Origin of the sequence: Comamonas testosteroni TK102 (assembly GCF_000739375.1) — a bacterium.
Classification (GTDB): domain Bacteria; phylum Pseudomonadota; class Gammaproteobacteria; order Burkholderiales; family Burkholderiaceae_C; genus Comamonas; species Comamonas brasiliensis.
Genome location: NZ_CP006704.1, coordinates 2,970,237 through 3,025,303 on the forward strand (window position 1 = coordinate 2,970,237; position 55,067 = coordinate 3,025,303).

56 protein-coding genes and 1 pseudogene (1 of these 57 only partly in view) are annotated in these 55,067 nt (G+C 62.7%); 33 read left to right on the plus strand and 24 right to left on the minus strand.

All coding sequences use genetic code 11. The annotated features are described in order from the left end of the window. Window positions 1-77 precede the first annotated feature (77 nt). The gene (locus O987_RS13370; protein WP_043372774.1) at window positions 78-917 is read left to right on the plus strand and encodes an aldo/keto reductase; all 840 of its coding nucleotides are present in this window, start codon (window positions 78-80) and stop codon (window positions 915-917) included. Between the two features lie 33 nt (window positions 918-950). On the opposite strand, the gene O987_RS13375 is transcribed toward O987_RS13370, so the two are convergent. Next, on the minus strand, window positions 951-1,664 hold the full coding sequence (locus O987_RS13375; RefSeq protein ID WP_043372776.1) for a hypothetical protein: 714 nt from the start codon (window positions 1,662-1,664) through the stop codon (window positions 951-953). Between the two features lie 178 nt (window positions 1,665-1,842). Between O987_RS13375 and O987_RS13380 the strand changes: the two genes are divergently transcribed. Further along, entirely contained in the window at window positions 1,843-3,105 is a 1,263-nt protein-coding gene (locus O987_RS13380; RefSeq protein WP_043372778.1) for a CynX/NimT family MFS transporter, read from the plus strand. Window positions 3,106-3,271: 166 nt separating this feature from the next. After that, window positions 3,272-5,017 (plus strand): amidohydrolase, encoded by a 1,746-nt coding sequence (locus O987_RS13385; protein WP_043376452.1) that lies wholly within the window; start codon window positions 3,272-3,274, stop codon window positions 5,015-5,017. A 65-nt stretch (window positions 5,018-5,082) separates the two neighbouring features. Here O987_RS13385 and O987_RS13390 read toward each other — a convergent pair whose 3' ends face one another. The 5 genes from O987_RS13390 to O987_RS13410 all read right to left on the minus strand — a co-directional run bounded on the left by O987_RS13390 (window position 5,083) and on the right by O987_RS13410 (window position 8,654). Further along, window positions 5,083-6,153 (minus strand): FUSC family protein, encoded by a 1,071-nt coding sequence (locus tag O987_RS13390; RefSeq protein WP_235214378.1) that lies wholly within the window; start codon window positions 6,151-6,153, stop codon window positions 5,083-5,085. A gap of 235 nt (window positions 6,154-6,388) precedes the next feature. Continuing rightward, complete coding sequence (locus tag O987_RS13395) at window positions 6,389-6,877, minus strand: EVE domain-containing protein (protein ID WP_043372781.1); 489 nt, start codon at window positions 6,875-6,877, stop codon at window positions 6,389-6,391. Between the two features lie 30 nt (window positions 6,878-6,907). Next, on the minus strand, window positions 6,908-7,495 hold the full coding sequence (locus O987_RS13400) for a hypothetical protein (RefSeq protein WP_419177858.1): 588 nt from the start codon (window positions 7,493-7,495) through the stop codon (window positions 6,908-6,910). A gap of 88 nt (window positions 7,496-7,583) precedes the next feature. Further along, window positions 7,584-7,835, minus strand: a complete 252-nt coding sequence (locus O987_RS13405; RefSeq protein WP_003055295.1) for a GlsB/YeaQ/YmgE family stress response membrane protein — start codon at window positions 7,833-7,835, stop codon at window positions 7,584-7,586. A gap of 192 nt (window positions 7,836-8,027) precedes the next feature. Continuing rightward, the gene (locus O987_RS13410; RefSeq protein ID WP_034399326.1) at window positions 8,028-8,654 is read right to left on the minus strand and encodes a C40 family peptidase; all 627 of its coding nucleotides are present in this window, start codon (window positions 8,652-8,654) and stop codon (window positions 8,028-8,030) included. A 376-nt stretch (window positions 8,655-9,030) separates the two neighbouring features. On the opposite strand from O987_RS13410, the gene O987_RS13415 reads away from it, so the two are divergent. The 4 genes from O987_RS13415 (at window position 9,031) to O987_RS13430 (ending at window position 14,706) form a co-directional block, all read left to right on the plus strand. Further along, window positions 9,031-9,633, plus strand: a complete 603-nt coding sequence (locus tag O987_RS13415; RefSeq protein ID WP_003055289.1) for an isochorismatase family protein — start codon at window positions 9,031-9,033, stop codon at window positions 9,631-9,633. A 266-nt stretch (window positions 9,634-9,899) separates the two neighbouring features. After that, window positions 9,900-11,792, plus strand: coding sequence for a propionate--CoA ligase (locus O987_RS13420; RefSeq protein ID WP_043372802.1), 1,893 nt, complete (start codon window positions 9,900-9,902; stop codon window positions 11,790-11,792). A gap of 202 nt (window positions 11,793-11,994) precedes the next feature. Further along, the gene (locus tag O987_RS13425) at window positions 11,995-13,383 is read left to right on the plus strand and encodes a phosphomannomutase/phosphoglucomutase (RefSeq protein ID WP_043372805.1); all 1,389 of its coding nucleotides are present in this window, start codon (window positions 11,995-11,997) and stop codon (window positions 13,381-13,383) included. An 18-nt stretch (window positions 13,384-13,401) separates the two neighbouring features. After that, the gene (locus O987_RS13430; RefSeq protein WP_043372808.1) at window positions 13,402-14,706 is read left to right on the plus strand and encodes a 3-deoxy-D-manno-octulosonic acid transferase; all 1,305 of its coding nucleotides are present in this window, start codon (window positions 13,402-13,404) and stop codon (window positions 14,704-14,706) included. Window positions 14,707-14,787: 81 nt separating this feature from the next. Here the strand turns inward: O987_RS13430 and O987_RS13435 are convergent, their stop codons facing one another. From O987_RS13435 to O987_RS13455, 5 genes are all read right to left on the minus strand, one after another. Then, window positions 14,788-16,254 (minus strand): TolC family outer membrane protein, encoded by a 1,467-nt coding sequence (locus O987_RS13435; protein ID WP_043372811.1) that lies wholly within the window; start codon window positions 16,252-16,254, stop codon window positions 14,788-14,790. Window positions 16,255-16,326: 72 nt separating this feature from the next. Further along, window positions 16,327-16,674 (minus strand): rhodanese-like domain-containing protein, encoded by a 348-nt coding sequence (locus O987_RS13440; protein ID WP_003055275.1) that lies wholly within the window; start codon window positions 16,672-16,674, stop codon window positions 16,327-16,329. Window positions 16,675-16,791: 117 nt separating this feature from the next. Continuing rightward, complete coding sequence (locus O987_RS13445) at window positions 16,792-17,502, minus strand: protein-L-isoaspartate O-methyltransferase family protein (RefSeq protein ID WP_003055272.1); 711 nt, start codon at window positions 17,500-17,502, stop codon at window positions 16,792-16,794. Window positions 17,503-17,524: 22 nt separating this feature from the next. After that, window positions 17,525-20,779 carry an efflux RND transporter permease subunit gene (locus O987_RS13450; protein ID WP_043372814.1) on the minus strand — a complete coding sequence of 1,085 codons (3,255 nt, stop codon included), beginning with the start codon at window positions 20,777-20,779 and terminating at the stop codon, window positions 17,525-17,527. Continuing rightward, the gene (locus tag O987_RS13455; RefSeq protein WP_043372816.1) at window positions 20,780-22,066 is read right to left on the minus strand and encodes an efflux RND transporter periplasmic adaptor subunit; all 1,287 of its coding nucleotides are present in this window, start codon (window positions 22,064-22,066) and stop codon (window positions 20,780-20,782) included. 198 nt (window positions 22,067-22,264) lie between these two features. On the opposite strand from O987_RS13455, the gene msrA reads away from it, so the two are divergent. From msrA to O987_RS13470, 3 genes are all read left to right on the plus strand, one after another. Continuing rightward, window positions 22,265-22,801 (plus strand): peptide-methionine (S)-S-oxide reductase MsrA, encoded by a 537-nt coding sequence (gene msrA, locus O987_RS13460; protein ID WP_019042373.1) that lies wholly within the window; start codon window positions 22,265-22,267, stop codon window positions 22,799-22,801. A 171-nt stretch (window positions 22,802-22,972) separates the two neighbouring features. Then, window positions 22,973-23,398, plus strand: a complete 426-nt coding sequence (locus tag O987_RS13465) for a hypothetical protein (protein WP_043372819.1) — start codon at window positions 22,973-22,975, stop codon at window positions 23,396-23,398. Window positions 23,399-23,558: 160 nt separating this feature from the next. Next, the gene (locus tag O987_RS13470; protein ID WP_043372822.1) at window positions 23,559-25,694 is read left to right on the plus strand and encodes a TonB-dependent receptor domain-containing protein; all 2,136 of its coding nucleotides are present in this window, start codon (window positions 23,559-23,561) and stop codon (window positions 25,692-25,694) included. A 62-nt stretch (window positions 25,695-25,756) separates the two neighbouring features. On the opposite strand, the gene O987_RS13475 is transcribed toward O987_RS13470, so the two are convergent. Then, window positions 25,757-26,836, minus strand: coding sequence for a tyrosine-type recombinase/integrase (locus O987_RS13475; protein ID WP_043372824.1), 1,080 nt, complete (start codon window positions 26,834-26,836; stop codon window positions 25,757-25,759). A 143-nt stretch (window positions 26,837-26,979) separates the two neighbouring features. Beyond that, window positions 26,980-27,627 (minus strand): pyridoxamine 5'-phosphate oxidase, encoded by a 648-nt coding sequence (gene pdxH, locus O987_RS13480; protein WP_043372826.1) that lies wholly within the window; start codon window positions 27,625-27,627, stop codon window positions 26,980-26,982. Window positions 27,628-27,661: 34 nt separating this feature from the next. On the opposite strand from pdxH, the gene O987_RS13485 reads away from it, so the two are divergent. Further along, a complete protein-coding gene (locus tag O987_RS13485; RefSeq protein ID WP_043372827.1) occupies window positions 27,662-28,276 on the plus strand; it encodes a nucleotidyltransferase family protein in 615 nt (204 codons plus the stop codon). Window positions 28,277-28,419: 143 nt separating this feature from the next. Here the strand turns inward: O987_RS13485 and O987_RS13490 are convergent, their stop codons facing one another. After that, complete coding sequence (locus O987_RS13490; protein WP_043372829.1) at window positions 28,420-29,031, minus strand: superoxide dismutase family protein; 612 nt, start codon at window positions 29,029-29,031, stop codon at window positions 28,420-28,422. Window positions 29,032-29,133: 102 nt separating this feature from the next. Then, window positions 29,134-29,763 (minus strand): gamma-glutamylcyclotransferase, encoded by a 630-nt coding sequence (locus O987_RS13495; protein WP_003055242.1) that lies wholly within the window; start codon window positions 29,761-29,763, stop codon window positions 29,134-29,136. Window positions 29,764-30,064: 301 nt separating this feature from the next. On the opposite strand from O987_RS13495, the gene O987_RS13500 reads away from it, so the two are divergent. Then, window positions 30,065-30,589, plus strand: a complete 525-nt coding sequence (locus O987_RS13500) for an OmpA family protein (RefSeq protein ID WP_043003138.1) — start codon at window positions 30,065-30,067, stop codon at window positions 30,587-30,589. A gap of 78 nt (window positions 30,590-30,667) precedes the next feature. Here the strand turns inward: O987_RS13500 and O987_RS13505 are convergent, their stop codons facing one another. Further along, window positions 30,668-31,195 (minus strand): nuclear transport factor 2 family protein, encoded by a 528-nt coding sequence (locus O987_RS13505; protein ID WP_043372831.1) that lies wholly within the window; start codon window positions 31,193-31,195, stop codon window positions 30,668-30,670. Window positions 31,196-31,581: 386 nt separating this feature from the next. Between O987_RS13505 and O987_RS13510 the strand changes: the two genes are divergently transcribed. Then, window positions 31,582-32,808: a tyrosine-type recombinase/integrase gene (locus O987_RS13510; RefSeq protein ID WP_043372833.1), complete on the plus strand. Its 1,227-nt coding sequence runs from the start codon at window positions 31,582-31,584 to the stop codon at window positions 32,806-32,808. On the opposite strand, the gene O987_RS29065 is transcribed toward O987_RS13510, so the two are convergent. Then, a complete protein-coding gene (locus tag O987_RS29065) occupies window positions 32,735-33,079 on the minus strand; it encodes a helix-turn-helix domain-containing protein (RefSeq protein WP_158407672.1) in 345 nt (114 codons plus the stop codon). The two genes, O987_RS13510 and O987_RS29065, sit on opposite strands and share 74 nt — an antisense overlap. A 128-nt stretch (window positions 33,080-33,207) precedes the next feature. Here O987_RS29065 and O987_RS29070 point away from each other — a divergent pair, with 128 nt between their 5' ends. The 3 genes from O987_RS29070 (at window position 33,208) to O987_RS13525 (ending at window position 34,256) form a co-directional block, all read left to right on the plus strand. Continuing rightward, the gene (locus O987_RS29070; RefSeq protein ID WP_158407673.1) at window positions 33,208-33,414 is read left to right on the plus strand and encodes a hypothetical protein; all 207 of its coding nucleotides are present in this window, start codon (window positions 33,208-33,210) and stop codon (window positions 33,412-33,414) included. After that, complete coding sequence (locus O987_RS13520; protein WP_043372837.1) at window positions 33,411-33,722, plus strand: HU family DNA-binding protein; 312 nt, start codon at window positions 33,411-33,413, stop codon at window positions 33,720-33,722. Before O987_RS29070 ends, O987_RS13520 begins: the two co-directional genes overlap by 4 nt. A 168-nt stretch (window positions 33,723-33,890) precedes the next feature. Further along, window positions 33,891-34,256 (plus strand): helix-turn-helix domain-containing protein, encoded by a 366-nt coding sequence (locus O987_RS13525; protein WP_235214380.1) that lies wholly within the window; start codon window positions 33,891-33,893, stop codon window positions 34,254-34,256. Between the two features lie 4 nt (window positions 34,257-34,260). On the opposite strand, the gene O987_RS13530 is transcribed toward O987_RS13525, so the two are convergent. Continuing rightward, the gene (locus tag O987_RS13530) at window positions 34,261-35,109 is read right to left on the minus strand and encodes a hypothetical protein (RefSeq protein WP_043372839.1); all 849 of its coding nucleotides are present in this window, start codon (window positions 35,107-35,109) and stop codon (window positions 34,261-34,263) included. A 418-nt stretch (window positions 35,110-35,527) separates the two neighbouring features. Between O987_RS13530 and O987_RS13535 the strand changes: the two genes are divergently transcribed. After that, window positions 35,528-35,878 (plus strand): DUF2958 domain-containing protein, encoded by a 351-nt coding sequence (locus tag O987_RS13535; RefSeq protein ID WP_043372842.1) that lies wholly within the window; start codon window positions 35,528-35,530, stop codon window positions 35,876-35,878. A 49-nt stretch (window positions 35,879-35,927) separates the two neighbouring features. Here O987_RS13535 and O987_RS13540 read toward each other — a convergent pair whose 3' ends face one another. After that, window positions 35,928-36,149, minus strand: coding sequence for a hypothetical protein (locus tag O987_RS13540; protein ID WP_043376455.1), 222 nt, complete (start codon window positions 36,147-36,149; stop codon window positions 35,928-35,930). Window positions 36,150-36,709: 560 nt separating this feature from the next. Here O987_RS13540 and O987_RS13545 point away from each other — a divergent pair. The 3 genes from O987_RS13545 to O987_RS13555 all read left to right on the plus strand — a co-directional run bounded on the left by O987_RS13545 (window position 36,710) and on the right by O987_RS13555 (window position 39,913). Then, a complete protein-coding gene (locus tag O987_RS13545) occupies window positions 36,710-37,534 on the plus strand; it encodes a DUF932 domain-containing protein (RefSeq protein WP_043372844.1) in 825 nt (274 codons plus the stop codon). A 67-nt stretch (window positions 37,535-37,601) separates the two neighbouring features. Continuing rightward, entirely contained in the window at window positions 37,602-39,641 is a 2,040-nt protein-coding gene (locus tag O987_RS13550; RefSeq protein ID WP_043372847.1) for a ParB/RepB/Spo0J family partition protein, read from the plus strand. Between the two features lie 59 nt (window positions 39,642-39,700). After that, complete coding sequence (locus O987_RS13555) at window positions 39,701-39,913, plus strand: hypothetical protein (RefSeq protein WP_043372851.1); 213 nt, start codon at window positions 39,701-39,703, stop codon at window positions 39,911-39,913. Between the two features lie 214 nt (window positions 39,914-40,127). Here O987_RS13555 and O987_RS13560 read toward each other — a convergent pair whose 3' ends face one another. Further along, complete coding sequence (locus O987_RS13560; RefSeq protein WP_043372854.1) at window positions 40,128-41,615, minus strand: PLP-dependent aminotransferase family protein; 1,488 nt, start codon at window positions 41,613-41,615, stop codon at window positions 40,128-40,130. An 87-nt stretch (window positions 41,616-41,702) separates the two neighbouring features. Here O987_RS13560 and O987_RS13565 point away from each other — a divergent pair, with 87 nt between their 5' ends. The 4 genes and pseudogenes from O987_RS13565 to O987_RS13580 all read left to right on the plus strand — a co-directional run bounded on the left by O987_RS13565 (window position 41,703) and on the right by O987_RS13580 (window position 44,507). Next, entirely contained in the window at window positions 41,703-42,326 is a 624-nt protein-coding gene (locus tag O987_RS13565) for an FMN-binding negative transcriptional regulator (RefSeq protein WP_043372858.1), read from the plus strand. A gap of 33 nt (window positions 42,327-42,359) precedes the next feature. Continuing rightward, window positions 42,360-42,719: an antibiotic biosynthesis monooxygenase family protein gene (locus O987_RS13570; RefSeq protein WP_051962303.1), complete on the plus strand. Its 360-nt coding sequence runs from the start codon at window positions 42,360-42,362 to the stop codon at window positions 42,717-42,719. A gap of 15 nt (window positions 42,720-42,734) precedes the next feature. After that, a complete protein-coding gene (locus O987_RS13575) occupies window positions 42,735-43,352 on the plus strand; it encodes a LysE family translocator (RefSeq protein WP_043372860.1) in 618 nt (205 codons plus the stop codon). 838 nt (window positions 43,353-44,190) lie between these two features. Next, a pseudogene (locus O987_RS13580) lies at window positions 44,191-44,507 on the plus strand (DUF736 domain-containing protein). 638 nt (window positions 44,508-45,145) lie between these two features. On the opposite strand, the gene O987_RS13590 reads toward O987_RS13580, so the two are convergent. From O987_RS13590 to O987_RS13600, 3 genes are all read right to left on the minus strand, one after another. Next, on the minus strand, window positions 45,146-45,985 hold the full coding sequence (locus O987_RS13590; RefSeq protein WP_051962181.1) for a hypothetical protein: 840 nt from the start codon (window positions 45,983-45,985) through the stop codon (window positions 45,146-45,148). Window positions 45,986-46,018: 33 nt separating this feature from the next. Continuing rightward, window positions 46,019-46,918, minus strand: a complete 900-nt coding sequence (locus tag O987_RS13595) for a hypothetical protein (protein WP_043372866.1) — start codon at window positions 46,916-46,918, stop codon at window positions 46,019-46,021. A gap of 120 nt (window positions 46,919-47,038) precedes the next feature. After that, on the minus strand, window positions 47,039-47,332 hold the full coding sequence (locus O987_RS13600; protein WP_043372870.1) for a helix-turn-helix domain-containing protein: 294 nt from the start codon (window positions 47,330-47,332) through the stop codon (window positions 47,039-47,041). A gap of 312 nt (window positions 47,333-47,644) precedes the next feature. Here O987_RS13600 and O987_RS13605 point away from each other — a divergent pair, with 312 nt between their 5' ends. From O987_RS13605 to O987_RS13620, 4 genes are all read left to right on the plus strand, one after another. Then, window positions 47,645-47,995: a DUF2958 domain-containing protein gene (locus tag O987_RS13605; RefSeq protein WP_043376463.1), complete on the plus strand. Its 351-nt coding sequence runs from the start codon at window positions 47,645-47,647 to the stop codon at window positions 47,993-47,995. A gap of 339 nt (window positions 47,996-48,334) precedes the next feature. Next, window positions 48,335-49,093: a DUF2285 domain-containing protein gene (locus O987_RS13610; RefSeq protein ID WP_043376465.1), complete on the plus strand. Its 759-nt coding sequence runs from the start codon at window positions 48,335-48,337 to the stop codon at window positions 49,091-49,093. A 125-nt stretch (window positions 49,094-49,218) separates the two neighbouring features. Then, complete coding sequence (locus tag O987_RS13615) at window positions 49,219-49,500, plus strand: helix-turn-helix domain-containing protein (protein WP_043376469.1); 282 nt, start codon at window positions 49,219-49,221, stop codon at window positions 49,498-49,500. Between the two features lie 26 nt (window positions 49,501-49,526). Further along, entirely contained in the window at window positions 49,527-50,387 is an 861-nt protein-coding gene (locus O987_RS13620) for a replication initiator protein A (protein WP_043376472.1), read from the plus strand. Window positions 50,388-50,546: 159 nt separating this feature from the next. Here O987_RS13620 and O987_RS29075 read toward each other — a convergent pair whose 3' ends face one another. Further along, the gene (locus O987_RS29075) at window positions 50,547-50,690 is read right to left on the minus strand and encodes a hypothetical protein (protein WP_158407674.1); all 144 of its coding nucleotides are present in this window, start codon (window positions 50,688-50,690) and stop codon (window positions 50,547-50,549) included. On the opposite strand from O987_RS29075, the gene parA reads away from it, so the two are divergent. The 5 genes from parA to O987_RS13645 form a co-directional block, all read left to right on the plus strand. Then, window positions 50,689-51,327 carry a ParA family partition ATPase gene (gene parA / locus O987_RS13625; RefSeq protein WP_043372874.1) on the plus strand — a complete coding sequence of 213 codons (639 nt, stop codon included), beginning with the start codon at window positions 50,689-50,691 and terminating at the stop codon, window positions 51,325-51,327. The genes O987_RS29075 and parA overlap by 2 nt on opposite strands. Next, on the plus strand, window positions 51,324-51,608 hold the full coding sequence (locus O987_RS13630; protein ID WP_043372877.1) for a hypothetical protein: 285 nt from the start codon (window positions 51,324-51,326) through the stop codon (window positions 51,606-51,608). The genes parA and O987_RS13630 overlap by 4 nt, the downstream gene beginning before the upstream one ends. Beyond that, a complete protein-coding gene (locus O987_RS13635) occupies window positions 51,605-52,162 on the plus strand; it encodes a DUF2840 domain-containing protein (RefSeq protein WP_043372880.1) in 558 nt (185 codons plus the stop codon). The genes O987_RS13630 and O987_RS13635 overlap by 4 nt, the downstream gene beginning before the upstream one ends. Then, window positions 52,159-52,758, plus strand: a complete 600-nt coding sequence (locus O987_RS13640; RefSeq protein ID WP_043372883.1) for a S26 family signal peptidase — start codon at window positions 52,159-52,161, stop codon at window positions 52,756-52,758. The genes O987_RS13635 and O987_RS13640 overlap by 4 nt, the downstream gene beginning before the upstream one ends. Before the next feature lie 634 nt (window positions 52,759-53,392). After that, window positions 53,393-55,067, plus strand: the 5' portion of a protein-coding gene (locus O987_RS13645) for a relaxase/mobilization nuclease and DUF3363 domain-containing protein (RefSeq protein ID WP_043372885.1). It continues 305 nt past the right edge of the window; the window shows 1,675 of its 1,980 coding nt (coding positions 1-1,675); its start codon is at window positions 53,393-53,395; its stop codon lies off the right edge, out of view.

Sequence of the window (55,067 nt, forward strand, 5' to 3'; positions counted from 1 at the left end):
CTGGAGTGATAACGCAATGCGTCATTAATATCTGGCGATTGACAGGTTTTTGAAGAATTTCCCTGGAGGTCGCTCGTATGCACAGTGCCATATCATTTTTAGAGGGGCGCAACAGCCTGGGCATGGGCAGCTGGCATCTTGGCCAGGGGCGGCGCAGCCCGAACGAAGAGAAGGCAGCCTTGCTCACCGGGCTGCAGCTCGGCCTGAACGTGATCGACACTGCCGAGATGTATGGCGACGGCCTTTCCGAGGAACTGATTGGTGATGTGCTGCGTGACCTGCCGCCAAGCCGTCTCAGGCCTTTCCTGGTCAGCAAGGTGCTGCCCATGCACGCCAGCCGCAAGGGAGTGATGCGCGCCTTCGAGGCCAGCGCCCATAGGTTGGGAGTGGACTGCATCGACCTCTATCTGCTGCACTGGCGTGGCAATACGCCGCTGGCCGAGACGGTAGCCGCGTTCGAGGAATTGAAGGCGCAGGGGAGGATTCGTCATTGGGGCGTTTCCAACTTCGACACCGACGATATGCAGGAGCTGTGGCAAGTTCCGGGTGGACGCAACTGTGTGGTCAATCAGGTGCTCTACAATGTTTTCAGTCGCGGTATCGAATATGACTTGCTGCCCTGGTGCCTGAAGAACGGCGTGACCGTGATGGCCTATTGTCCGCTGGGGCATGGAGAGCTGGTTGAGCAAAGCCTGCTGGCTGAAATCGGTGATCGCCATGATGTCAGTGCCAGCGTGGTGGCTCTGGCCTGGATCCTGCGCAGCGGTCGGGTGCTGGCGATTCCCGAGAGCGGCTCCGAAGACCATATCCGAGACAACGCCCGTGCACTGCAGCTCAAGCTCGGGCCGGAGGAGCTGGCGCTGATCGACGCTGCCTCGCCCCCGTCGCGCTTCAAGCAGCCGCTGGACATGCTCTGAGCAAGAAGTGCCTGAAGCCAGGTCGAGGCGGTGTCATGAGCGACGGTCCGTGAGATCCTCGCTGCCCGTACCAGCACTCAGGCCCGAACCCAGCCCGGCGCCCAGCCCCAGGCCTCCCGCTCCCATACCTGTGCCCTGACCGCCGGCGCCCGCGCCACCACGACTGCCCGAACCCTGGGCTTCACCGGCCTTGCGATTCCCTCCGGCTCCCCCGGTACTCGGCCTTGCAGGGCCCTGGGACGGTATCTGGAGATGCGAGGGAATGGGTTCAAGATCAAGGGCGTCGCGGATAAAGCCGCGCAGCGAGGTGACCAGAGCGGCGGTCTCGATCGGTCGACCTGCCACCATATCCTGGGCTGCCCGGGCTGCCAGTTCCACCTGCTCCTCGGTACCCAGCAGGATGATGTCGGACAGAGCGGCCTCCACGGCATCCCGGATACGACGCCGGCGCTCATTCAGGCTATCTCCGGCTGGTGTTTGTGGCGGCGTCTCATCGGTTTGCCTGAGGTCGCGCAGATGCAGAGGACTGACGCTCAGCGTGCCGGTGAACGAGCTGCCCAGCGTTTTGTAGGCGGCGGTCAAGGTCTTGAGCCGCTCGTTGATCTGCCGGTTCTCACGCTCGCGCCGCTTTTGCACGGTCTGCATGAACAACAGGCGAATGCCCATCATCAGGCAGGTCACCAGCAACAGTCCCAGCACGGTAGAGAGCAAGGAGGTCCAGGAGCTGAAATCAAGCGAAGAGCGCATGGAGTTCCTTCAGACGGAGTCGTCGGTCATAAAAGCGAGTTTGCACAATTCTTAGGCGATCCGGGCGAGTGTGGCTTGTGCCGGCAGCGCCTGTGGCAATGCTTGTCAATCGGTCTCGTGTTTTGCCATATGCTAGATAGTTGACATATCACCTAGCTGAGAAAAAAGAGACAACGTCGTGGAGCCAGTGACTAGCCGGGGCTTGAACCCCTCATGGATCATCGTCGCAGCCGGCGTCAGTGCCTCGCTGCATGTAGGCAAGCTGCCGCCCGCCGTGCCGTTGCTGCAGCAGCAACTGGGCGTGTCCCTGGTGCAGGCCGGATTTCTGCTCTCCACCGTTCAGGTGGCGGGCATGTTGTTGGGCCTGGTGGTGGGGCTGGGTGCCGACAAATGGGGTCTTCGTCGCAGCTTGCTGACGGGGCTGATGCTGATGGCTGTGTCCAGCGCGGTGGGCGCTGCGGCCACGGGCTTTGCCTGGCTGCTGGCGCTGCGCGCGCTTGAAGGCCTTGGGTTCTTGCTGGTCGCCATGCCTGCACCGGGGCTGATACGCCGCGCAGTCAAGCCGTCCGAGCTGGGGACGCGTATGGGGTGGTGGGGTTCCTATATGCCCATTGGCAGTGCCATGGGCTTGCTGCTGGGGCCATGGGTGCTGCAGGCAAGCAGCTGGCAGGTATGGTGGATTTCGCTGGGCTGCACCTCTGCCTTGGCTGCCCTTGCGGTTTGGCGCATGGTACCCGCAGATGATGCAGCAACCGATGCCCTTGCAGCCACAGCCGACGAGGGCTGGCGTCCGCGTCTGGTCCGAACCTTGCGCAGTCCCGGCCCCTGGCTGGTGTCGCTGGGCTTCATGGTGTATTCGAGCCAGTGGATGGGGGTTGTCGGATTTTTACCCACCCTGTATGCGGAGGCCGGCCTCGGTGCCAAGCTGGCAGGCCTGCTGACGGCCGTGGTTGCCGCCAGCAACATGCTGGGCAATGTGGCCGCCGGCAGGTTGTTGCATCGGGGCTGGCGTCCCGCGCGCTGCCTGCAGACCGGCTATGTGCTGATGGGGCTGACGGCGCTGCTGGCCTATGTGCAGATCGGCGGCGAGCCCTTGGCACCGCTGTGGCTGCGCTTCGTGGCCGTGGCGCTGTTCTCGGCGACGGGTGGCCTGATACCGGCCACCCTGTTCACCACGGCCATGCACCTGGCTCCCAGCCCGGCCACCCTGTTCACCACGGCCATGCACCTGGCTCCCAGCCCGGCCACCGTGTCCACCACCGTGGGTTTCATGCAGCAATGGTCTTGCGTGGGGCAGTTTGCCGGTCCGCCACTGGTGGCGGCCATGGCCATGCAGATGGGCGGCTGGCAGTTCACCTGGCTTGTAACGGGCAGCATGTGTGTGCTGGGCTGGCTGCTGGCGTTGGGAGTGGGGCGTTGCTGGAGCCGTCTCAAGGTCTGAGTTTTGATGGATATGCTCTGTATTTATGAGCTGAAAGCGCAATCTGGATGGGCGCTTGGAGTCGATCTGATGATGCTCTCTTGCGCCGGCGCATGGGCATGACTTGCAGCTCCCGCATGATTCGGGTCCGAACTGCGGTTACGCTGCAGTCTTGTGGAGGTTCATGATGCAAAAGCGCCAGTTTCTCGCCACCGCAGCTTCGCTGACGGCATTGTCATCAACGCCCTGGCTCGCGGGCTGTGCTTCGCGCCGTTCTAAGACCGCGGTCAGGCCCGCCGAGATGATCTTCTACGGCGGCCCGATTCTCACCATGAACGATGCCCAGCCCCAGGTGGAAGCCGTGGCGGTGAATGCCGGAGTGATTACCGCCGTCGGCTCGCTGCAGGAGCTGGAGTCCTTGCGCGGCCCTGGCACGCGTATGCTGGACTTGCAGGGCCGCACGCTGATTCCGGGCTTTGTGGACCCGCACAGCCATATTGGCGGCGTGGGGCTGCAGGCCATTTCGGCCAATCTGCTGCCTCCGCCCGACGGTGGCAACGCCTCTATCGCCGATTTGCAGCAGACGCTGCGCGAGTACATCCAGATCTCGCCCGAGGTCAAACAGCTGGGCATCGTGCTCGGTTTTGGCTATGACGATTCCCAGCTCCAGGAGCGGCGTCATCCCACACGCGACGATCTCGATGCCGTCTCCCGAGACCTGCCGATTGCCGTGATTCACCAGTCCGGGCATTTCGGCGCACTGAACTCCTTGGCTCTGGCCCGTGCCGGCATCGGCCCTGGCACTCCCAATCCAGAGGGCGGCGTGATCCGCCGCCGCGCCGGCAGCCCGGTACCCAACGGGGTGCTGGAGGAGAATGCCTTTTTTCACACCCTGGGCCGGATCATGCCCAAACTCACTCTGGAGCAGTCCATGGACTGGCTGGAAAAAGCCCAGCAGCTCTATCTGGAGTTCGGCTACACCACGGTGCAGGACGGGCGCTCCGACGCGGGAGCCATTGCCTCGGCTATGGCGGCGGCCGAGTCGCGCCGGCTGGTCATCGACGTGGTGTCCTATCCCGACATCCTGCAGCTGGGCGACGGCGCGCTGGCCAACAACCTGAAGTTCAGCCGCAGCTATACCAATCGCTTCCGCATTGGCGGCGTCAAGCTCACGCTCGACGGCTCGCCTCAGGGCAAGACGGCATGGCTGACCGAGCCCTATCTGGTGCCGCCTGATGGCCAGCAGCCCGGCTATAGGGGCTATGGGGTGCTCAGCGATGCCAGGGCCAACGAGCAGGTGGCCAGGGCCATCCGCAACGGCTGGCAGATTCTGGTGCATGGCAACGGCGATGCTGCTATCGACCAGTTCATCGCCGCCGTGCGCGCCAGCGGCCCCGTGGAGCAGGCGCGTGCCGTACGTCCGGTGCTGATCCACGGCCAGACGCTGCGGCGCGACCAGGTGAGCCAGCTCAAGGAGCTGGGTATCTTCCCGTCACTGTTTCCCATGCACACCTTTTACTGGGGTGACTGGCACCATGATTCGGTGCTCGGCGATCCGCGCGCGCAGAACATCTCGCCGACTGGCTGGGTGCTGGGCGAGGGCATGGTGTTCACGTCTCATCACGATGCGCCTGTGGCCCTGCCATCGTCGATGCGTGTGCTCGATGCCACGGTGAATCGCACAACGCGCTCGGGCCGTGTGCTGGGGCCCGAGCATCGCGTCTCGCCCTGGGTAGCGCTCAAGGCGCAGACCATCTGGTCGGCTTACCAGCATTTCGAGGACGACCGCAAGGGGTCCATCGAGGTCGGCAAGCTGGCCGACCTGGCCGTACTGTCGGACAACCCGCTGACCGTGCCGCCGCATCAGCTTGCCAGCCTCCAGGTGCTGGAGACTATCAAGGAAGGGCGCACGGTATACAAGCGTGTTCTCTGAAGCTCCTTATTTGAGAGCTTAGATCGCTTTATGGGTAAGCGATTTGGCGTATTTTGATGTAATTTTCATGCGTCACGCGAGCCTATCAAGGCGCGCAAAGCGCGCTCCAGCTGCCGGGCATTTTCATGCACCAGCAGCCATTCGGGCTGCAGCACTGGCTCAGGTTCCGGTGGCGCAGGGCAGTCATCCATGGTCGCCAAAGGATCATCGGCCTTGAGGGCAACCACGGTTGGCTGGTTGGCCAGATCAAGGCAGGCATGCGTCAGCCGGCGGCAGTAGTCGGAGATTGCCGTGGGAGGAGCCATGCCGGTATGTGCAGTGGCTCGGTTCAGACTCTCGGCCAGCAGCAAGGCTGTCGCGTAAACGCGCACCGCATGGCGGTCATAGCGGCGGGTGACAAAAGCCAGTCGCTCGGCATTGAGCCGTCCGCGCAATGACCAGCGTCGCGAGGAGTGGGCCTGACCTACGGCGGCGCGCAGGGCGGCCAGCGATTCATGGGCCAGTGATAGCTGGCCAAGGGCGGTTTCTGCCGCATCGGCGTTCTGCTGCTGGCAGGCCTTGAGAATCAAATCCAGTCCATTGGCCAGTTGCTTGAGAAAGATCGAGGCGGCCCGGCCCATATCCTTGATGGGATTGGAGGTCAGCAGCACCTGGCTGAAGACAAGCCCGACCGCAGCACCGACCGTGACGTCCAGCAGACGGGCTCCGCCCGCCATGCTGGGGCCGAGCACCAGCACCAGAATCACCGAGACCCCGGCTTGAATCGGCACCACGGGCGCGGGGCCGATGCTGGCGCCCAGCAGGATGGAGAGGAATGCGCCCAGGCTCATGCGCAGCAACAGGTGCTGCTCGGGCAGCTGCCACAGCAGATCGCCGATCACGATGCCGAGTGTGCAGCCTATGAGCAGACTGCGTGCCTGCTTCAGATGGCTGGGCAGCCCGGGTGCGAGGCAGATCACGGCGGTGACCACGGCGAAAGCCGGCTTTGGGTGGCCCCAGAGCTGCTGGGCGATGACCCAGGCCAGCATGCTGGCCAGTGCTGCGGCAAGTGCATCACGCAGGGCCAGCCTGGCTCTTGAAGGCAAAGTGGTCTTGGCTCGGCGCCAGGCCAGCATGAAGGGGGTGCTCCAGCGCAATCTCAAACTCCTTGGCATAGCCTCTGATCAGACTGTGATTCAAGGATGTTAGAGGGCGCAGCGAGATTGCTTTGTGGGAAATACGCCACGTCCTCCGAAAATGCAGCGGCATTGTGCCGCAGTCCGCCGAGTCGTCGTACTGGGCCGGGGACTCGAGAAAGCCGCTGGTGACGATGCCTGGTGCTGATATGGCCGAAGAAGCGCTTGTGAATCACGCCGCCTAAAAGGAGCTGCCTCAATGCTCTTGCAGCAGAGCCTGAATGCAATGCCATTCGGCCTCGGTCACCGGGGTGATGGAGAGGCGATTGCCTTTTTGCAGTACACGCATCTGCTGCAGTGGAGCTTGTCCGCGCAGCTCGGCCATCAGCAGCGGCCGGGTTTTCTTCAGTGCCTGCACGTCCAGCGTCAGCCAGCGCGGTTTGTCGACCGGGGACTTGGGGTCGTAGTAGGGATCCTCAGGATCAAACTGTGAGGGGTCCACGCGCAGATTGCCGGCAATGCGGGCTAGGCCGTAGATGCCGGGTTCGGCGCAACTGGAGTGCCAGTACAGAACGCCGTCGCCGACCTGCATATCGTCACGCATGAAATTGCGGGCCTGGTAGTTGCGCACGCCGTTCCAGGCAATGGTCTGTCCGGGGGCTGCCAATGCGTGGTCGATGGAGTACTCGTCAGGCTCGTTCTTCATGAGCCAGTAACGCTGGGCCAGGGTGCTGCTGTCGTTCATAGCTGGATTGTCGGTGAGGAAGTGGCGGGCTTAGTCATGAGGGCCGCGTTGCCAGGGGCCGCGATCTTGCTGCTGCCAGCTGCGTACCAGATCGCTATTGCGTTGCAGCAGGTTGCGGGTGTCCAGCCAGCGGCCGGGAATGTCCAGCTCGGCCTCTTCGACCACGCGCATGCAGTCCTGAATATGGCGCTCTCCCAGAAAGCGCAGCGTGGCGTAGCCTATCGATGCCGCTGCGAGCTGGCCCAGTAGCGGCACATATTTGGCGGCCTGTCTGGTGCTCATGCGCAGTCCCATGGCTTTGCCAAGACGCAGCACCATATCGCGGGTGATGAACTTGCCGATCAGCACGGAGCCGACCATGGCGACGGCTTTCTGCACCTGCTCGCGCTTGCCTGGCGTGAGCTGGTCGAGCTGCTCGGGTGTCAACCCGAATTCCTGGTTGATGCGCGGATAGAGCTGCGCTAGCAGGGCAGCATCGGCAGCCCAGTCCAGCCCTGGTATCGGAATGGTGCTGGCAGCAGCGCTGATGAGCGCACGCTTTCTGAGCAGCTTGCGGGCCCGTGCAGCGGCCTGTGCAATGTCTTTGCGCTCTGCTCTGGTCGCGCTGAGATTTCTCAAACTCGGGTCTTTTTTCCACATATACGGTAAGAAGATGCAGGAAATAGAAAAAGGGGCCCAAGGGGCCCCTTTTGTTCGGAATTCAGATTCAGTTGGCCTTATCGCGCACCATGCCATAAATAAACAAAAGAATCACTGCTCCAACCACCGAGGCAATCCAGCCTGCGGTTTGCCCGGGCTGGTACCAGCCCATGGCCGAGCCCAGATAGGTGGCTACAAACGAGCCCACGATACCGAGAAGAATCGTCATGATCCAGCCCATGCTATCGTTGCCGGGCTTGATGGCCCGTGCAATCAAACCGACGATAAGACCGATGATGATGGTTCCGATGATGGACATAGTCTGTTCCCTGTTGGTGCTTTGACGAAAGTCACTCTACGCGGGCCCAAAGCCCGACTCTGTCGGACGATTCTGAATGTCGGCGCGAGCGGGCTTCTTCCATGGAGGCGGAGGGGTGAGGCGGGCTGCCAAGGCCAGAAACGAAAAAAGCCTGCACAAAGCAGGCGTTTCTTGCAGGCGCCTGATGGGGTGTCAGGGCTGCAGGGGGCCCAGGGCGCTGTAGGCTGCCGCCGTGGTTGCCGAGGCATCGGCACCTTCGACACGGCGGGCGCCGTCGAAGCGACGCGCCCAGTAGGAGGTTTGCATGCTTTCCACACGCACGCTGGCGCCGGTACGAGGTGCGTGGATGAATTTGCCGTCACCCACATAGATGCCCACATGACTGAATGTGCGGCGCATGGTGTTGAAGAACACCAGATCGCCTGGCTTGAGGTCGTTGCGGTCAATTTGCTGAGTGGCGTTGGCCTGTTCGGCAGAGACGCGAGGCAGAACCTTGCCCATGGTCTGGGAGTAGATGGCACGCACGAAACCGCTGCAGTCGAAGCCAGTCTCAGCGTTGGTGCCACCCAGGCGATAGGGAACGCCAAGGAAACCCATGGCTGTCACCACCAGATCGGAAGTTTTCTCGGCCACGTTCTGACGTGCTTCACGCACGAAGTCAGTCGTCTTCTCGGCCACGGAGTGGCGAGCTTCACGCAACTGGGTGATGAGGCCGCGGTTGACCAGCAACTGGGCCATGTCGTCGTCACGCTGCTCGCTGGGCGCCGCGTGCGCAGAGGTAACGCCGACAAATAGAAGTGCAATAAGCCATCGGGACATGGGGCGTGAGGGTAACACGTTCATTTGTAGGATGGGGGCTCTATTTCCAATTTTTTCTCTTGGTTTTTGATGCAGCACAGCAAGTGAGCTGCGGGCATAAGCTTATTGCGTGAGCTGCTCTCAAATTTGCAGCGTATGACAGTACGTAATTTCCCCATTCTGGTGAATGCGGGTCGGGAATGCACCAATTCATGGTATTGACACAAAAAAGGCGTTGCATTGACGGACTCTCTGCCCCGGAATGCGCTTGCAGCGACAATAGCGCCATCGATTGCAGCCGATGCGGCGCGCTTGCTCGGCGCGTTGCACGTCGGTCCTGCGCAAGCGCTGCGCTTTTTTGGCGGCAGGCTTGACACAGTTTTAAGAAAGATTTGCCATGTTGTTAGAAGCTTCCGAGTCGCAACTGGTTCTGGTGGACTACCAGGACAAGCTGATGCCCGTCATCCATGAAGGCGCTCAAGCGCTGGCCAATGCCGTCAAGCTGGCCAAGATGGCGCAGTTGCTGGAGGTGCCTGTCTGGGGAACGGAGCAGAACCCTTCGCGCCTTGGCGCCAACAATGCGGAGCTGAAGGCACTTTGCCAGAAGACGCTGGAGAAAATGTATTTCAGCGCCGTACCTGAGGGGCTGGGTGAATGGCTGCGTCCTCCTGCCAAGCCGCAGGGCGGCAATGCGCGCAGCCTGCCCAAGCATCTGCAAAAGCCGCAGCAGCAGGCGCCCGAGCGCAATATGGTGGTGATTGCGGGTTGCGAAACCCATGTCTGCCTGTTGCAGACAGCGCTGGAGCTGCTGGAAGACGAGTTCGATGTGTGGGTGGTGACGGATGCCTGCAGCTCGCGTACCGAGCGTAACCGGGATGCTGCGTTTGACCGTCTGGCGGGTGCCGGCGCCGAGCTGGTGACCACCGAGATGGTGATGTTCGAGTGGCTGCGCACCTGCGAAGACCCCGCCTTCAAGGAGATGCTGGCTCTGGTCAAGTAATCGCCTGCAGTCAGTCAATGGAGTAAGCGCCCTTCCTTGGGCGCTTTTTCTTTGGGCGATGCATTGGCGCGCCAGGTCTCTATTCAAGGATGTCAAGGTCTCTTGAGCCGAGCCCGGCCCCGCGACGGCCTTCATGGTTTGAGCCACTAGCACTGAGCTGCATGGATGCAGTTGTCAAGCCCTGTCAGTTTTGGGCAAGCGCGTTATGAATAATTATGAATTCAGAAAGCTCTCTGCAAAAGACGGAGAGTCAAGGAGACATATTCATGACCACGCGTTTCGACGATTTTTATCAGCGTTCCATTGATGACCGCGACGGCTTCTGGGCGGAGCAGGCCGGTCTGGTCGATTGGCAGCAGAAGCCCCAGCAGATCTGTGACTACAGCCAGCCGCCATTTGCCAAATGGTTTGTGGGCGGCACCACCAATCTCTGCCATAACGCCATCGACCGTCATCTGGCGGCGCGCGGCGATCAGAATGCGCTGATCGCCGTTTCTTCCGAAACCCAGACCGAGAAGGTCTACAGCTACCGCGAGTTGCATGCGGAAGTCAACCGCATGGCAGCCGTGCTGCAGTCGCTGGGCGTACAAAAAGGCGACCGGGTGCAGATCTATATGCCCATGGTTGCCGAGGCCTGTTTTGCCATGCTGGCCTGCGTGCGCCTGGGCGCCATTCACTCCGTGGTGTTCGGCGGCTTTGCCTCGGGCGCACTGGCGTCGCGCATCGATGATGCCGAGCCCAAGGTCATCATCAGCGCCGATGCAGGCTCGCGTGGCGGCCGCGTCGTGGCTTACAAGCCTTTGCTGGACGAAGCGCTCAGGCAGTCCAGCCACCAGCCCGCTGCCGTGCTGATGGTCAACCGCGGACTGGCTGAAATGCCCATGAAGGCCGGCCGCGATCATGACTGGTCGGCCTTGCGCGCCCGGAATCTGGATGCGCAGGTGGATTGCGTCTGGGTGGAGTCAACCCATCCCAGCTACACCCTCTACACCAGCGGCACCACGGGCAAGCCCAAGGGGGTGCAGCGCGATACGGGCGGCTATACCGTGGCACTGGCGGCCAGCATGCCGCATATCTTCGATGCCCAGGCGGGGCAGACCTTCTTCTGCACCAGCGATATCGGCTGGGTCGTGGGTCATAGCTACATCATCTATGCGCCGCTGATTGCAGGCATGGCCACGGTGATGTACGAGGGCCTGCCGGTCAACCCCGATGCCGGCATCTGGTGGAGCATTGTCGAGAAATACAAGGTCACGCACATGTTCTCGGCGCCGACGGCGATTCGCGTGCTCAAAAAGCATGATGCCGATTACCTCAAGCGCTACGACATCTCCAGCCTCAAGGCACTGTGGCTGGCCGGCGAGCCGCTTGACGAGCCCACGGCGACCTGGATCAGCCAGGCCATCAACAAGCCCATCATCGACAACTACTGGCAGACCGAGACCGGCTGGCCCATCATGACGCTGTGCAACGGCGTGGAAAAACAGGCCACGCGCTTTGGCAGTCCGGGCCGGGCGGTCTATGGCTACAACGTCAAGCTGATCGATGACGCCAGCGGCGAGGAGTTGATCCAGCCGAACCAGAAGGGCGTGCTGGCGATTGAAGGTCCGCTGCCGCCCGGTTGCATGCAGACGGTCTGGCGTGACGACAACCGCTTTGTCAACACCTACTGGAAGAGCATTCCGGGCCGCCTGATCTACAGCACCTTCGACTGGGGTATCCGCGACGAGGATGGCTATTACTTCATCCTCGGCCGTACCGACGATGTGATCAATGTGGCAGGCCATCGTCTGGGCACGCGCGAGATCGAGGAGTGCATCTCTGCCCATGCCCAGATTGCCGAAGTGGCCGTGGTCGGCGTTGCCGACAATCTCAAGGGGCAGGCTGCGCTGGCCTTTGCCGTGGTGCGCGATGCCGCCTTGGTGGCCGATGAGGCCTCCAGCAAGGCCCTGGAAGCCGATGTGATGAAGCTGGTCGATGCGCGTCTGGGGGCGGTTGCGCGTCCGTCGCGCGTGATCTTCGTGACGGCTCTGCCGAAGACGCGCAGCGGCAAGCTGCTGCGCCGGGCACTGCAGGCCGTGGCTGAAGGTCGTGATCCCGGTGACCTGAGCACCATGGAAGATCCGGCGGCCCTGACCCAGGTGCAACAGCGGCTGTAACTTCCGCAACGGTGGTTGCAGAGCTTCATTCCCGTGGCCAGCGTCGGCTGGACGGCGCAACGGGATTTCGGCGAATCCAGAGTTCAAGGCCTGCGACCATCAAGGCGCAGGCCTTGCTGTTTGCAGCCTAAAATCGCCCGATCACGCTGCGCAGCCCGCTGCCTGGCGCCATGGAATTGAAAAACTTCGAGAAAGAGCTGTCGTGCAAGTTGCATCCTCCATCTTCAAGGCCTATGACATTCGCGGCATCGTGCCGTCGACACTGACTGAAGACGTCGCCCGTGGCATCGGCCGCGCATTCGGCATGGCAGCGCTGGTCGCCGGTGAAAAAACCGTGGCGGTTGGGCGTGATGGCCGTCTGTCGGGTCCCGCGCTGTCGGCCGCATTGATGCAGGGCCTGACCGAGGTGGGCGTGAATGTGATCGACATCGGCCTGGCCACCACCCCCATGCTCTACTTTGCCGCCGCCACCTTGTGCACCAGCGGCATCCAGGTGACGGGCAGCCACAACCCCAACGATTACAACGGCTTCAAGATGGTGCTCGCAGGCCGCGCCATTTATGGCGATGAAATCCAGGCCCTGCGCGTGCGCATGGAAACGGAGGACTGGACGATTACCGGTGCCGGACAGATCAGCCGGGCCGATGTGCTGGCCGATTACACCGCCCGCATCGTGGGCGACGTGAGGCTCGCGCGGCCCATGAAGATTGTGGTGGACTGCGGCAACGGCGTGGCAGGTGCATCGGCTCCCGCCATCTTCCGTCAGCTGGGCTGCGAGGTGATCGAGCTGTTCTCTGAAGTCGACGGCAACTTCCCCAATCATCATCCCGACCCCAGCAAGCCCGAGAACCTGCGCGATGTGATCCATGCCCTGCAGACCAGCGATGCCGAGCTGGGTCTGGCTTTTGACGGTGACGGCGACCGCCTGGGCATTGTGACCAAGGACGGCCAGAACATCTTCCCCGACCGTCAGATGATGCTGTTCGCCAAGGATGTGCTTTCGCGCGTGCCCGGCGGCTCCATCGTGTTCGACGTCAAGTGCACCCAGCGTCTGGCACCCGAGATCGAAGCGGCCGGCGGCAAGGCCGTGATGTACAAGACCGGCCATTCGTTGGTCAAGGCTCGCATGAAGGAGCTGGGCGCGCCGCTGGGCGGCGAGATGAGCGGCCATATCTTCTTCAAGGAGCGCTGGTACGGCTTTGACGATGGCACTTATGCGGGCTGCCGTCTGCTCGAAATCGTCAGTCGCGAAACCGACCCCAGCGCACTGCTTAACGCACTGCCCAGCAGCTTCTCCACGCCCGAGCTCAATGTGGCTTGTGCCGAAGGCGAGCCCCATCGTCTGGCGGCCGAGCTGCAGGCGCTCGCTGCCACGGAGTTTGCTGAACCTGCCCGGGTCAGCACCATTGACGGCCTGCGCGTGGACTGGGCCGACGGCTTCGGCCTGATCCGCGCCAGCAACACCACGCCGGTGCTGGTGCTGCGCTTTGAAGGCCATACACAGCAAGCCTTGCAGCGCATAGAAGCGCAGATGCTGGCCTTGCTCAAGCGCGTCAAGCCCGACGCTCAGGTAGGCGCTTCCGCGCACTGACCGAAGCAGCGCTCAAGCATGGCCAAACCGGCTCCCATGAGCTTTGCCCGTGCGCTGTTCAGTGCGCTGGCCTGGGCGGTGCAGCCGCTGCTGTGGCGCAAGCTGCGTCGCAGAGCTCGGGCTGAACCGGGATACGGCGTCGCCGTGCCTGAACGCTTCGGCCATTACCAGCCAGCAGATCTGGGGCGCGATGGACGCGGCCGTTGGGTGTGGATTCATTCGGTGTCGCTGGGCGAGACCCGGGCTGCTGCCATTCTGATCAAGGCCTTGCGCGAGCGCATGCCGGCGATGCGTCTGCTGCTGACGCACAGCACTGCGACTGGGCGAGAGGAGGGCGCAAAGCTGTTGCACCCGGGCGATGTGCAGGTCTGGCTGCCCTGGGACTCCCTGAGTGCCACCAGGCGTTTTGTCGCGCAGTTCCGGCCTGCCGTGGGCGTGCTGATGGAAACCGAGATCTGGCCGAATCTGATTGCGGCCTGTGCCAACACGGGCATTCCTCTGGCCCTGGCCAATGCACGCCTCAACGAAAAATCCGAAGCGGGCGCCTTGAGAGTCAGGCCCCTGTCTCGCCCCGCGTACGCCGCACTGGCTGCCGTCTGGGCGCAGACCGAGGCCGATGCCAAGCGCCTGCGCAATGTAGGCGCCAGCGTGGATGCGGTGCTGGGCAATCTCAAATTCGACGTGCAGCCCGATACTGCCCAGATCGCCCGGGCAGGCCAATGGCGCGCAGAACTGGCACGCCCCGTACTGCTGTTTGCCAGCAGCCGCGAGGGCGAGGAAGCGATGTTCATCGATGCGCTCAAGGCCCTGGGCGATGCTGCAGCGGCGGTGCAATGGCTGGTCGTTCCGCGTCACCCTCAGCGCTTTGACGAGGTGGAGAGCTTGCTGGGCAAGGCGGGCTTTGCTGTTTCGCGGCGCAGCCAGTGGGAGCAGAGGCCTCCCATGCAGTCCGGCGCGATCTGGCTTGGAGACTCGCTGGGCGAGATGCCCCTGTATTACGGCCTGGCAGCGGCAGCCCTGATGGGCGGGAGTTTTGCACCGCTGGGTGGGCAGAACCTGATCGAGGCGCTGGCCTGTGATTGTCCCGTGATACTCGGGCCGCATACCTTCAATTTCAGTCAGGCCTCCGAGCAGGCGCTGCATGCCGGAGCAGCCCTGGGCGTGGAGACTATGGGAGCGGGCTTGTGCCAGGCCCTGGATCTGGTGGCCAAGCCAGATCGTCTGCAGGCTGCCGTACAAAGCTGCCGCCAGATGGTGCTGGGCAATCGGGGTGCGGCCGCGGCCACGGCCGAGGCGATTCAAGCGTTGATGGATGCTCCTTGATCAGGAGCATATGGTGCCCTATGGGTAAAGGTTTGGCGTCGATAAGACGTTAAACCCTGGAAGCCTGTTTCTCGACCGGTCTTAGCGCTTGAGCGTTCTGGCTGCAGGCTTTGCAGCAGCCATGCCGCTTGTGACCGCCGGCCTGGCTGCGGCAGCCGGGGCAATACTGGGCGTGCGCGTCAGTGCGTCGATCATGCGCAGATCATCGTCAGTAAGCACTCCCGCGGCCTGGCGCAACTTGAGCTGGCCAAGCAGCACCTGATAGCGCGCATTGGCCAGGTCGCGCTCGGTCTGGTAGACCTGACTCTGGGCATTGAGCACATCGATATTGATACGCACGCCAACCTCATAACCCATCTTGTTGGCTTCCAGCGCACTCTGGCTGGAGGCGAGAGCTGCTTCCAGCGCCTTGACCTGAGCCTGGCCGGACTGCACGCCGAGGAAGGCCGTGCGCGTAGCCTGCTCCACGCTGCGGCGGGCATCGTCGAGCTGGGCGCGGGCTTTTTCCTCCAGCGCCACGGTTTCCCGGATGCGGTTCTGCACCGCAAAGCCCGCAAACAGCGGCATGTTCATGACCACGCCGATCTGGGCTGCGTTGGTGCGATAGCTCAGGGGAATGGATGGAGTCATGGAGCCGTTGGGATAACGGTTGACCACATAACCGGCCTGCAGGTCCACGGTGGGCTTGTGGCCGGCCTCGGCCTTCTGCGTGTCCAGCCTGGCGATGTCCAGGGCCAGCTGGGCCTGACGCAACTGGGGCTGGGCCGCCAGTGCCTTGTCCACCCAGTCTTGCATATTGTCGGGCTCCACCCTGGGCAGGGTCAGCGGCGCAGCCAGCGGTGCGGGCTGAATGCCGACGCGGCCCACGAGCTGATCCAGGGCTACGCGCTTGACCTGCAGGTCATTTTGCGCAGCGATTTCCTGGGCCGTGACCAGATCGAAGCGTGACTGGGCTTCGCGTGAATCGGTGATGGTGGCCGTGCCAACTTCGAAATTGCGCTTGGCCATCTCGAGCTGGGTGCTGATGGCCTGCTTTTGCGACTGGGCCACCTGCACGCTGTCCTGGGCCGCCAGCACATCGAAATAAGCCTGGGACACACGCACGATCAGGTTCTGCGCAGCCGCATCCAGCTGAGCCTGGGCCACATCCACGCCGCGCTGCCCCTGCTCGTAGGCAATCTTGTTGGCAGGACGGTACAGCGGCTGCTGGGCGCTGAGCTGCACGTTCTGCTGTGTGTTGTTGAAGCTGCTGGCCATGCCGGGTATGGGCACGGAGGTATGGATGTCCACATGGGTGCGGTTGGCACCCGCTGACAGCCCCACGTTGGGCAGCAGCCCGGACAGGGCCTGATCGGCACGGCTGGCAGCCGCTCTCGCATCGGCTTGCTGGGCCTGCCATGAAGCGTCATAGCCGCGTGCCTGGGCCACCAGCTCTGACAAGGTCTGCGCCTGTGTCTGAGCGCCGGCCCATGCCAGCAAAACTCCCAAGGAAATGGCACGCAGAGCGTGGGCGGAGGGGGCTTGCAGAGGCCTGGGCAGCTTGGTCATAGATGTCAGGTTTGGGCGGTCTCGATCACAACGGGGAACTCAACAGGCAGGAGGCGGGGATGTCGGACGGTCTCAGTAACGGGGGACGCTGGGGTCTGCGCTGAGCGACCAGGCATCAATGCCGCCGGTGATGTTGCTGACGTCCTCAAAGCCGTTGTTGACCAAAAAAGCGGCCACGCTCATGCTGCGCGCGCCATGGTGGCACAGGCAGGCGACAGGGTGGTCGGGGTTCAGCTCCTGCAGACGGCCGGGGATATCGTGCATGGGAATGCAGCGCAGCTCGAAGCCTTCACCGGGCTGGATGCTGGCCAGGGTGACTTCCCAGGGCTCGCGCACATCCAGCACCACAGGCTTGATGCCATTCGCGGCATGAGAGGCCAGCCATTGCTGGAATTGGGCGGGCAAGACCTGGGTCAACATAAAAACTCCTGGTGGCCGGCCGTCGAATCTGCGGGCCGGCCCTGACACTGAAAGACAGGCCCTGCCGGATGCACCGATGGGTCAGGGTGCAGGAAGCAGGGCGAACGCAACAAGCGTTTAGAACGAGAAGCGCGAAGGCTCTTCAAAACCCACGAGGCGCGTGGCAGCGGTATCCCAGGGTTGCTGGACTTCGAAATTGCTGCCGTTCTTGGTCACCAGCGTGAAGCGCATCACGGGCATGTGACCGACGATGGCGGCAATGCGGCCACCTTCGTTGAGCTGGGCGTAAAGGGCATCGGGAACCTGTGCCACCGAGCCGCTGAGCACGATCACGTCAAACGCGCCCTGCGCCAGGGAAGCTGTGGCACCGTTGGCCAGCTTGACTTCGACATTCTTGACGCCGGCGCTGAGCAGATTCTCACGGGCCATTTCGGCCAGCTCGGGATCGATCTCCAGCGTCACGACTTCCTTGGCCTGGGCGGCCAGCAGGGCTGCCATGTAGCCGGATCCGGTGCCGATCTCGAGAACGCGGTCGGTGGGCTTGATCTTCACGTCTTGCAGCATGCGCGCTTCGATCTTGGGTGCCAGCATGTGCCAGCCTTTGGCGGCAGCTTCTTCGGCAGTGCCCTTCAGGGGGACTTCAATGTCCATATAGGCCATGTTCGCGTACTCGGGCGACACATAGTCTTCACGGTGGACCTTGCCCATCAGCTCCAGCACGGATTCGTCCAGCACATTCCAGGGGCGGATTTGCTGTTCGATCATGTTGAAACGAGCCTGCGCGTGCACATCGCGCGGGTCCACTTGGGCATTCATTGGCAGGGCCATGGTATCTCCGGGGAAAGACTTATCAGGACAAACCATCGATTCTACGAGCCTCGGAGGCTTCGTGCGGCGGCTCAGCGCTTTTTGAGGGGGCGCCAGACCATTTACGGCGCATCCAGTTGGCAAAATCATCGAGATAGCAGTACACCACAGGCACCACGACCAGGGTCAGCAGCGAGGAAGTGATGACGCCGCCGATCACGGCCTGACCCATGGGCGCGCGTTGCTCGGAGCCTTCGGTGACCGCAAAGGCCAGCGGCACCATGCCGAAGATCATGGCCAGCGTGGTCATCAGGATCGGGCGCAGGCGCACGCGGGCCGCCAGCAGCAGGGCTTCATTGCGCGGCAGGCCTGGCTCGGTCTGGCCGCTGGCCTCGTTGGTTCGGGGTTCGCGGGCTCGGATGGCAAAGTCCACCAGCAAAATGGCGTTCTTGGTCACCAGGCCCATGAGCATGACCACGCCGATGATGGAGAACATGGACAGGGCCGAGCCAAACATCATCAGGGCCAGCACCACGCCTATAAGTGTCAGGGGCAGCGAGGTCATGAGTGCCAGGGGCTGGAGAAAGCTCTTGAACTGGCTGGCCAGAATCATGTAGATGAAGATGATGGCCAGCATCAGCGCGGAAATCGCGTAGCCAAAGGATTCGGCCATGTTCTTGGCCGCGCCGCTGAACTGGTAGCTGTAGCCGGGCGGCATGGGAATGGTGGCCAGCGCCTGCTTGATATCGGCCGTGACCTCGCCCGTGCTGCGCAGATAGACATTGGCGTTGATGGCGACCTCGCGGTTGAGATTGCGGCGGTTGATCTGGCTGGGGCCAGTGCTGTCCACCACGCTGGCAACCTGGTTGAGGCGCACGATGCGCATGCTGCCATCTCCGGTCGCCAGTGCAAACGGCAGGCGCTCCAGGTCCTGTGGCGTGGTGCGCGCCTCGGGCTCGAGCCGCACATTCACGTCATAGGTCTGGTCATCGCTGGCCCGCCAGTTGCCCACGGTCTGGCCGGCCACCCAGGTGCGCAGCGCGCCGGCCATATTGCCTATCGACAGGCCCAGATCGGCCGCGGCATCGCGATGGACCTCGATATTGACCATGGGCTTGTTGGGCTTGAGGCTGGAGTCCAGATCAACCAGCCCCGGAATATCGTTGATGCGCTCCTGCACGATCTGGCTCAGGCGGGCCAGTTCGTCAAGATCTGGGCCCATGAGCGAGAACTCGACCTGCTTTTGCCCGCCCACGGCCTCGCGCAGGCCCACATGGGTGAGCTTGATGCCTGCAATCGCCTGCAACCTGGGGCGCAGATAGGCCGAGATCTCGTCCACATTGCGGCGGCGCTGATGACGGTCAACCAGTCGCACATAGATATTGGCGTAGTTCTTGCCGTTGGCATTGCCGGTGTTGATGGTGGTCAGTGTGTAGCGCACCTCGGGCAAGGCGCGCAATATGTCCGTCACCTGCCTGGCCTTGGCTTCGGTGGCCTCGATCGAGGAGCCTTCGGGGGTGTTGAAGCTGATCGAAGTTTCCGAAAAATCCGCCTTGGGCACAAACTCGGTGCCAAGCAAGGGTACAAGAGCGATACTTGCTATGAAAATAATGAATGCCAGCGCCAGGGTGAGCAGCTTGTGGGCCAGCGACCAGCGCAGTATGCCCTGGTAGAAGTTCGAGAGCCGATCGCTCATGCGCTCCACCCAGGCCGTCACGCGCCCCAGCGTGCGGTCGTACAGGCTTTTGCTGCCATGTTCGCCGTGGGCGTGGATCGCCGGGTCATGCCAGACACTGGAAAGCATGGGGTCCAGCGTGAAGCTGACGAACATGGAGATCAGCACGGCCGCCACGATGGTGATGCCGAACTCATGGAAGAACTGCCCGATGATGCCGCCCATAAAGCCTATGGGCAGAAATACGGCGACGATAGAAAGCGTGGTGGCGAGCACGGCCAGCCCGATCTCCTGCGTGCCTTCCATGGCGGCCTGATAGGCGTTCTTGCCCATCTGCACATGGCGCACGATGTTCTCTCGCACCACGATGGCATCGTCGATCAGCAGGCCCACGCACAGCGAGAGCGCCATCAGCGTGACCATATTGATGGAAAAGCCGAACCAGTACATGAAGAGGAAGGTGCCGATCAGCGCGATGGGCAGTGTCAGCCCCGTGATCACCGTGGAACGCCAGGAGTTCAGGAACAGGAACACGATGAGCACCGTGAGCAAGGCACCCTCGATCAGCGTCTGGCGCACGTTGTCCACGCCCACGCGGATGGCGCGCGAGTTGTCGGCAATCGCCTGCAGGCGCACGCCCGGCGGCAGCTCGGGGGCGATGGCCTTGATCGCTGCATTCAGGCCGTCGACCACCTCGATGGTGTTCTCGTCCTGGGCCTTTTGCACGGACATCAGCAGGGTACGGCTGCCGTTGTAGAGTGCCAGGGTCTGCAGCTCCTGCGCATCGTCTTGCACGCGGGCTAACTGGCCGACGCGGATCGGAGCGCCGTTGCGGTAGGCCACGATGATGCGGGCGAATTCCTCGGGGCGCTGGATGCGGGCATCGATCTGCACCACGCGTTCCTGAGCCTTGGAGCGGATCGCCCCCACAGGCAGATCCTGGTTCTCGGCACGTACCGCCTGGGCAACCTGCTCGGGGGTGATGGCGTAGGCCTCGAGCGCCCGTGGGTCCAGATAGACATTGATCTCGCGTTTGGTGGCTCCCACCAAGTTCACGGCGCCCACGCCGCGCACGTTCTCCAGCCGCTTTTTCAGCACCTGGTCAGCCCAGCTGGTCAGCGCAATCGCATCGGGCGGCGTTACGCTCTGGCCATCGGGGGCGGTCTCGCCGTGCAGGGCATGGGGGTCTGGCAGCACGGCCAGCGACCACACTGCCGTGCTGGCCGGGTCGAAACGGATGACACGCGGTTCCTTGACCTCATCACGCAGAGTGGGGCGTACCGAGGCGACCTTCTCGCGCACATCGTCGGCAGCGCGGCGACCGTCTATATGCAGCTGGAATTCGATGATGACGACGCTGGTGCCTTCGTAGCTGCGCGAGGTCAGGGCATTGATGCCCGCGACCGAGTTGACGGCTTCTTCGATCTTTTTGGTGACCTCGCTCTCCACGATCTCGGGCGAGGCTCCTGGATACTCGACCGTGACTACCACCACGGGGAATTCGATGTTCGGAAACTGGTCGACCTTGAGCCGCTGGTAGGAAAAAACGCCCAGCACCACAAAGGCCAGCATGAGCATGGTGGCCAGCACCGGGTTTTTCAGGCTGATGCGCGTGAACCACATTTATGGGCTCCCGGGACGATCTGCATCCGCCCCCTTGGCGCCGGGGACAGCAACCGCAGCTGGGCTCGTCGCTTCGACCAGCGTGCCTTCACGCAGACCGCCGGTGCTGCCGGCCAGTATCCGGTCGCCCGCATCCAGGCCCTTGAGGATCTGCACCCAGGTAGCACCTTCATGGGCGGACTGGCGCCCCAGTTCCACGGTCTTGTGGACCACGCGAAGCTCTGTGCGGCCGGCCATCTGCTGGGCCGGCTCCGGTGCGACTGCAGTCACGGCCAGCTTGCCGGCTTGCAGCACCTGTACATAGGGCAGGGGCTTGTCGGTGCGCACGGCGGCCAGAGGCACGGCTAGCTGGCTGTCCTTGCCGGTCAGTATGCTTCCCTGCAGAAACAGGCCGGGACGCAACTGGGGTGAACGCTGACTGCTATTATTTTTGGTAGCCTCGTCCTCTTGTACCGCCAGATAGGCCGCCACCGTGCGCGAGCCGGTCTGGGCGCTGGGATTGATGCGCACCACCTTGGCGCTGATGGCCTTCATGTCCTGGGGAGCACCGGGCACTTGCAGCTCGGCCATCTGGCCGACCTGGACCTGCACCGAATCGGCAGGGGCCAACTGGGCCATGATTTCCAGCTTGGCCGGATCGACGACTTCGACGATGCGCGCTTCCACACCGACACGCTCGCCGTTCTGGACAAAGCGTTGGGCGATTTGTCCGCTCATGGGGCTGGTGATGACGGCGTCGGTGACGGACTTGCGGGCCGCGTCGGCGGCAGCCTGGGCGGCGGCCAGATTGGCGCGGGCCGAATCTAGGTTGGCCTGAGAGGTCAGCAGCGCCGTGGTGGAGATAAAGCCTTTTTGCACCAGGGTCGCATTGTTGTCCTGGTTGCGCTGGGCAATTGCCAGCTGGGCTCTGGAAGCGTCGGCCTGCTGCTGGGCCTGGCGCCAGCGTGCCTCGGCCTCCGTGGCGTCGACGCGCGCCAGCTGCTCGCCCTTGCGGACGCTATCGCCTTCGCGCACTGTCAGGCCGCGCAGCTCGCCCGCGACATAGGCCTTGACCACGGCCGAGTTCACCGCCTGAACCACACCGTTGAGCGGAACGCTCAAAGCAAGCTGAAGGGGCTGGACCGTCAGAACCTCCTGGGCAGTCAGCTGTATAGGCAGCTCCTGCGGAACCGCAGCATGGTTCGTGGCCTGTTTTTTATGCTGCAGATTGACGACTGCGCGCCAGCCTATGACGACCAGCAAGCCGATGAGGGCCAGACTCAAGGCCCAGCGGCCGGAACGCTTCATGGTTTGTATCCCTCTGAGGCAGGTTTTTCTGTTCTATGCGCCACATGGTAGGTGCGCCAGACATGGCTTGTATTGCAAAGCAGCAAGCAGTGTAGTGGGCGCTCCGCAGCATAGCGGGGCCGCAATCGCTGTCATTGGTGAAAATGGGTAGTTGATTTGAGCTACGCTTGACGCGTCTTAAAAAACAAGGAGCCGGTGATGGCAGCGGAAACCATTTATCTGGGCGGAGGTTGCTTCTGGTGCACCGAAGCCGTCTTCGACCGTGTGCGCGGAATAGTCGATGTGGAGAGCGGCTATGCCAATGGTCACCTGGATCATCCCAGCTACGACGATATCTGCACCGGACAGACCGGCCATGCCGAGGTGGTGAAGCTCGACTTCGACCCCGCGCTCATCAGCTTGCGCGATGTGCTGCTGATCTTCTTCGGCACTCATGATCCGACCACTCTGAACCGCCAGGGCAACGACGTGGGCACGCAGTACCGCAGCGCAATCTTCACCACCGATGCGCAGCAAACGGCCGAGGCGCAGGCATTGCTGCAGGAAATGCAGAACGAAAAAGCATTTGATGCGCCGATAGTCACCCAGATCGAGCCCCTGACCAACTATTGGCCCGCCGAAGACTACCACCAGGACTATTTTCTGCAGCACCCTGGCCAGGGGTACTGCGCTTTCGTGGTCGGCCCCAAGGTGCAGAAATTCCAGAAAGCGTTCTCACGCTGGCTCAAGGATTAAACCTGGCTTTCAGCGCATGGCCCGGAGTGCAGATACACTTTGCAACCCTTGGCCGCTTTCGCACCGTCCGAGATCGATTGAGCCCCTAACGTGTCACTCCACTCCCATCTGCCCCGACCCCGCCGCTCAGCCCCTGCTGACGGTCGCCTGTGTCTGCGCGAAATCTGGGTGATGCGCTGGCTGATGGGCCTGCTGGCCCTGGCCATGGTGCTGGGGCCGACACTGGGCCAGATGCACCGTGCCGTTCACCTGGGCAGCGCGCCCGGTGGCAAGGTCCATGCGGTGCACAGCCATGCGGCCCCCGCGCTATCGGCAGCCTCGGCCGAAGCGATGGGAGATTGTCCGGCCGACCGCGGCAACTGCGCCTCGGACCTTTCCTGGGTGCATGCGCTGTTTGCCGGTCACGGACCGGCAGAATGCCAACTGCTCGACCAGGCCAATCATGGCTATGCCGGGCCTGTGGCCGTGCTCGCTTTCAGTGCGCCGCCACCTGACAGTTTCATTCCCCGGCCTTTTGCTCCCGCGCCCAGAGCCGTCTTTATTGCAGCGCCATTGGCTGCCCGCGCGCCCCCTCTGTCTCTCAGCTTCCTGGCCTAGGTAGGAGCCATGCTGCGGCATGGTTTGCCTCCTACACCAGAAACTTCAGAATTGATAGCTGTAAGCGCTTTATTCATAAGCGATTCAGTCTATTTTTATTGAATTTTCGTGCGTACCATCTTTGATGGTCTGCTTACGCACGGTTGTTTGTGGAACTGAGATGTATCAACGTTTTTCGAATTCTTCCGCCCATTCCTTGCGCCGCTCCCCCAAGTCGGCTCTGGCCCGCGCCATAGAGGCGCTGCAGCCGGCAGGGCGCGGACTGGCCCTGGGTACGGGCCTGGGCCTGCTGGCCTGCTCACCCCTGGTCTTTGCGCAGTCCGAGGCGGCCAAGCAGGAGTCCAGCCTGGCAGAGGTGACCGTGTCGGCGACCGGCATGGCCGCCGGCGATATGGCCACGCCCGTCCAGGTGCTCGGCGAAGAGGAACTGCGTCTGCGCCGCGCTGCAACCCTGGGCGAGACCCTGGCGGCCGAGCCCGGCATCAATGCCAGCCATTTCGGCGCAGGAGCCAGCCGGCCCGTGATTCGCGGCATGGATGGCGCGCGGGTCTCTGTGCTCAGCGATGGTTCGGAGTTGCTCGATGCATCGACCGTCAGCCCTGACCATGCGGTGACCACCGAGCCTTTGCTGGCCAGGCAGATCGAAGTGCTACGCGGCCCTTCGGCCTTGCTTTACAGTCCTGGCGCCATGGGTGGCGTGGTGAATGTGCTGGATGGCAAGATTCCGACCCAGGCGCCCGAGAAGGGCCTGGAAGGTTCGGCCGAGGTGCAGGCCGGCACGGCTGCAGGCATGTCAGCAGGTGCGTTCTCCCTGACCACGGCCACACCGCTGAAGAACGATAACGGGCAGCTGGTGCTGCATGCGGAAGGCGTGGCGCGCAACGCGGGAGACTATCGCGTGGGCAGCGGCTGGGGCCAGAGCAAGGTTCCGGGCAGCTTCAGCCGTGGCAACACGGGCAGCGTGGGCCTGTCCTGGGTAGGCAATCAAGGCTACCTGGGCCTGGCCTATACGCGTCAGCAGGCCAAGTACGGCTTGCCCGGGCATCAGCACAGCTTCGAAGGCTGCCACGCACATGGCGATCATCTGCATTGCGGCTCCCATGACGGGCACGACCATGATCATGGTCATGAGGAAAGTGGCAGCGTGCCCGTGGTCGATCTGACCAGCGAGCGCTGGGATCTGCGCGGCGAATGGCGCAAGCCCGCAGCTGGCATCGCCGCACTGCGTTTGCGTGGCGGCCTGACCAATTACCGCCATGACGAGATCGAGGACGGCAGCGTTGCCACCCAGTTCAGAAACAAGGCCCATGACCTGCGCCTGGAGATGGAGCATGAGCCCATCTCCGGCTGGCGTGGCACGCTGGGTCTGCAAACCCTCAAGCGCCGCTTCAGCGCTACCGGCGAGGAGGCCTATGTGCAGCCCACGGATACCCAGCGTCACAGCCTCTATCTGCTGGAGGAATACCGTTGGCAGGATTGGAGCTTTCAGGGAGCCTTGCGCCACGACCGCCAACGTGTGGAGGCCGAGCTGAGCAACGAGCGGCGCAGCCACAGCGCCACTTCGGCATCGCTGGGCACGGTCTGGAAGTTCCAGCCCGGCTACAGCGCATCGGCTTCGTTCACCAGCGGCAGCCGCATGCCCACGGCGGAAGAGCTGTTTGCCAACGGTCTGCACATGGCCACGGCAACCTACGAGATCGGCAATCCCAATCTGTCGCGCGAGCGCTCGCAGGCACTGGACCTGGGCCTGGCCAAGACGACCGGTGATACGACCTGGAAGCTCAATGCGTATCACTACCGCATCAATGGCTATATCTACGGCGCCACGCTGGATGCCCACGAAGGGCTGCAACTGCTGCAATACACCCAGGGCAATGCGCGCTTTACGGGTTGGGAGGCCCAGCTGAGCCAGCGCCTGAGTCGCGAGTTGAGCCTGAGCGTGTTTGGCGATGGCGTGCGTGCGCGTCTGGAAGACGGCTCGGCGCTGCCACGCATCCCGGCCTTGCGCGCGGGCCTGCGTGTGAATGCGCGTCTGGCCGGCTGGGACACCATGGCTGAATGGACCCAGGTGCTGCGCCAGAACCGTACGGCCCAGTATGAAACCCAGACGCCGGGCTACGGCATGCTGAACCTGGGCGCCAGCTACCTCTGGAAGAGCGGCGGCAACCAGTGGCAGTTCTATGTCAAGGGCCAGAACCTGACCAACCGTCTGGCCTATGCGGCAACCTCGTTCATCAAGAGTGCTGCCCCGTTGACAGGTCGCAATCTGGTGGTCGGTCTGAGAATGGACTTCTGATCCGGCTCTTGGTGAGCCAAGCCGCATCCGGCCTGGGTCCGGGCCGGATGCTACAGCTACAGCTATAGATAGTGCTGCAGATGGCGCAGGGAACGAGTGCTGTCCACACCGATCCTGGCAATCACTTCCGATTCGGGCACGCCGGCGCGCAGCCATTGCACGATGGCTGTGTTGCGCAGTACCTGCGGCCCCACGCGCTGCAGCGGAAATTTCTGGCTGTCCTCGGGCTGGGCCTGATGGGCGCGCTGGATGATCTGCGAGGCCACATGGAACAGCATGCGTACCGACAACTCGCCGCCACGGCGCGAGTAGAAGACGATATGGCTGCCGTCAATCACGGACGGCCCGCGCTGTGCGGCGCTGAATCTCCTCCAGCTTTGCAGCGCCTGGGCCACGGAGTCGGGCAGCTCAAGCAGCCGTTGCTGAGCATTTCTGCCACCTTCTATCTGCAGGTAGCGGGGCAGAGGCGATTCTCCGTTCGCAATGCTTTCCGAGCTGCCCACCCAGACCTGATCGGCACTTGAAAGCAGGTTCTTCCATAGCAGGCAGCGCACCTCCTCGGGGGCCAGAGCCATCTCGTAGAGCAGCAGCACTATGGCACGGTCGCGTGCGTCCTGATAATCGTCTGCGCTGGGAAAATGTCTTGGCAGCGATTGCCAGAGCAGGGGAGGCAGACAATGGCCCTTGCCGTCCTCGGATGGAGGGCGTTCGGCCGGCTCGATACCCGTTGCAGGGTTGGCGCCGATCCAGCCATGTTCCATCGCATGCTCATAGATACGCTCCAGCAGCCGCCAGTAGCGGCGGCGGGTGACCGGACTGATCTTGCGCTCGGGGTGGTGGTGGGCGCGTTGTCCGTCGCGTATCTGCAGGAAGCTCTGCACATCCAGCTCGCTTGCCTGATGCCAGGACTTTGAAGATCGCGGTCTGCTGGTAGGGCGCTTTTTATCGCCGATAGCAGCGTGTCCGGACAGATGCATCAACCAGGCCTGCCAGACCTTTTCGTAGTTGCCGTCTGGAGAGGTGTCCAGCGCATCCCAGCTCTTGCTGCCCTCATGCTCGAGCCAGTCGCGAAACAGCTGGCTACCGGTTGGCAAGGCGGATGGATCTGGAGACTGCTGATCCTGAGTGCTTTCTTCTTGCATAGAATGATTTTAATGTAACTTACATGATTAATTTATCACCATCAAAAAACATTCATTCAATTAGTGACAGCCTCCATGTAATCAGAGAAGAGGGCGCTTTCAGTCCAGGCGCCATCCCATTTTCATGACAGACCCATCAAACCTTAGGGCGCCAGCCGTTCGCGAACCCACTGCTGACCTTCCTGTTGGTAGCTCAGGCGGTCATGAAGCCGGCTCTTGCGCCCCTGCCAGAATTCCCAGCGCTCGGGCACCAGACGGAAACCGCCCCAATGAGCAGGCCGGGGAGGATTGAGCAAAAACTGCGCGCTGTATTTGGCGGCATTGGCTACAAGCACGCTGCGGCCGCTGATGACCTGGCTTTGCGGACTGGCCCAGGCGCCAATCCTGGAGTCAAGCGGGCGGCTGGCAAAGTAGGCATCGCTTTCCTCGGCGCTGACTTTTTCCACGCGGCCTTCGATGCGCACCACGCGCTCGAGCTCCACCCAGTGAAATTGCAGGGCCGCGAATGGATTGCCTGCCAGTTGCCGGCCCTTGCGGCTGTCGTAATTGGTGTACCAGACAATGCCGCGTTCGTCATAGCCTTTGATCAGCACGATGCGCGTGCTGGGCCGCAGGTCTTCGCTCACGGTTGCCACGGTCATGGCGTTGGGCTCGGGTACCTGGGCATTGACAGCCTCCTGCAGCCATTGATCGAACTGCTGCAGGGGATTGGGGTCGGAAGCGGATTCGCTCAACTCTGCGCGTTCATAGCTTTTGCGCAGATCGGCAATGGATGAAGATAGGCTGCTCATGCGCGTATTGTGCCCCGCTGTCAAAGCTGGCGTTATGCTCGGCGGCAATATGAATCAAGAAGTGCTGCGCGCTCCCTCAATCGATCCAGGTCAGCCTTGTGTGCTGGTTCTCGCTGCGGGCAGAGGCGATCGATTTCTCGCATCAGGCGGCACCAGCCACAAGCTTCAAGCCATGCTGGGCCTGCAAACCGTTCTGCAAAACACTCTGGCTGCAGTGCAGGCCTCCGGTCTGCCCTGGCATCTGGAACGCGGGCCGCATCCTGGCATGGGCGACAGCATTGCAGCAGCCGTCAAGGCCACAGCCGGCGCCAATGGCTGGCTGATCCTGCCTGCAGATCTGCCCTTGATTCAAGCCAGCACGCTGCAACAACTGGCTTTGCAGCTGGCACAGCTGGAGAGTCGTGAGCGGCGTGTGATCCAACCTTTTTATCAGGGCCAGAAGGGCCATCCTGTGGCTTTCAGTCGTGCCGCCGCGCAGGAACTTGTTGAGCTGAGTGGCGATCTGGGCGCAGCCTCCATCGTGCGCAACGCGGCGGAGAATCAGCGTCTGCAGCGCTGGGACTGCGATGACATAGGCTGCGTGCTTGATGTGGACACCGTGCAGGCCTTGGAAGAGGCGCGCAGGATCTGGCAGCAGCGCAATTCCTGATTGTCGAAAAGCCCCTGAGGGAAGGTCTGATTCGGTAGCCTTTAAATTTACCGAGCTCGTCTATCAGTCAAGGCCCGGTTCTGGCTGCCTGGCCTTGTCCTTCCAATGCACGCTCGCCACTCATTTTCCAGGCAATGACAGGCTTAGACTCCGCGTTCGATCACGGCACAAGCCAGGCGCGCGCCGGAATTACCAGTCGGCTGGGTCGTGTAGTCATCCGGATCGTTGTGCACGATTAGCGATCGACCCAGAATCCCGTTGCTGCCTCTGTCCAGCTTGAGTTCCTTGCTCACAAAATCGACAACTGCCACACCTTGGGTATCAGCATCCAGGCTAGGCAAATCGCCGGTGTGATGGGCCTTGCTGTCGCCGAATTTGCCATGCGCCTGCTGTCCCGGGTTGAAGTGGCCACCGGCGCTCAAGCCGTCTCCGCTCGAGCAGTCGCCTTTTTCATGGACGTGAAAGCCGTGCTCGGTATTCGGCGCCAGCCCTTCCACACGGCCTCTTACTCGCACGCTGCCGTCAGGCTGCGGGAAGAACTGCACCGTGCCCGTTACCTGGCTGCCCTTGGTGGCTTCCAGGCGTGCAATCGACTGCACGCCTTTCCCGGGACTTGCCGCTGGAGCTGCTTCAGAAGAAGAGGGCGCTGCCGTGTTGCTGCTCGTTGAGCAGGCTGTCATGGCCAGGCTTGCAACAATCGTCAGACCTGCCCAGGCAGGGTGCGAAAAGAGGGAGGCAACGCGGTTGGGGGACATGGCAATCTTTCCGAATTCAAAAGGGCATTGTGCCCCGGATCGTCAGAATTTCAAGTGTTTTTGCCCTGTAGACCAATACAGCAAAGCGCTGTTAGCTATGCTTCAAATAGCAGCAAAAGACGGGCAACCGACTTGTTGGAAATCTGCGTAGGCCAACAGGCGCTTGAGTGCCTTGTCGTCGATACCCAGTCGTTGCAGCTCCTCAAAAGTGGCCTGGGCATAGTCCAGTGTTGTGCCATATATGCCCTGGGCCTGAGAGAAGATGCGCCGGTATTCATCCGGCGCCAGCTCGCCGGTGTGGTGCGGGCTTTGGCGCGAGAGCGTGAATGCCAGGGCCTTCACGGCACCATGGGGCGTGCGGCAAGGCAGCCAGCGCGGGTCATAGACGGCATTGGGCATCTCGCGCAACCAGAGCTTGCGCATCACGGTGTCGCCTTGGTTGCGCGGAATACGGAAGGCCATCCCCTGGCAGCTGCCGCCAGAGAGCATGCCGAACACCAGGCCTGGCACCTGGGGCGTGCCACGATTGATGGTGCTCCACATTTTGAGAGCACGGTGCCAACCATGGACATGGGCCGAGCGACGTTCGCTGAAGTCGAACTCGGGACGCCAGATCAGGGAGCCATAGCCAAAAATCCACAAATCCTCGTCACCTCCCCACTGCGCCAGAGCCCGCTCCAGCATCTGGTCAGCATCACGCATGGAATGGTTCAACAAGGGCAGGGCGGACATGGAAACTCCTCAAACCGGATTCAGGACTGAATTGACTTTGATGTATAACGCGCTGGCGCGCCGTCGGTGCACCGGTACATGCGTGAAGGCGTAAAAGCAACGCTTACCCGCTGTGAAACGTCCGAGATTTGAATCTTTTTTGCGATTGCAGCCGGAGCCGCCGTTAGGGCGTTTCACGGCAAGCCTCTAGAATGCGTGATTTTGTCGCTTTGTCGGCCGGACACTTGGAATCTGGCCCCAAAGCGTCATGAATACAGGTTTCGTACTTTCATAATCACCCGCAAATACGGAGATTTCATCCATGTCCTTCAACAGCTCTGACGACGATAGCCAACAACGCTTTGCCCTGGGTTTTCTATTTGCCCTGATTGCTCTGGTTGTCTCCACCGTCGTCGGCACCGTCGTCTACAAGCGCGGTATTTCCCATGCACCCAAGACCGAAGCCGCAGTGTCCGCACCCAGCGCAACCAATGTGCCAGTGGTGGTGATTGAAGAAACCGCCCGCGTGATCGTGGAAAACGGCGTGGTCAAGTTCTACTTTGTCTCGGGCAAGGCTGAGGTGGCCGCTGGTGCCAATGAAGCGCTGAGCGACGTGGTCAAGGGCGTGGCCGAAGGCAAGCGCGCCGTGATCTCCGGTTTCCATGATGCAACCGGCAGTGCTGAAATCAATGCCGAGCTGGCCAAGCAACGTGCCCAGGCCGTGCAGGCCGCCCTGATGGCATTGGGCGTGGCGGAAGACAAGGTCGAGCTGAAGAAGCCAGAGCAGACCCAGGCCGATGGCTCCAACGCCGAAGCTCGCCGCGTGGAAGTGATTCTGGCCGACTGATTCAGCCCGGCACTCTGACCCAGAGCCCGATACGGCATCCGCTGTATCGGGCTTTTTAGCTGTTCGCAACTGGCTCAATCAGCTGCTTTCAATGAACCCGGCTGCCGGAGGCTGGCCCAGAGCGAGGACTCGTTCAATGCCGCCGGCATCGACCTGACGCATGACAACCGATCTTCGCGCAAAGCGCATGGAACGGATCTGCCAGCACCCGTTGATGCGTTCGTATTCATCGCTGTATTGGCCGCAGAGATTGACGATGGTGCGTTCCTTGACATTGATCTGGCAAAAATCCAGATCCCACAGGCCTTTGGCACTATCAGCACCTGTAAAGCGGATCTCAGGGTTGTGACCGTGATGCATATCCTGAATGAAAGGGTTGGCAACCGCCAGCCTGGTGAAGGTTGCAACCCATTCTTCGCGATCCGAAAAAGGCGGAAAGCCGTCGGCTTCGATGACTGCGCCATACTTCACAAAGCACTCACGCATGGCGTTCGGCTGCTTTTGATCGCAGGCCCGCAAGTATCGAGCCTTCAACGTTGTTATCGACTGGATATCTTCAAGATACCGCAAACGCTGCTGAAGTTGGGCCAGAATCGCATCACTCATTGCCTGTCTCCGGATATATGTTTGAGCACGGAGTCTTGAATAGCGGCCAGTGACTGAAAACCCCTGTTTGGACGATAGGTAGCCCGCTCAGGCATGAAAAAAGCGGCAACCAGGTGCCGCTCGTTCCAGGAATCCAGGAATCTGGAGAAGACAAATCAACGTAGACCGGTGCCGATACCCAGATCGTCCTTGCGTTGGATCAACTCGATCTTATAGTCGATTGATTTGATTTTCATAGCTTATTTTATCCTTATAAATCAATAACTTAATAATGACGTGGCACTTGAAAGATGGCTCGGAAGTGTTCACAGCCGCCACAAAATGGCGGCTGAAAATCGATCAGACCATGCGATGATCCATCTTGTTGACATGATGGAGATTGTGGCATGGCAAAACCTCGACTGAAACCATCCGGGAAGTGGGAAATCGGGCTGCGGCACCCATCGCTCCCGAAGGGGCGCAAATACTTCGTCTTCGACACCGAGGTCGAGGCCATTGCCTACGCCCAGCAGTGGAAGCTGATGAAGCATGCGGACATCCCGCCGCCGGCAGAGCTGACCACCCCTACGTCCCCCGGCGACGGCGTGCGCTTGGCACGCATCCTTGGCGAGTGGTCGGACAGCGGTTTCGCGGCGCCTACGCAGCTTCTCACGCTCAAGACGCTGACGCGCGAAGTTGGGTCGGTGCGATTCTCGGAGGCCAACTACAAGTGGCTGACCGGCTATCTCCGATTCCTGAAGGTGGAAAAGAACTTGTCGCCCACGTCCATCAAGCACCGTATTCAGGCTCTGAGCCGGGCCATTGACGAGTACCTGCGTCACAACGTGAGCGTCAGGATCGGCAACCCGGTGAAGCTGCTGCCCAAGGGCTACTCGACCTATTCCGACGTCGATGCCCAGATGGTGAAAGCCAAGGGTGGCAAGGTAAAGGTGAGCGAGGCACGCGATAGGCGCTTGCTGCCAGGGGAGCACGAGAAGATTGTGGCGGTGTTGTCGGGCTATGAGAGGCCGGATCGTGCGCGCGGTCTGGAACTCAAGGGCGGCGACGCGCTGCTGACCTTGTACTTGTTGATCCTGAACACTGGACTGAGGCTCAGAGAGGCCTACACGTTGACCAGGGGCCAGATTGACATGGAGAACAAGGTGATCCATGTCAAGGAGACAAAGCAGTGGCGGGGAAAGATTTCCTTTCGGGATGTGCCGATGCGCCCCGAAGTGCATCGGGCGCTTCTCTCTTACTTTGCGAGCCGGCCACCGTTTGAACACGGCACGCTGCTCTTCCCGTTCCTCGAAGAGGAAGGAGTGGAGGAAGGAAAAAAGGGCTTGACGCGCGCTGGACAGCGACTGTCATTCCGTTTCAGGATCGCTTTCGAGTACATGGACATTGTTGGACTCCACGAACACGACCTGAGGCACGAAGCGACCTGCCGGTGGCTGGAGCTGAAAGACGCAGACGGACGCGATATGTTCCGTCTGGAAGAGTTGAACAAGATCATGGGATGGAAGCCGGGTTCGATGATGGCCCAGCGCTATGCCAGCTTCAGGGGCGTGGACCTTGCACAAAGGCTTTGGTCGGTACCGGAAGCGGTGGAGGCGTCTGCCGCCGCGGCCTGATCGGTGTGTCCAGGCGTGGGATCGACTTTCTTGCGTTGAGATCTTGGCGCCGATCTTCTGCCTCTTTCCGGGCGCGGTCGGCAATGTAGGCCAGCAGGTCGGCCTTCACGTAAATCCAGCCGCGACCGAATTTCATTCCCGGGAGTTCGCCGCTACGGGTCAGTTCCTCTATTCGCTGCTCGGTGCAGTGCAGAAGTTCAGCGCACTGTTCGGCGTTGATCGTTTCGTCGGTCAAACGCTTGATCAGTAGCCGTTGACTGGTGTGGCTCATGGAGTTCTCCCTACATGGCTGCTGCGGCAGAAGTTGCCGAAACGGCATGGAGGAATTTTCCGGAGCTAGCAACGCGGACGAAACCCGCACAGGCATAGCGAGGCGTAGGTGGGCGTGGCGAGGTATCCATGTGGCTGTCGCCACAGATGCAATTTCTTCAGGAATCAGGATGCTCGGCGCGCAGCGGACATCCACGCTTGAGGAATGCACTGGCAGAGAGCGCATGGCGCTGCTGTGCGGATGCCCATGCCATTGCGCTGATCGGCTTTGCATGCAAGGACGCCGGCATCATGTATAAATTGCGGATCACCTATCAATCTGAATCATCGTCATGAATCGTGCCCAACTCGTTGAAATCCTGGCTGCAAAGAACGATCTATCGAAGGCTGCCGCCAATGCCGTGCTCGACACGCTGATCGAGACCGTGCAGACCGCCGTGAAGAAGGGTGATTCCGTGCAGTTGGTCGGCTTCGGCACCTTCAAATCTGCCAAGCGTGCTGCGCGAATCGGCAAGAACCCTTCCACGGGCGCTGCGCTGAAGATCCCCGCATCGACGGTGCCCAAGTTCGTGGCTGGCGCGAAGTTCAAGGCTGTGGTGGACCCCAAGGCCGCGAAGCGCAAGGCCGAGAAGGCTGGTAAGTAAGCTGTATGCCCGCGCGGCGGTTGCCCTTGTGGGCAACCGCCACCTCGTACCATCTATCGCATCGCACAGGGTGAACGATGACCGCCTTTTCTGAAGCATTTCGTGCCGAGGTCTTGCGCATGGCGCGCAAGGAAATCAAGGCGGACGTGGGGGGGGCTGCGCAAGACCGTGACCGCCCAGCGCTCCGAGATCGCGGCGCTCAAGCGGGATGTCAAGGCGCTGACCTTGCAGTTGAAGGCTGTGCTCAAGGCAGTGGCCCGCCAGGATGGCGCTGGCAAAGCCGCGGCGCCCGAGGGCACTGATGCGCCGGCACGTCACGGGCGCCGTTTCAAGTTCGATGCCCGGGCGCTGGCTGCCAAGCGGGAGCAACTGGGAATCTCCCAGCAGGCCATGGCGGCCCTGCTGGAGGCTTCCATGCTGTCGGTGAGCCGGTGGGAGAGCGGCAAGGTCACGCCGCGTGCGGCGCAACTGGAACGCATCCAGACCGTGCTGAAGATCGGCAAGCGCGAGGCAAAGGCCAAGCTGCAGGGCTGATCGCTCAGGCCTGTCTGTTCAGCCAGGTCTCCTTGAGCGTTTTGATGAATGGCTGGGCGTCGCAAAAGGCAATCACGTTGCCTGTGGGCTTGACGCGCTCCCACTGTTGACTGCTTTGGACACCAATCAAGCGGTAGTCCTCGATTTTCTCGAGGGGCGACCTGATGCCGAAGACCGGACCGCCGCTCATACCCAACAGATTGAATGGACTATCGTGGTCCGTTGAATCGAAATCGACCTCCGCATAGTTCCTTGGGTATCGTTTCTCCGGAAATCCAGGCGCAGGACCACTGCGCCGGATCACGTGAAGGGTGGCATGCCGCTTTGCTTGTGGTTGTCCGGGGGCGTTCTCGATGAGTTCTTCCGGTGTTCCTACCAGAAGCCAGTAGGGGAAGTCCTCCAGGTCGCTCTTGCTCCAAATCTCCTCGGGAATGGGGCGGATGCCTTCTTTTTGCATCGCCACGATAGCCAGGTAATCCAGCTTGAACGCGGCATAGTCCATTCCTTCCACATCATCGTCAAAGTAGAAAACTTCCTTGTCGGGGTCGAATGAGATGTTGTAGACCACCTTCATGTTCGTGTTGGGGTGCGGATCGGGATTGACGGTCGAGTCGTCAATGGCCCAGTCCTTCAGAACGGCCCCGTGCACAATCGCTTTCTTCAGGTGGCTGAATATGTGGCCTGCGGTGATGGCGAGCCAGTCGTCATTGATTTGAACCACGAAGGCGCTGAAGTGATACATCGGCGGCGTGCCGCCGTTGGCTTGCACCGCATCGAGCCGATGATCGCGGTAGGTGATATTGATGAAGTGCCGGTGCAGGGGACGCAGAAATTCTTCTCCAAGCTCGATCATGCTTGTCTCTCCGTGGGTTCTTTTGAGGGTGAAGCCCAATATTTGAGGGCAGCTTCTCTTCGCACAAGATGGAACTGCGATTGCAGGCGTTTGTGCGTCCCGGCGTTCCGCCGCCGGGCTCGCGGGCTGCGCCCCGCGCTTCGTGCCGAATCGCAGCCATCCGGCTTTGATCCCTGACGCCTCCGGCCCGGCCCTCTGCGCCGGGCCTGCGCGCTGCGCTTGCCAATACCGGGTGGCTGGTGGTGGGGTGGGGCGGCTTGCTGTTCCTTTCATCGTGCCACGGCGTGCTCGCCGTGCAAGGGCGGCGCGTGCCTTGCACGCTGGCGGCCTGCGGCCGTCTGCGACCCTTGACTGCTTGCGCTGCGCCGTGACCCGGAAGGGCTGGGCAATTCCGCCCGGCAACCTTCAGGAGTTCACCATGAACTGCGCATTCATCACCGACGAGCAGCGCGCGCTGCTGCTGGCCAACGGCCAGCAATCCATCGAAACCTCGGACTTCGATCCGGCCCCCGTGGTCAAGCTGTTCACGCCGGATGCCGGCGCGACCTGGCTGTTGACCGAGATCGACCCGGACGACCATGACCATGCTTTCGGTCTGTGCGATCTGGGCCTGGGGATGCCCGAGCTGGGCTGGGTCAGCCTGCAGGAGCTGGCGACCGTGCGCGGGCAGCTGGGGTTGCCGATCGAACGCGATCTGCACTTCCGCGCGGAGAAGCGCCTGAGCGCCTACGCGCGCGATGCGCGGCTGGCGGGGCGGATCGTCGTCTGATTCCGTCAAGGGGCGCCATGCCCCTTTCTTCTCTATTCGCCCTGGGCGTTCACCAGGGTTTCCAGCGGCGCTGGGCTGGCTGCGACACCGTGCCCAGCAAGCGCACGGGCGATAGCGTCGGGGGCGTGTCGTTCCTGGGAAAGCGGCGGCGCACTTCGCATTCCAGTTCGTGAGCGAAGCCGCGTGCATCTTTCTCGCCGCGCAGTGCCCGCTGTCGCCATGCGCGGGCCTGGGCCATCAGTTCGTTGTCTTGTAGGGCTTGTATGTCCATGCAATTGCCATTGTGCCGATGGCTGGGCAGGTGGCAGTCCACGGGGATTTCATTGAAGTCATGTGGGCGTCCCCGGCCACCTGGGAGATGGCCGGTCGCGCTGTCGTGCGCATAGCGCATCGAGCCTCGCTACGCGAGTCTCACCCCTTCGGGCTTCCATCGTTCCCTCGCTCCGCTCGGCTGACGCCTCCGGCCCGGCTTCCAGCTTCGGGCCTGCGCGCTTGCGCTTGCCGTGCGGTCTGCACATCCAGGCGGCCGTTGCCATGTCCAGCCGTCTTCCCTGACTCCATCACCTTGTCCGCGACTGTAGCCCGCGGCCGTGGGCCGTCAAGGCGCGCCAGGCCGTGTCCTCGCTGCGCTGCGGGCCGCACCAACCTGGCGCTTGTTTCCTTGACGGCCCCCGTCCACGGGCTCCCTTCCGTCGCGGGCGATGAACTCAGGAAAGACGGTGGCAACAGGGCCAACCGGGTTCCTCGTGCCGACCGCACCGAACAGCCGAAAGGCTGGGCTCCGAATCTAGGAATCCGGTGTTTCTTCAACAGCCAAGTCAGGAGAAAGACATGCTCGCATCCCGTTTCGCAAACCACTCCCCAGCACTGCGTTCCGACTATCCCCTGTCGGACGACCAAATCCGGCGCGTGGCCCCGTCCATCTTCGCGGACGCCCCGCATGAAAGCCGTTCCGAGCGGTATAGCTACATCCCGACCGCCACGGTCTTGACCGAGCTGCGCAAGGAGGGGTTTCAGCCGTTCATGGTGTGCCAAACCCGCGTGCGCAATGAGGGGCGGCGTGAGCACACGAAACACCTATTGCGCCTGCGCCATGCCAGCCAGATCAACGGCGCGGAAGCCAATGAAATCGTGCTGCTGAACTCGCACGATGGCACCAGCAGCTATCAGATGCTGGCCGGGCAGTTCAGATTTATCTGTGCCAATGGGCTTGTCTGCGGTGACACCTTTGCAGACGTGCGCGTGCCCCACAAAGGCGACGTGGCGAGCCAAGTCATCGAGGGCGCTTTCGAGGTGCTGCGCGGTTTTGACCGCGTGAAGGAGTCGCGTGATCTGATGCGCGGCATCACCTTGGACGATGGCGAATCCGAGGTGTTTGCCCGCGCTGCGCTGGCCCTCAAGTACGACGACCCGGACAAGCCCGCGCCCGTCACCGAATCTCAGATTCTGATGCCGCGCCGTTTCGAGGATCGCCGCCCGGATTTGTGGTCTGTCTTTAACCGCACGCAGGAAAACCTCACAAAAGGCGGATTGCATGGCCGCGCCGCCAATGGCCGCAGGCAGCAAACCCGCCCCGTGCAGGGCATCGATTCTGATATTCGCCTCAATCGCGCCCTGTGGCTGCTGGCCGATGGCATGCGCCAGCTCAAGGCCTGACCCTCCCGACATGTTCCCCGCCGGAGGGGCGGTTCCCCTCCTTGTTTCACTCGATTGGAGATTCACCATGAACGCCGTTAACCAAACCGAAGCCCGTGCCGTCAACACCGCAGCCAATGTGCTGCAGACCGCCGACCCGAGCAAGCACATGATCCTGGTTCCGCTGTCGCGGCTGATTCTGCGCCCCACGGGCCGCAACGTGCGCAAGATCGTCCCGCGCATGTCCGTTCCCCAGCTAGCAGCGTCTATCCAGCGCGTAGGCCTGCTGCAAAACCTGATCGTGATTCCCGCTAGCGATGGCGAGCATTACGAGGTGGTCGCGGGTGGCCGTCGTCTTGCCGCCCTCAAGCTGCTGGCGAAGAAACATCGCATCGCCAAGGATTGGGAGGTGCCTTGCTTGCAGGTGGCCGATGGTACGGCCCGCACCGCCAGCCTCACCGAGAACGTGCAGCGCGAAGCCATGCACCCGGCAGACCAGTTCGAAGCCTTCGCGGCGCTGGTGGCCGAAGGTCGTCCCATTGAGGACATTGCGGCGGATTTTTCCGTCACGCCACTGGTGGTGCAGCGCCGTTTGAAGCTGGCGAATGTCTCGCCGCGCCTGATGGCTGATTACCGGGCCGATGCCGTCACGCTCGACCAACTCATGGCGCTGGCCGCCACCGACGATCATGCTTCGCAAGACGCCGCGTTCTACGATGCGCCGCAGTGGCAGCGCAGCCCATCCGCGCTGCGCGAACGCCTCACCGAGCGCGAGATTGATGCTTACCGGCATCCGCTGGTGCGCTTCGTCGGGCTGGACACCTACGAGGCCGCAGGCGGTGGCGTGCGCCGTGACCTGTTCGCGGAAGGTGACGCAGGCGTGTATCTGACCGATGCCGCGCTGCTGGAACGGCTGGCGCAAGACAAGCTGGCAGGCATCGCCACCACGGTCCGCGCCGAGGGTTGGGCATGGGTGGATGCCACGCCGGGCGTAACCCATGCCGACCTGCACACCTTCCAGCGTGCCCCGCAGACGCGGCGCGAGCCAAACAAGCGCGAAGTGCAGCGCATCGAAAAGCTGCAGACCAAGATGCAGGCTATTGGGGAAGCCGTGGATGCCGCAATGGAGCAAGACGACGAGGAAAAGGCCGACGCCTTGCAGGAGGAGGGTGAAGCCTTGGGCGAGCAGTTACAAGCGCTGGAGGATGGCTTGCAGGACTACAGCCCTAACGTGAAGGCCGCAGCCGGTGCCATCGTCACCATCGACCGCAACGGGCAGGCCGTGATTCATCGCGGGCTGCTGCGCGAAGCCGAGGCGAAGGCGCTGCGCACGCTGGAAAAGCTGCGCCAGGGCTTCAGCGGCAGCGATGCAGCGAATGACGACGAAGGCGAAGAAGACGAAGCGCCCAAGACCGCAGCCATGTCCGATCGGCTGGCCCAGCGCCTGAGCGCCCACCGCACCGCCGCGCTGCAAATCGAAGTCGCCCAGCATCCGCAGGTGGCGCTGGCCGCGCTGGTGCATGGCATGGTGCAGACCGTCTTGCAGGATCGCCACTATGGGCACGACCTGCCGCTGGGGGTTCGCCTGACGGTGCAAGACCGGCTGGAAGGCATGGCCCCGGACTGTCCGGAATCCCCCGCCACCGTGGCACTGCGCGGCCTGCAACAGGTGGCCGGGGACGCCCTGCCGCAGGACTGCGCCGAACTGTTCGCCGCGCTGCTGGCGATGGAGCAAGGCGAGTTGGTCAAGCTGCTGGCTGTGTGCGTGGCTTCGACGGTGGACGTGGTGACGCTCCGCGCCACGCGGCCGCAACCGGGCGCGGAACTGGCGCAGGCCGTTGGCCTCGACATGGCCGCGTGGTGGCAGCCCACCGCAGAAGGCTACTTCAAGCACGTTCCGAAGGCCGCGATTCTGCAAGCCGTGGGCGAGTTCGCGCCCGAGAGCGTCAACCGGCTGGGCAAGCTCAAGAAGGCTGACATTGCCAGCGAGGCCGAGCGGCTGGCCGATGGCACGGGATGGATGCCTGCCATCTTCAAGACGGAAGACGCACCCAAGGAAGGCCCGCAGGACGGCGACGATGAAACCGCCGCCCCGGCGGATGACCCTGCCGAGGCATTGGCCGCTTGACCTTTATCGCTGCGGCGCCCTGGCTCAGGCCAGGGCGCCTTGCCGCAGGGAGTCGAATCATGCCCGCCATCAACACCACCAGCCGCCCGCGCATGGCGGCAATCTACGCACCCGGCACGGTACGCGCCCGCCGCTGGCACAGCGAGGGCGACGTGCGCGGCTACCGTCCACCCTTGGGCTGGACGGCCCGCGCCGATCTCACCGACATTCACCCCATCACGGGCCGCGCCTTGGTGCGGGCCATGTGGTGGATCATCGAGACGAAGGAATAACCGCGATCAGCACCGCGCCCAGGCCGTTCCGTCCTGGGCGCGGTGGACGCCAAAATCCGGGCGCGGCAGTGGCCGCGCCCGGTGTTCAAGGCCAACAGCCGAATCAGAACGCCGCCGCCTTCGCGCTGGCTCAGGCGGCGGCGTTGAAGGCATCGCTGTGTTCGGGCACTGGCTCGCAAGGCCAGTGCCCAGGAGCATCCAACTCCCACGCTCGTCAGCGTGTGCTCATCCCCGCGATCACCCCAGCCAGGATCGATATGCCTTGCTGGATCTGTTCGATCTTCAGGCTGGCGTATCCCAGGATCAGCCCGGCCGACCGGGGCTGTTCATCCAACGCTGACGGTGCAAACAGCGGCCCCACCGGATAGACGCCCACACCCTCGCGGCGGGCTGCGGCCACCAGCGCAGGCTCCTGCTGCGCGTTGAGGAAGGGGAGCCACAGCACCACATGCAGGCCAGCCGCCGTGCCGTCGATCCGCACATCCTTGGGAAGATGTTGCGCGATCACTTGCAGCAAGGCTGCCCGGCGCCGTTCGTTTTCGCGGCGCATCCGTCGCACGTGGCGCTCATAGGCGCCGCTATCGATCAACGCCGCCAACACCTGCTGCTCCAGTAGGGGGGCATGCCGGTCGGTCAGGCGCTTGGCCTGCCGGAACACCGCCACCAATGCGTGCGGCAGCACCATGTAGCCCAGCCGAAGTTGAGGGGACAACACCTTGGAGAACGTACCGACATAGATCACACGGCTCTCCGAGTCGATCGACTGCAGCGCGTCGATCGGCCGCTGGCCATAGCGGAACTCACCGTCGTAGTCGTCCTCGATGATCCAGGCGTCATGACGCGCTGCCCACTGCAGGAGTGCTTGGCGGCGGCCAATTGGCAGCACGCCGCCGAGCGGGAATTGGTGCGAGGGCGTCACATAGGCCAGGCGGGCACGATCATCCTCGGGCAAACGGCTCGTATCAAGGCCATGGCCATCGGCCGGAGTCGCCAGCAGGTGCGCCCCCGTTGCCTCGAAGCAGTGACGCGCCATCAGGTAGCCCGGGTTCTCGAAGACAAAGGCATCCCCCGCATCCAGCAGCAGCCGGGCGCACAGGTCGATGGCCTGCTGCGACCCATGCACCACCAGGATTTGTTCCGCATCGCAGGCGATGCCCCTGGCTCGACGCAGATAGCCTTGCAGCGCGCGCCGCAGTGCCGGGTCGCCTTCGGGCGGGACGTAGTACAGGCTGTGCTGCTGGCGCAGCAGCGCGGCCTGGTACGCCCGGCGCCAGGCCAGGCTCGGAAAATCCCGGGAGGCTACGGCACCGTACAGGAAATCAAAGCGGATCCGCTCGGCATGGGGCAAGGCCGGGGCGCCGATGTCCGCCACCCGGCGCCCGAATCCCGACAAGGACGGTGCCGCTTGGGCCTGCCGTCTGGGTGTCTCCCCGCGGGGCATGCCTGCCGCCAGCGGGCTGGCAACCCGGGCTGCGCGCCCGGTGGATGTCACCAGAAAACCCTCGGCCGCCAGCTGCTCATAGACAGCGGTGACGGTGGTGCGCGAGACGCCCAACTCGGCAGCCAGCGCCCGCGTGGACATCACCCGTGCGCCGGGCAGCAGCGTGCCATCGGCGATCTGGCTGCGCAGCAGGTCATAGATGCGGCGGCCCGCGCCAGTGGCGCCCGGATGGTTGCGACCTTCTTCGTCAAACTGGCCCATTGAAAATCTTAAAAACTGGATCTTCTAATTATGCCGGTTTGACCTGAAAGTAAAGCTCTTTCATACCGTCTCAAGGACTTCCCTGCGATGTACGTCCCTGCCCACCTTGCCGAAACCCGGCCTGAAGAACTGGCCCGCATCATCCGCGAGTACCCGCTGGGGGTGCTGGTTACGCACGATGCCCATGGCCTGGACGCCAACCACCTTCCTTTCGAGTTCGATCCCGATGCGGGAACGCATGGGGTGCTCACGGCGCATGTGGCCCGTGCGAATCCGGTGTGGCAGCAGTGTGCTTCGTGCAGCCCGGTGATGGTCGTGTTTCGCGGGGCCGAGGGCTATGTCTCGCCCAATTGGTATCCCAGCAAGCATGAGGCGCACCGCCAGGTGCCGACCTGGAACTATGAGGTGGTGCACGTGCACGGCCTGCTGACCGTGCGCGACGACGAGCGTTTCGTGCGTGGGATGGTCGGGCGGCTGACGCGCCGGCACGAAGCCGAGGAACCACGGCCCTGGAAGATGTCGGACTCCACGCCCGATTTCATCGACAGCATGCTGCGCAACATCGTGGGCATCGAGGTCGCCATCACCTCGCTGGTATGCAAACGCAAGCTCAGCCAGAACAAGGAGGAGCGCGATCGGCTGGGGGCCGCCGACGCGCTGCAGGCGGCCGGAAATACCGAATTGGCGCAGTCCATGCGTGCGCCTGGATAAGCATCACACGGGACAATGGACCTCATGCAGACGATCTATACATCGACCTTCACCTTCGCCATGGGCGAAGTGGGTGAAGAATTCCACACCCTGGACAAAATCATTGCCGATGCCGCGAAATCCGTTCCTGGCTACCTTGGCGAAGAGGCCTGGGAAAACCCCTCGACGGGTTTGATCTCCAACGTCTACTACTGGGACAGCATGGAGGCCTTGCAGGCACTCATGAGCCATCCCTCCCACCTTGAAGCCAAACGGCGACAGGCCGAATGGCTCAAGGGCTATCACGTGGTGATCGCTCAGGTGGTGGGCTCCTATGGTGATGGCGGCATTGCCCATCCTCTCGCGGACTTCCGGCAACCCTTGCGTAGCAGGGATGCCGCTCTGAACCCCTGAAATCTCCCCGCGCCTATGTCATTCCTTGCTTTCCTTCTGGCTGCAGTTCTTCTGGCTATCACTCCCGGCCCCGGCATCGCCTATGTCGTCGCACGCACGGCGGCGGGCGGCCGATCTGAAGGGCTGGCCTCATGTCTGGGCACCGGCTTGGGCGGAATGCTGCATGTGCTCGCTGCCGCATTCGGTCTGTCCGTGCTCATCGCTCAATCGGCGGTGGCGTTCACCCTGCTCAAATACCTGGGCGCTGCCTATCTGGTGTATCTGGGTATCCGCTTATGGCTGCGCCGGGAGCCGGCAGCCGCGGTGGAGGCGGTGACGCCTCAAGGCGCGCGCCGCGCACTGGTCGAAGGCATCGTGGTCGAGGCATTGAACGTCAAGACCGCGTTGTTCTTTCTGGCCTTTCTGCCGCAGTTCGTCGATCCGGGCGCGGCCTTGGTGCCGCAACTGGTGCTGCTGGGCAGCATCTGCGTTGCCCTCAATACGTTGGTCGATGTGGTGGCGGTCTTTATCGCCCATCGCCTGCTCAGCTCGGGTGCGGCGCGTGCGGCCCGCGCCCGTGTGATGACCCGCATGTCGGGGGCCACGATGATGGGGCTGGGCGCTTTTCTGGCACTGGCACGGCGCGAAGCGTAGGGGCATAGACCTGGGCCTCGCCGCTGGCCTGCTGTCTTTCTGCGAGTCAATGGAGGTCAACCTGGGCGTGTCGGCGCGATGCGCCGCCGGGCTCTTCGGGCTGCGCCCCGCGCTTCGTGCCGAATCACGGCCATGCGGCTTGATCCCTCACGCACCTACGCGCCTGCGGCGCTGCGCGCTTTGCTTTCCTCCAGGGGAAAGCCCTGCGGGCTATCCCCGCCGCGCGGTGCTTGGCGCCCCTCAATACCCCGAACCGGCATGCGCCGGATCGGCCCGTCCAGCGCGCCGCCGCATAGGCAGTGCTCGGCGGGTACGCCAGGGCTTGCTGCGGCAGGTTGTGCGAATGCATGCCGCCTGCGACGCTGGCGGTTCGTTGCCTGTGTGTCACGAAGGACGGTTCACGGATATGCCGCCTGGCCTTGCGAGGGCGCATCCTCACCGCGCATCCATCATGGCCGCCTGCATGGGATGGGGTGTGTTCCCACTGATCGTTGGGGAATGGCCTTGCCTGGGGAAGGGGGCATGCCGTTGACTCCTTCGTGCGGGGATGCCAGGGTGGCCATGGCTCCTTCCGGATGTGGGTCGGCCCAGGGCGTCCTTGTGTTGTCGTGAATCCTGGCGGTGGTGTGGGCTTCATGTCTGCAACCTTCCAGCCCAAATAATTTCCCCTGCTTTGTCACTGCGTTCGGCGCATTCCTCGCGGGACAAATTATTTGGGCTTCCAGGTGCTCCACTGCGTTGCGCCCGCAAGCGGTGCCGCCAGCCCGCCCCCCCGCCGGCCGGATCACAACAAGGACGCGATGGGCGCGAACCTTGTTCAACCGTAAGGAGTTTCATCATGGCAAACATCGGCACCTTCACCGCGGACAAAGATGGTTTCAGCGGCACGCTGCGCACCCTGACGCTCAACGTCAAGGCCAAGCTGGTTCCCAACGACAAGGGGGACAACGAACACGCCCCCGACTACCGCCTGCAGGCAGGGGGGGGCTGGAGGTTGGCGCGGCGTGGAAGAAAGTCAGCAAGGCCGAACGCCCCTACATCTCCGTGACCCTGGATGATCCTTCGTTTCCGGCAACCGTCTATGCCCGCCTGATCGAGGGCGAGGACGGCACGCACGACCTGATCTGGTCGCGCAGCAAGCCCCAGGCGGCCTGACGGCCGCCAGCGCCCCTGCCCACGCGGCGGGGCGCTGTGCTGCTGGCGCAGCGCCATGCAGGAAGCGGCCGTGGCCGCTTCGTCACTCAGGGGGGGAGAACAGATGCTGATATTTTCAGGCACAGGGTTTCACCGACGCTCGTGGTGCTGCTGGAGCAGATCGGACGTGGCGCGCACAAGCGCGTTGATGAAAACCGCGAGCTGCTGGAGCTGCTACAAAAGAAGGCGCCGCATCTGCTAGACGAATGCCCGTGGATCGTGGGCTGGCTCCGCGCCAACGATGAGGTGTTCGTGGCAATGGGGATGAGGGTGACCGAGTTGCGGCTTTTGCCCCCAGGTTTGCCGTGCGGCCAGGTTTTCCGCGTGCATGGCCCGAGTGGCGTCCATCAGCAGACCAGGGCGTTTCGGTGCGTTGCACCGCCAGGCTTTGCGGGCTGCGCCCCGTGCCACTTTCAGCGTCACGGCCATCCGGCTCCAATCCTTAACGCGGCTTCGCGCCTGCGGCGCTGCGCGCTTCGCTTGCTCCAGGGGATCGGCGCAAGGCCCATCCCCGCCGTGCGAGGCTTGGCGCCCCTCGACACCACCGAACCGGCTCGCGCCGGATCGGCTGGGGGCAGTGCAAAGGCCGGCCATCGCCATCAACAGCACACATCACACGTCAGCAGTGGATTGGCGTAGGAGCGGTGCCCCTTGTGAGGGTCGATGATCCGTTCGGGATGGCAATGGCCGCGCACGCATTCAGGAGGAATGTCTTGGCGCACGACATAGCAAGGGGGATCATCCCCAAACCCCATGGGGCGCCGAGCGGCCAGTTGCCCCCATTCGGACAAGATCATCTTCGCCACTTCCACCTGTTGCGCTCCTGGCACGAGCTTCACCGGGATATCGACTTCCAGGATTGTCGGGATGCCGTACTGGCGAAGCCGGAAGCGGTAGTCCTCGCCGCTCGGGGATCGGCTCAAGTGCGCCGCGAGCGCCATCAGGTACTCACTGCCCTGAATGAGGTAATGGCCGCATTGTTCGATAAGAAACTTGTCGCTGCCGACAAGCCACATGGCACCGCGCTCCGAGTTGCTGCGGTCGGCGAATTGCCTGATGGCGTTCTCCACGTCTTCCTTGGGCACATCGGAGAAGATTTCGCGGAATATGTCGCACAGCAGATCGCTGTTCTGCCCAAGCAGGCCGCGCTCGTAGTAGCTGGACACGCTTGACGGCCGACAGCCATGAAAGCCTTTGAAGTGCGTGTAGTAGCTGGTGAGGCTGCCAGTGAACTCAGGCAGGATGTACTCTGAGTCGGGAAGCCAGCAAAGATCGTCAGACCAGCATTCCGGCTGCTCTTGCGCAAGGTGTTGCCGTAGTTCAGCGGTCAGGACATGACCTGCGTAGTGGCGGATGCTGGCCAGCCAGCTCCGGCGATTTCTCCAGTCCAGAACTTTGGGGGGCAACGCAATCGGCCGCCTGGGATTGTTTTTCGCCATTCTTCTGGCACGTGCCTGTGTGATGAGCGTCGGTCAGGTTGCCAGTACCGCCAATGGCGCAAGAAATGGCGCCACGACAGGCCCAAGCACTTGCATATGGTCTGCAACGATTCCCATAAAGCGATGGTACTTTTCTTTGAACGCGGTCGTTCCATTGGTTGCGCGTAATTCTTCAACAGCACCGCCTAGCTCGACTTCAAGCGGCTTGGCTAAATTAGCTGCGGCGATTGCATCAAGGAGCTTGGCGAATAGCTCGTGATCCACATTTTTCTGCTGTTTGGCATGTTGAGTGAAGTTAGTGCTGCCCGATGCCAAATTCTGAACATCCCCGGTTATATAAGTATTGAAGATATGTTGAACTGTCTCTTGTGGAACAGGCTTTTCGTTTGCCATTGCTTCTCCTGCGGCTGGGTTCTGTGCCTCGATCTCCAAGGCGAAATTTAAGATGCGAGTGCGAACCGTGTCCAAAGCTGCCACCAGCGCCGAGGTCGGTATGACTTTCCACGCTTGCATGCAGACCATGTTCTCGTAGATTCTCTGCCCGAAGTGAGCCACCAAATCTGGATTCCACGGCTCCTGCAATGTCCCTGACTTTCCGTCGGCCACAAGCGATGCCATGGCTGCTATGGGCTGCGTGAAGTACGAGTGTCCCAAGATTTCACGAAAATCCTCGGGGAAACAGCTCAGAGGAATATGGGCGTTGCGTAGACCAGACCCGAAGGGTCCACTGAAATGGCCTTTGGAGTTCACGCCAAAAATTCTGTACTCAGGAAGATCATCCGTGTTGTCATAGCCGGACAACTCACTATCGATCCAGCGCTTGAAGTCATCATTCCCAAGGCGGGCGGCCAGTACCTTGCACTTCCGAAGCAAGGTCGGCAAATCAATAGACGAGTCGATTGCTGCGTCTTGTATTTGGCGTAGGAGAGACATGTATTTCTTGGGAACCTTGAGTCAATGTGGTTTGACGGGAATAGATGGGTGCGGCAGTGGAAATTGGTAGACCAACCGCATGAAAAGAGCTTTGACAGGCTGAGGCAGCACTGATGCGCTCTATAACTCAGTGCCTTCTTGTCGCACCGCATCCAGCTCCTGCCGCACCTGCACCAAAAGCTGGTCGACCCGTTGTGAATCGTTGCCCGCATAGGCCAGCGTCAGCAGTGTGAGCGGGTGAACCTCCATGACTTCGCATAGCTCGGCCAGCTTGTTCAAGGTGGGACTTTTGAGATCGCGCTCCAGCGTACTCATGTAGGTGCGGCTGGAGACGTCGGAGAAGTCTTCCTGGCTCAGGCCCCGTGCTTTGCGGATGGTCTTCAATGCCTCCGACAATGTGTGCTTCGCTGCCAACCTTGGATCTCCCCCAAAATCCAAGATGACATCCGATTGCGCTCTATAGGACTACAATCTATAGTATTCATTGCATGTGGCTTGCCGCTTTTGTACTTTTACGGAAATCCGTATTTGTGGCTTTGAACAGGAGCACAAAGCCACATCCGTGCTTTGGCACAAATCCGCCGATACGGTTTTGTGCTTTCATGCTTCGGTGAATTCGATGCAAGGCGCATTTGTGATTTCGTGCAAATGCTGACGATGTTTTGCGTTTCCGTAATGGGGATCAAGGCGTGCGAGCGCATCATGCGCGTTGCGGAGGATTCAGCCATGACAGAACCACTCACCACCGATCAGGAACGCGCACAGTTGCTTGCCAACGGCAGGGATCGCGCGGCCGGCTTCGCCATCGACCCGCTGCCCGTGGTGCGGTTGTTCACGCCGGATGCCCACGCCACTTGGCTGCTGGCCTGGCTTGATCCCGCCGATGGCGACACCGCGACCGGCGTGGTTGATTTGGGGCTGGGCATGCCCGAACTGGGCGAGATCAAGCTGTCCGATCTGGCCTCCATCGTCGGCCCGAACAAGCTGGCGGTAATGCGGGACCGGTATTTCAAGGCGGTGCGCCCGCTGTCGGAGTACCTGCGGCTTGCGCAGGAGAACGGTTCCATCATTGATTGAACCGTTTGCGTCCCGTCGTTGTCGGGCGCATTGAGGCTATTTGCGTCTGAGTCCAGACCTGTACGGTCTCAATCGGCACTGTTGCAGCGAAGTGGTGCGACTCTTGCGTAAACGGTCATGACAGCCGGCGTGGCTTGCGGCACGGTGGGTGCAGCAGGAGACGATTCACGCCATGCGCCACCATCGCATTCGGACGATCTGCACAATGTAGCGGATTCATTTCGTCTTGAAACAAAAGTTTCTGATCCACATGTTTTTTAACGATTGGATTTTGATGCGGTAGTGCTCTCCCTTGGATGGCCGGTGGCGCCTCTCCTGCGCAATATGGGAGATTGCGTCATGGCAGATCGAAGCACCGAGCCTTGGTATCCCACGGCCGCGTACCTCTACGTGCTGCACCTGGACGGCCCCGCGCTGGCCTGGGAGTACCTGCGCAGAAATCCCGATTACCGGCTGGATTGGCTGCACCAGCGTCGCCGGCCCGAGGTGGCCCAACGCTGGGGCCTGCGCCTGTTCGAGGACCCAGCCCTGGATGCGCGCGACGCGCATCCGGCTTGGTTTCCAGACCATGAGGCCCTGGTCTTGCTCTACCCGGATGCCGATCCACCGCCGGATGCCCTGGTCTTCGGGTTCTGGCACCTGCCTGGTCGCAAGCACTTGGTCCACGACGGGCGCCGCCTGGTGCTGGTGGTCCACTGGCCCGGCTGCTGCCTGCGCTTCGCGCTGGCGCCGGGCCTCGAGGAGGGCATGGCCTGCGTCTACGCCGTGCGGGCCTGCAGGGCGCCTTGCACGCGCTACCGCGCATTTGCAGCTGAACTGGACAAGCTCGATCGGCTGACCGCTGTCCAAGCCGATCCGCCGACAACTCGGCCCCGGCCGTTGACCACCGCGCTGCTGGAACTGCATACCCTGCAGGCGCTCGACGCCACCCTGGCGGGCGCGTCCTTGCGCGAGGTGGCCGAGGGCTTGTTCGGCGCCGACGCCGTGGCGGCCGACTGGTTCTCCGACGGCAGCCTGCGCTCGCGCGTGCGGCGCCTGGTACGGCGGGGCCAGATGCTGATGGACGGCGGTTATCGCCGTCTCGCACAGCTCGAATGACCTGGGGAGGGTCGTTTTGCCCTGGCTGCAAAACGACCCTCTGCGAAACAGCCGCGTTTTCTGAGACTGCCTCCATCCGGTTGCGCTGTGTGGCCGGAGCTTTGAAAGCTATGGAGATTCTCACCATGCGTCCTGCTCCCTTGCGGCCTGCCGCCGCACCCATGATTTCTTCCGCGCAGCCCCAGCGCTATCTGACCAACGACGAAGCCGCCGAGTACCTACGGCTGTCACCGCGCACGCTGGAGAAGCAGCGCGTGATGGGCGGCGGCCCCAAGTTCCGCAAGTTCGGCCGCCGCGTCATGTACGCCGTCACCGATCTCGATGCCTGGGCCGAAGACCGCAGCTACGAGACCACGTCCGATCCCGAGTACGCCGAGTTCCATGCGGCGGACAGCCGTGCGCGCTGATCGGCGGCGCGCGGGTGGCCTTCGCCATGTCCAGCCCATCGCTGCCATCGCGGCAGCGACCGTCACGGGAGCGCGAACAGCTCGATCTGTTCCGCGCCCTGCCGGGCGATATGGCGCCGCGCGACAGCCAGGACCTGATGGCTTTTCCGTTCTTCTCGCTGGCGAAGTCACGGCGCACGGCGCCGATCGACTTCCAGGCCAGCGGGGTGACGATCCGTGTGGAGGGGACGCAGGAACATGGCATCGCCACGATCTGGGATGCCGACATCCTGATCTGGGCGGCCAGCCAGATCGTGGAGGCACGCGACGCGGGCTTGCGCCCGTCGCGGCTGATGCAGGCCACGCCCTACGAGATCCTGCGCTTCATCGGCCGCGGTACGTCGCTGCGCGACTACCAGCGCCTCAAGGCCGCGCTGGATCGTCTGCAATCGACGACCGTGGCCACGTCGATCCGCGAGACCACGGGAAGGCGGTTGCACCGCTTCTCGTGGATCAACGAGTGGAAGGAACTGGCCGATGCCCAGGGCACGCCGCTGGGTATCGAGCTAATCCTGCCGGACTGGTTCTATGCGGGCGTGCTGGATGCGGCACTGGTGCTGACCATCGATCTGGCGTACTTCCAGCTCACCGGGGGCATCGAACGCTGGCTGTACCGGCTGGTGCGCAAGCATGGTGGGCGCCAGGAACAGGGCTGGCAGTTCGACTTCAGGCAGTTGCACCGCAAGTCGGGCAGCACAGCCAAGCCCTACGACTTCGCCTGCGATCTGCGTGCCCTGGTGGCGCGGCAGTCGCTGCCGGGCTACGTCCTGGGCATCGAGCGGCTGGATGGGGCCGAACTGCTGACATTCCGCCCAGGGCGTCTCGTGCCGCCCACGGCACGGGGGTAACTGCGGGATCGCCTGTGGACGGGCTCGTGCTATCAGGCGTGCCAGGTATCGTGCTATCAGGCGTGGGACTATCGTGCCATCAGGCGTGCCGATCGGCCGCAAACCCAATGCTGGCGCGGGTTTCGGCCTCTCTTAACTTATCTAACTTAATACATAACATTAGTAGTAGCAGTGCGGCGTTTCGGTGGACAACCACCAAACGGCACGTTCTGCCATGGGTATGGGCCTGCGATTCTTGCCATCGGCAAGCCGGTTTTGCAGGCCGATCAAAGGCAGGTTTTCCAACACGGAGGGCCAGGCCATGATTGTCGCGCTGCTCAACCAGAAAGGCGGCGTGGGCAAGACCACGCTCGCTACCCACATCGCCGGCGAGCTGGCGATGCGCGGGCAGTCGGTCATCCTGTTGGATGCCGATCCGCAGGGCTCTGCGCTGGACTGGACACAGCGCCGCAGCCAGCAAGGTTTGCCAAGGTTGTTCAGCGCCGTGGGCCTCGCACGCGAGACGCTGCACCAGGAAGCCCCAGAACTCGCCAGGCGGGCCGATCACGTCGTCATTGATGGTCCGCCCAGGATCGCGGCCTTGGCGCGCTCCGCGCTGCTGGCGGCCGAGCGGGTGCTGATCCCGGTGCAGCCCAGCCCCTACGACCTGTGGGCTAGCGCCGAGATGGTGGCGCTGATCCGGGAGGCCCAGGTGTTCCGGCCGCAGCTGCGCGCGGCCTTCGTCATCAACCGGCGCGTGAGCACCACGGTGATCGGGCGCGAAGCACGCGGGGCGCTGGCCGAGCAGCCGCTTCCCGCACTGCGCGCGGAAGTGCGCCAGCGCATCGTCTTCGCTGACAGCGTGGCCGCTGGCCGGTTGGCCCGCGAGACGGCGTCCGACAGCGCCGCTGCGCGCGAAATCACTGCGCTGGTCGATGAACTGCTGCGGTGGCTGTCATGACAGCGAAGCCCGCACCCAGCAGCAAACGCGCAGCCAAGCGTGTCGGCATCGGTGCACGACCGCCCGCGAATCCGCACGCCGAGGCGTGGATTCGCCAAGGCAGCGCCGACGACCTCCAGAAAGGCGATCTCTACACCGCTCGCCTGACCCTCGACATCACACCCGCCATGCGCTCGCGCATCAAGGTGTCGGCCTTCACGCAAGGCGTGACGGTGGCTGACCTGCTGCGCGGTCTGCTGGAGCGGGAGTTTCCAGAACACCGCAGGGAGAACACGCCATGAACACATCCGCTGCACCTGCCGCCAATCCTATGGCTACTGCGGCCACAGCTATACCGTTGCCGTCCTTCGCTGCGCTGGCTGGCCGGCCTTCATCCACGCCACTGACGCGCGTTTCGCTGGCTTACGTGGAGCACCGTTTCAAGCTCTATCTGCGCTTTGGCGAGCCTGCGCGCACGCTGCGGCTCGATCGCTGGCGCAGCGTCGCTGTGTTCCTACCGGGCGCGGCGCTCTGTCGTATCCGCTGGCAGTCCAACGACTACGGAACGATCCGCTGGCAGCTCATGGTGATGCAGACATGCACGCCCTTGGATGATGCGCAGCGCATCCCCGGCGTGCAGCCGGGCGCGCGCCTGCTGCTGCACGCAGAGGGCGAGAACCAAGTCCGCGCCGTGCTGGAGCGCATTGACGCTATCGAGGCGCTGGGCCTTGCCCCCGCTGCAGCGTCGCCCGCGTACTGGCGCACGCTGGGCAACCGGCTCGCTGCCCGCTTGCCGTTACCCGAGTACACCGCCGAGCGCCACGCCGCCTGGCTGGCCGGGAGGGTGCTGCCATGACGGCCACGACAGCATTCCTTTCTCGCTCGTCTGCGCACTCGCGTTCGCGTGCTCGCCTCGTGCTGGCTGCACTGTCCGCCTGCGGCCTCGCTGCGCTGGTCTGGACGGCTTTCGTGCAGCCGCTGCCGCGCCTGGTCTACAACCCGTCCGACAGCGTGGCGGTCGGTTGGTATCGCGTCCATCCGCTGGACCGCGGTGCCGGCTTTCTGCCGCATCTGCTACCTCCTTCACTGCGTGTCGGCAGCATCGTGCTGACCCGCTTGCCTGCCGACGCTGCCGCGCTGGCTGCGCAGCGCGGTTACCTGCCGGCGCGCGTGCCGCTGCTCAAGCGTGTGGGCGCCATCGCGCCGCAGCATGTGTGCGTGTTCGATGCGCTGGTCTGGATCGACGGCGTTCCGGCGGCCGCCGTTCGGTCTGCAGATCAGCTGGGCCGCGCGTTGTCGCCCTGGCCCCAGTGCCGTCGTCTTCTCCCTGGCGAGCTGTTCTTATTGAGCGCGACCAACCCGGCGTCGTTCGACAGCCGGTATTTCGGGCCGGTGAGTGCATCCGCCGTGATCGGCGTGGCGCATCCGGTCTGGCTGGAGGAACGTCCATGATGATCCCTGATTTGCTGCACGCAAACGTGCATGCCATCATGCTATCGGACGTGTCATCGTCATGTCATCGCGCGTGCAGTGCCAATGCATTCGCGTTGCACTTCGGGCTGCATTCAGCGCGGTCATCCCGCGCACCAGCCACTGCATTGCTGGCTGTCGACTCGCTGCGCATCGCCGTGCAGCCAGTCGCACTATCGGGCGTGTCCTTGCGGCTGCATGGGCTGTGTCGCCGCGCATGGCGTGCCTGTGCTGTCGCGCGGCCCAACGCGCAGCCTCCGGCCCTGCACTCCGTACAGCCGTCCCACGTGCAGACGTCTTGCCCCGAACGCGCCCGGCCTGCGGCCATCGGCGTGTTCGCCGGGGTGCTGACTGCTCGGGCAGCAGCGCCACCGGGCCGCGATTGCCGGGAGCGAATGCGGGAGCGAATGCGGGAGCGAATGCGGGAGGCAAATGCGGAAGGCAAGATTGAAGGGTGCGGCACCACGGTGCTCGCAATGCCAGTCTGCACGTGGGTGTGGGGCGGCACGCGCCCAAGGGCGGTTGCGTGCCGCCTACAGCGCCAATGCCTTGCGGGCATTGGGAATACCGCGTGCCGCATCCGCTCAGGCGCGCTGGGCTTGTCTGGAGTCTCGCCATGAGCAAGCGCAATTCTCCTGATGGAGATGACCGTTTCCACATACGGCCCGGCAAGCCCCGGCAGCGCGGTGACACCTTCATCGCGCAGGTACTGCGCCAGACCAGCAAGGCAGCAGGTACTACCGGAGGCCGTCGCAAAGCTGGCGGCAAAACCACTGGCAAAGCCCCTGGCTCGCGCCTGGGTCGAGGACATGTCGCGGCGCGTTTCACAGGCCAGTCGCTCACTGCCCATTCGCGCCGGGCCACGGTCAAGGTGCGGCTGGTGTATCTCCAGCAGGCCAGCGGCCGATCCACGGTGCAGCACCTGCGCTACATTGAGCGCGACGGTGTGGATCGCCAGGGCGGACAAGGCCGAGCCTATGGGGCCATCACCGACGAGGCGGACACGGCCGCCTTCGAGGAACGCGGCCGGGGTGACCGCCACCAGTTCCGCTTCATCGTCTCGCCAGAGGATGCGGAGCAGCTCGAAGACCTGCGCACCTACGCCCGGCACCTGATGCAGCGCATGGAAGCCGACCTGGGCACCCGGTTGGACTGGGTGGCGGTCGATCACTGGAACACCGACAACCCGCACACCCACGTCGTGCTGCGCGGCAAGGACGACACGGGCAAGGATCTCATCATCTCGCAGGAATACATCATTCGCGGCATGCGCGAGCGGGCGATGGAACTGGCGACCGAATGGCTGGGGCCGCGCACCGAGTTGGAGATCCAGCGCAGCCTAGCCCGCGAGGTGGAGCAGGAGCGTTGGACTTCCCTGGATCGCACCTTGCAGCGCGAGGCGGTGGATGGGCTGGTGAAGACCGAACGGTTCAATGATCCCAAGCTGCAACGCCAGCGCCTGCTGCTGGTCGGTCGGCTGCAACGGCTTCAACGCATGGGGCTTGCCACGGAGACCCAGCCTGGTATGTGGGCCGTTCACGCCGAGGCTGAGCCCACTTTGCGGGCGATGGGCGAGCGCGGCGACATCATCCGCACCATGCAGCGTGCCATGGGCGGCAAGCAGCGTGACCTGGCCGTGTTCCAGCCGGGCGAGGATGGGCACTCCATCGTCGGCCGCGTGGCGGGTAAGGGGCTGGCCGACGAGCTGTACGACCGGGGCTATCTGGTGGTCGATGGCATCGACGGCAAGGCCCACTATGTGGTGCTGCCGCCCAGGACGGAGCTGGAGCAATACCCCATGGGTGCAGTGGTCGAGGTGAAAGGCTCCGCAGAGATGCGCGCGGCGGACAAGAACATCGCCGCGCTGGCGAGCAACGGCCTGTATCGCACCGACCATCACCTTGCGATTGCGCGGGGGCAAGCCAAGGATGGCCGAGACCCGCAGGAAGTGGTAGCGGCCCACGTTCGCCGGCTGGAAGCCCTGCGCCGAGCGGGCATTGTGGAGCGCGTGGCTGAGGGGTTGTGGAAGGTGCCGGACGATCTGCCCGAACGTGGCCGACAGTACAACGCGCAGCGCCTGGGCGGCGTGGCTGTTGAGCTGAAGTCGTACCTGCCTATCGAGCGGCAGGCCCGCGTGATCGGCGCCACCTGGCTCGACCAGCAGTTGATCGGCGGCGGCAAGGGGCTGGGCGACCTGGGCTTTGGCGGCGAGGCCAAGCAGGCGCTGCAGCAGCGCGCCGACTTCTTGGCCGAGCAGGGATTGGCCGAGCGGCGCGGGCGGCGCGTCATCC

Bases quoted from the DNA above. Each gene is read 5' to 3' on its own strand.
- O987_RS13370 (WP_043372774.1), top strand. From the start codon at position 78: ATGCACAGTGCCATATCATTTTTAGAGGGGCGCAACAGCCTGGGCATG.
- O987_RS13375 (WP_043372776.1), bottom strand. From the start codon at position 1,664: ATGCGCTCTTCGCTTGATTTCAGCTCCTGGACCTCCTTGCTCTCTACC.
- O987_RS13385 (WP_043376452.1), top strand. From the start codon at position 3,272: ATGCAAAAGCGCCAGTTTCTCGCCACCGCAGCTTCGCTGACGGCATTG.
- O987_RS13395 (WP_043372781.1), bottom strand. From the start codon at position 6,877: ATGAACGACAGCAGCACCCTGGCCCAGCGTTACTGGCTCATGAAGAAC.
- O987_RS13405 (WP_003055295.1), bottom strand. From the start codon at position 7,835: ATGTCCATCATCGGAACCATCATCATCGGTCTTATCGTCGGTTTGATT.
- O987_RS13410 (WP_034399326.1), bottom strand. From the start codon at position 8,654: ATGTCCCGATGGCTTATTGCACTTCTATTTGTCGGCGTTACCTCTGCG.
- O987_RS13415 (WP_003055289.1), top strand. From the start codon at position 9,031: ATGTTGTTAGAAGCTTCCGAGTCGCAACTGGTTCTGGTGGACTACCAG.
- O987_RS13420 (WP_043372802.1), top strand. From the start codon at position 9,900: ATGACCACGCGTTTCGACGATTTTTATCAGCGTTCCATTGATGACCGC.
- O987_RS13430 (WP_043372808.1), top strand. From the start codon at position 13,402: ATGGCCAAACCGGCTCCCATGAGCTTTGCCCGTGCGCTGTTCAGTGCG.
- O987_RS13435 (WP_043372811.1), bottom strand. From the start codon at position 16,254: ATGACCAAGCTGCCCAGGCCTCTGCAAGCCCCCTCCGCCCACGCTCTG.
- O987_RS13440 (WP_003055275.1), bottom strand. From the start codon at position 16,674: ATGTTGACCCAGGTCTTGCCCGCCCAATTCCAGCAATGGCTGGCCTCT.
- O987_RS13445 (WP_003055272.1), bottom strand. From the start codon at position 17,502: ATGGCCCTGCCAATGAATGCCCAAGTGGACCCGCGCGATGTGCACGCG.
- O987_RS13450 (WP_043372814.1), bottom strand. From the start codon at position 20,779: ATGTGGTTCACGCGCATCAGCCTGAAAAACCCGGTGCTGGCCACCATG.
- O987_RS13455 (WP_043372816.1), bottom strand. From the start codon at position 22,066: ATGAAGCGTTCCGGCCGCTGGGCCTTGAGTCTGGCCCTCATCGGCTTG.
- msrA (WP_019042373.1), top strand. From the start codon at position 22,265: ATGGCAGCGGAAACCATTTATCTGGGCGGAGGTTGCTTCTGGTGCACC.
- O987_RS13465 (WP_043372819.1), top strand. From the start codon at position 22,973: ATGCGCTGGCTGATGGGCCTGCTGGCCCTGGCCATGGTGCTGGGGCCG.
- O987_RS13470 (WP_043372822.1), top strand. From the start codon at position 23,559: ATGTATCAACGTTTTTCGAATTCTTCCGCCCATTCCTTGCGCCGCTCC.
- O987_RS13475 (WP_043372824.1), bottom strand. From the start codon at position 26,836: ATGCAAGAAGAAAGCACTCAGGATCAGCAGTCTCCAGATCCATCCGCC.
- pdxH (WP_043372826.1), bottom strand. From the start codon at position 27,627: ATGAGCAGCCTATCTTCATCCATTGCCGATCTGCGCAAAAGCTATGAA.
- O987_RS13485 (WP_043372827.1), top strand. From the start codon at position 27,662: ATGCTCGGCGGCAATATGAATCAAGAAGTGCTGCGCGCTCCCTCAATC.
- O987_RS13490 (WP_043372829.1), bottom strand. From the start codon at position 29,031: ATGTCCCCCAACCGCGTTGCCTCCCTCTTTTCGCACCCTGCCTGGGCA.
- O987_RS13495 (WP_003055242.1), bottom strand. From the start codon at position 29,763: ATGTCCGCCCTGCCCTTGTTGAACCATTCCATGCGTGATGCTGACCAG.
- O987_RS13500 (WP_043003138.1), top strand. From the start codon at position 30,065: ATGTCCTTCAACAGCTCTGACGACGATAGCCAACAACGCTTTGCCCTG.
- O987_RS13505 (WP_043372831.1), bottom strand. From the start codon at position 31,195: ATGAGTGATGCGATTCTGGCCCAACTTCAGCAGCGTTTGCGGTATCTT.
- O987_RS13510 (WP_043372833.1), top strand. From the start codon at position 31,582: ATGGCAAAACCTCGACTGAAACCATCCGGGAAGTGGGAAATCGGGCTG.
- O987_RS29065 (WP_158407672.1), bottom strand. From the start codon at position 33,079: ATGAGCCACACCAGTCAACGGCTACTGATCAAGCGTTTGACCGACGAA.
- O987_RS29070 (WP_158407673.1), top strand. From the start codon at position 33,208: ATGTGGCTGTCGCCACAGATGCAATTTCTTCAGGAATCAGGATGCTCG.
- O987_RS13520 (WP_043372837.1), top strand. From the start codon at position 33,411: ATGAATCGTGCCCAACTCGTTGAAATCCTGGCTGCAAAGAACGATCTA.
- O987_RS13530 (WP_043372839.1), bottom strand. From the start codon at position 35,109: ATGATCGAGCTTGGAGAAGAATTTCTGCGTCCCCTGCACCGGCACTTC.
- O987_RS13535 (WP_043372842.1), top strand. From the start codon at position 35,528: ATGAACTGCGCATTCATCACCGACGAGCAGCGCGCGCTGCTGCTGGCC.
- O987_RS13540 (WP_043376455.1), bottom strand. From the start codon at position 36,149: ATGGACATACAAGCCCTACAAGACAACGAACTGATGGCCCAGGCCCGC.
- O987_RS13545 (WP_043372844.1), top strand. From the start codon at position 36,710: ATGCTCGCATCCCGTTTCGCAAACCACTCCCCAGCACTGCGTTCCGAC.
- O987_RS13550 (WP_043372847.1), top strand. From the start codon at position 37,602: ATGAACGCCGTTAACCAAACCGAAGCCCGTGCCGTCAACACCGCAGCC.
- O987_RS13555 (WP_043372851.1), top strand. From the start codon at position 39,701: ATGCCCGCCATCAACACCACCAGCCGCCCGCGCATGGCGGCAATCTAC.
- O987_RS13560 (WP_043372854.1), bottom strand. From the start codon at position 41,615: ATGGGCCAGTTTGACGAAGAAGGTCGCAACCATCCGGGCGCCACTGGC.
- O987_RS13565 (WP_043372858.1), top strand. From the start codon at position 41,703: ATGTACGTCCCTGCCCACCTTGCCGAAACCCGGCCTGAAGAACTGGCC.
- O987_RS13575 (WP_043372860.1), top strand. From the start codon at position 42,735: ATGTCATTCCTTGCTTTCCTTCTGGCTGCAGTTCTTCTGGCTATCACT.
- O987_RS13590 (WP_051962181.1), bottom strand. From the start codon at position 45,985: ATGGCGAAAAACAATCCCAGGCGGCCGATTGCGTTGCCCCCCAAAGTT.
- O987_RS13595 (WP_043372866.1), bottom strand. From the start codon at position 46,918: ATGTCTCTCCTACGCCAAATACAAGACGCAGCAATCGACTCGTCTATT.
- O987_RS13605 (WP_043376463.1), top strand. From the start codon at position 47,645: ATGACAGAACCACTCACCACCGATCAGGAACGCGCACAGTTGCTTGCC.
- O987_RS13610 (WP_043376465.1), top strand. From the start codon at position 48,335: ATGGCAGATCGAAGCACCGAGCCTTGGTATCCCACGGCCGCGTACCTC.
- O987_RS13615 (WP_043376469.1), top strand. From the start codon at position 49,219: ATGCGTCCTGCTCCCTTGCGGCCTGCCGCCGCACCCATGATTTCTTCC.
- O987_RS13620 (WP_043376472.1), top strand. From the start codon at position 49,527: ATGTCCAGCCCATCGCTGCCATCGCGGCAGCGACCGTCACGGGAGCGC.
- parA (WP_043372874.1), top strand. From the start codon at position 50,689: ATGATTGTCGCGCTGCTCAACCAGAAAGGCGGCGTGGGCAAGACCACG.
- O987_RS29075 (WP_158407674.1), bottom strand. From the start codon at position 50,690: ATGGCCTGGCCCTCCGTGTTGGAAAACCTGCCTTTGATCGGCCTGCAA.
- O987_RS13630 (WP_043372877.1), top strand. From the start codon at position 51,324: ATGACAGCGAAGCCCGCACCCAGCAGCAAACGCGCAGCCAAGCGTGTC.
- O987_RS13635 (WP_043372880.1), top strand. From the start codon at position 51,605: ATGAACACATCCGCTGCACCTGCCGCCAATCCTATGGCTACTGCGGCC.
- O987_RS13640 (WP_043372883.1), top strand. From the start codon at position 52,159: ATGACGGCCACGACAGCATTCCTTTCTCGCTCGTCTGCGCACTCGCGT.